The 55,390-nt window shown below is 57.4% G+C and carries 61 protein-coding genes, 4 tRNA genes and 1 rRNA gene (1 of these 66 cut by a window edge); 57 read left to right on the forward strand and 9 right to left on the reverse strand.

Annotated elements, in window-relative coordinates; translation table 11 throughout:
- Nucleotides 1–203: 203 nt before the first annotated feature.
- The 50 genes from rrf (at nt 204) to bfr (ending at nt 35,873) form a co-directional block, all read left to right on the forward strand.
- Nucleotides 204–319 (forward strand): 5S ribosomal RNA (gene rrf / locus KGA98_RS00005).
- A gap of 137 nt (nt 320–456) precedes the next feature.
- Complete coding sequence (gene birA / locus KGA98_RS00010) at nt 457–1,416, forward strand: bifunctional biotin--[acetyl-CoA-carboxylase] ligase/biotin operon repressor BirA (RefSeq protein WP_223499866.1); 960 nt, start codon at nt 457–459, stop codon at nt 1,414–1,416.
- The gene (locus KGA98_RS00015) at nt 1,406–2,155 is read left to right on the forward strand and encodes a pantothenate kinase (protein WP_223499877.1); all 750 of its coding nucleotides are present in this window, start codon (nt 1,406–1,408) and stop codon (nt 2,153–2,155) included. Before birA ends, KGA98_RS00015 begins: the two co-directional genes overlap by 11 nt.
- Nucleotides 2,156–2,162: 7 nt before the next feature.
- Nucleotides 2,163–2,603, forward strand: a complete 441-nt coding sequence (locus tag KGA98_RS00020; RefSeq protein ID WP_223499879.1) for a hypothetical protein — start codon at nt 2,163–2,165, stop codon at nt 2,601–2,603.
- 143 nt (nt 2,604–2,746) lie between these two features.
- A tRNA-Tyr gene (locus KGA98_RS00025) sits at nt 2,747–2,831 on the forward strand.
- Between the two features lie 24 nt (nt 2,832–2,855).
- Nucleotides 2,856–2,929, forward strand: a tRNA-Gly gene (locus KGA98_RS00030).
- Nucleotides 2,930–2,955: 26 nt separating this feature from the next.
- Nucleotides 2,956–3,031, forward strand: a tRNA-Thr gene (locus KGA98_RS00035).
- A gap of 174 nt (nt 3,032–3,205) precedes the next feature.
- Nucleotides 3,206–3,281, forward strand: a tRNA-Trp gene (locus tag KGA98_RS00040).
- Nucleotides 3,282–3,326: 45 nt separating this feature from the next.
- Nucleotides 3,327–3,695, forward strand: a complete 369-nt coding sequence (gene secE, locus KGA98_RS00045; protein ID WP_007984402.1) for a preprotein translocase subunit SecE — start codon at nt 3,327–3,329, stop codon at nt 3,693–3,695.
- Between the two features lie 9 nt (nt 3,696–3,704).
- Nucleotides 3,705–4,238, forward strand: a complete 534-nt coding sequence (gene nusG, locus KGA98_RS00050) for a transcription termination/antitermination protein NusG (protein WP_007984405.1) — start codon at nt 3,705–3,707, stop codon at nt 4,236–4,238.
- A gap of 117 nt (nt 4,239–4,355) precedes the next feature.
- Nucleotides 4,356–4,787, forward strand: coding sequence for a 50S ribosomal protein L11 (gene rplK / locus KGA98_RS00055; RefSeq protein WP_007933726.1), 432 nt, complete (start codon nt 4,356–4,358; stop codon nt 4,785–4,787).
- The gene (gene rplA / locus KGA98_RS00060) at nt 4,787–5,482 is read left to right on the forward strand and encodes a 50S ribosomal protein L1 (RefSeq protein ID WP_003186095.1); all 696 of its coding nucleotides are present in this window, start codon (nt 4,787–4,789) and stop codon (nt 5,480–5,482) included. Before rplK ends, rplA begins: the two co-directional genes overlap by 1 nt.
- Before the next feature lie 198 nt (nt 5,483–5,680).
- Complete coding sequence (gene rplJ, locus KGA98_RS00065; RefSeq protein WP_007970413.1) at nt 5,681–6,181, forward strand: 50S ribosomal protein L10; 501 nt, start codon at nt 5,681–5,683, stop codon at nt 6,179–6,181.
- Nucleotides 6,182–6,256: 75 nt separating this feature from the next.
- A complete protein-coding gene (rplL, locus tag KGA98_RS00070; protein WP_007970414.1) occupies nt 6,257–6,622 on the forward strand; it encodes a 50S ribosomal protein L7/L12 in 366 nt (121 codons plus the stop codon).
- Between the two features lie 220 nt (nt 6,623–6,842).
- Nucleotides 6,843–10,916, forward strand: coding sequence for a DNA-directed RNA polymerase subunit beta (gene rpoB / locus KGA98_RS00075; protein WP_007984407.1), 4,074 nt, complete (start codon nt 6,843–6,845; stop codon nt 10,914–10,916).
- Nucleotides 10,917–10,980: 64 nt separating this feature from the next.
- Entirely contained in the window at nt 10,981–15,180 is a 4,200-nt protein-coding gene (rpoC, locus tag KGA98_RS00080; protein ID WP_008053876.1) for a DNA-directed RNA polymerase subunit beta', read from the forward strand.
- Nucleotides 15,181–15,396: 216 nt separating this feature from the next.
- Nucleotides 15,397–15,768: a 30S ribosomal protein S12 gene (gene rpsL, locus KGA98_RS00085; RefSeq protein WP_003186084.1), complete on the forward strand. Its 372-nt coding sequence runs from the start codon at nt 15,397–15,399 to the stop codon at nt 15,766–15,768.
- 108 nt (nt 15,769–15,876) lie between these two features.
- A complete protein-coding gene (gene rpsG / locus KGA98_RS00090; protein WP_007994653.1) occupies nt 15,877–16,350 on the forward strand; it encodes a 30S ribosomal protein S7 in 474 nt (157 codons plus the stop codon).
- A 30-nt stretch (nt 16,351–16,380) separates the two neighbouring features.
- Nucleotides 16,381–18,486 carry an elongation factor G gene (fusA, locus tag KGA98_RS00095; protein WP_057713099.1) on the forward strand — a complete coding sequence of 702 codons (2,106 nt, stop codon included), beginning with the start codon at nt 16,381–16,383 and terminating at the stop codon, nt 18,484–18,486.
- A gap of 30 nt (nt 18,487–18,516) precedes the next feature.
- Entirely contained in the window at nt 18,517–19,710 is a 1,194-nt protein-coding gene (gene tuf / locus KGA98_RS00100; RefSeq protein WP_008053875.1) for an elongation factor Tu, read from the forward strand.
- 157 nt (nt 19,711–19,867) lie between these two features.
- Nucleotides 19,868–20,179, forward strand: a complete 312-nt coding sequence (gene rpsJ, locus KGA98_RS00105) for a 30S ribosomal protein S10 (RefSeq protein ID WP_003186070.1) — start codon at nt 19,868–19,870, stop codon at nt 20,177–20,179.
- 80 nt (nt 20,180–20,259) lie between these two features.
- Nucleotides 20,260–20,895, forward strand: a complete 636-nt coding sequence (gene rplC / locus KGA98_RS00110; RefSeq protein WP_007955641.1) for a 50S ribosomal protein L3 — start codon at nt 20,260–20,262, stop codon at nt 20,893–20,895.
- Between the two features lie 12 nt (nt 20,896–20,907).
- A complete protein-coding gene (gene rplD / locus KGA98_RS00115; protein WP_003228735.1) occupies nt 20,908–21,510 on the forward strand; it encodes a 50S ribosomal protein L4 in 603 nt (200 codons plus the stop codon).
- Complete coding sequence (rplW, locus tag KGA98_RS00120) at nt 21,507–21,806, forward strand: 50S ribosomal protein L23 (RefSeq protein ID WP_002555488.1); 300 nt, start codon at nt 21,507–21,509, stop codon at nt 21,804–21,806. Before rplD ends, rplW begins: the two co-directional genes overlap by 4 nt.
- 14 nt (nt 21,807–21,820) lie before the next feature.
- Entirely contained in the window at nt 21,821–22,645 is an 825-nt protein-coding gene (rplB, locus tag KGA98_RS00125; RefSeq protein WP_008018194.1) for a 50S ribosomal protein L2, read from the forward strand.
- 16 nt (nt 22,646–22,661) lie between these two features.
- Nucleotides 22,662–22,937, forward strand: a complete 276-nt coding sequence (gene rpsS / locus KGA98_RS00130) for a 30S ribosomal protein S19 (RefSeq protein WP_002555486.1) — start codon at nt 22,662–22,664, stop codon at nt 22,935–22,937.
- An 11-nt stretch (nt 22,938–22,948) separates the two neighbouring features.
- The gene (gene rplV / locus KGA98_RS00135) at nt 22,949–23,281 is read left to right on the forward strand and encodes a 50S ribosomal protein L22 (protein ID WP_003103908.1); all 333 of its coding nucleotides are present in this window, start codon (nt 22,949–22,951) and stop codon (nt 23,279–23,281) included.
- A gap of 13 nt (nt 23,282–23,294) precedes the next feature.
- Nucleotides 23,295–23,981 carry a 30S ribosomal protein S3 gene (gene rpsC / locus KGA98_RS00140; protein ID WP_007970424.1) on the forward strand — a complete coding sequence of 229 codons (687 nt, stop codon included), beginning with the start codon at nt 23,295–23,297 and terminating at the stop codon, nt 23,979–23,981.
- Nucleotides 23,982–23,993: 12 nt separating this feature from the next.
- Nucleotides 23,994–24,407: a 50S ribosomal protein L16 gene (gene rplP, locus KGA98_RS00145; protein ID WP_003228729.1), complete on the forward strand. Its 414-nt coding sequence runs from the start codon at nt 23,994–23,996 to the stop codon at nt 24,405–24,407.
- On the forward strand, nt 24,407–24,598 hold the full coding sequence (gene rpmC / locus KGA98_RS00150) for a 50S ribosomal protein L29 (RefSeq protein WP_002555481.1): 192 nt from the start codon (nt 24,407–24,409) through the stop codon (nt 24,596–24,598). Before rplP ends, rpmC begins: the two co-directional genes overlap by 1 nt.
- A 2-nt stretch (nt 24,599–24,600) precedes the next feature.
- Nucleotides 24,601–24,867, forward strand: coding sequence for a 30S ribosomal protein S17 (gene rpsQ, locus KGA98_RS00155; protein WP_003176419.1), 267 nt, complete (start codon nt 24,601–24,603; stop codon nt 24,865–24,867).
- Between the two features lie 23 nt (nt 24,868–24,890).
- On the forward strand, nt 24,891–25,259 hold the full coding sequence (gene rplN / locus KGA98_RS00160) for a 50S ribosomal protein L14 (protein WP_002555479.1): 369 nt from the start codon (nt 24,891–24,893) through the stop codon (nt 25,257–25,259).
- Nucleotides 25,260–25,270: 11 nt separating this feature from the next.
- On the forward strand, nt 25,271–25,585 hold the full coding sequence (gene rplX, locus KGA98_RS00165) for a 50S ribosomal protein L24 (RefSeq protein ID WP_003176416.1): 315 nt from the start codon (nt 25,271–25,273) through the stop codon (nt 25,583–25,585).
- 22 nt (nt 25,586–25,607) lie between these two features.
- Nucleotides 25,608–26,147 (forward strand): 50S ribosomal protein L5, encoded by a 540-nt coding sequence (rplE, locus tag KGA98_RS00170; RefSeq protein ID WP_003210069.1) that lies wholly within the window; start codon nt 25,608–25,610, stop codon nt 26,145–26,147.
- A 13-nt stretch (nt 26,148–26,160) separates the two neighbouring features.
- On the forward strand, nt 26,161–26,466 hold the full coding sequence (gene rpsN, locus KGA98_RS00175) for a 30S ribosomal protein S14 (RefSeq protein ID WP_003176414.1): 306 nt from the start codon (nt 26,161–26,163) through the stop codon (nt 26,464–26,466).
- A gap of 209 nt (nt 26,467–26,675) precedes the next feature.
- The gene (gene rpsH / locus KGA98_RS00180; protein WP_003186040.1) at nt 26,676–27,068 is read left to right on the forward strand and encodes a 30S ribosomal protein S8; all 393 of its coding nucleotides are present in this window, start codon (nt 26,676–26,678) and stop codon (nt 27,066–27,068) included.
- Between the two features lie 12 nt (nt 27,069–27,080).
- Complete coding sequence (gene rplF / locus KGA98_RS00185; RefSeq protein ID WP_003176412.1) at nt 27,081–27,614, forward strand: 50S ribosomal protein L6; 534 nt, start codon at nt 27,081–27,083, stop codon at nt 27,612–27,614.
- A gap of 10 nt (nt 27,615–27,624) precedes the next feature.
- Nucleotides 27,625–27,975, forward strand: a complete 351-nt coding sequence (gene rplR / locus KGA98_RS00190; protein WP_003186037.1) for a 50S ribosomal protein L18 — start codon at nt 27,625–27,627, stop codon at nt 27,973–27,975.
- Between the two features lie 3 nt (nt 27,976–27,978).
- A complete protein-coding gene (gene rpsE / locus KGA98_RS00195; protein ID WP_003186035.1) occupies nt 27,979–28,479 on the forward strand; it encodes a 30S ribosomal protein S5 in 501 nt (166 codons plus the stop codon).
- Nucleotides 28,480–28,481: 2 nt separating this feature from the next.
- Nucleotides 28,482–28,658 (forward strand): 50S ribosomal protein L30, encoded by a 177-nt coding sequence (gene rpmD, locus KGA98_RS00200; RefSeq protein ID WP_003176408.1) that lies wholly within the window; start codon nt 28,482–28,484, stop codon nt 28,656–28,658.
- A gap of 3 nt (nt 28,659–28,661) precedes the next feature.
- Nucleotides 28,662–29,099: a 50S ribosomal protein L15 gene (gene rplO, locus KGA98_RS00205; RefSeq protein ID WP_003228720.1), complete on the forward strand. Its 438-nt coding sequence runs from the start codon at nt 28,662–28,664 to the stop codon at nt 29,097–29,099.
- Entirely contained in the window at nt 29,100–30,428 is a 1,329-nt protein-coding gene (secY, locus tag KGA98_RS00210) for a preprotein translocase subunit SecY (protein ID WP_003210064.1), read from the forward strand. It begins immediately after the preceding gene.
- 24 nt (nt 30,429–30,452) lie between these two features.
- Nucleotides 30,453–30,569: a 50S ribosomal protein L36 gene (rpmJ, locus tag KGA98_RS00215; RefSeq protein ID WP_002555468.1), complete on the forward strand. Its 117-nt coding sequence runs from the start codon at nt 30,453–30,455 to the stop codon at nt 30,567–30,569.
- 130 nt (nt 30,570–30,699) lie between these two features.
- On the forward strand, nt 30,700–31,056 hold the full coding sequence (gene rpsM, locus KGA98_RS00220; RefSeq protein ID WP_009045849.1) for a 30S ribosomal protein S13: 357 nt from the start codon (nt 30,700–30,702) through the stop codon (nt 31,054–31,056).
- Between the two features lie 30 nt (nt 31,057–31,086).
- Complete coding sequence (rpsK, locus tag KGA98_RS00225; protein ID WP_002555466.1) at nt 31,087–31,476, forward strand: 30S ribosomal protein S11; 390 nt, start codon at nt 31,087–31,089, stop codon at nt 31,474–31,476.
- A gap of 18 nt (nt 31,477–31,494) precedes the next feature.
- On the forward strand, nt 31,495–32,115 hold the full coding sequence (gene rpsD / locus KGA98_RS00230) for a 30S ribosomal protein S4 (RefSeq protein ID WP_003176404.1): 621 nt from the start codon (nt 31,495–31,497) through the stop codon (nt 32,113–32,115).
- A 22-nt stretch (nt 32,116–32,137) separates the two neighbouring features.
- Nucleotides 32,138–33,139, forward strand: a complete 1,002-nt coding sequence (locus KGA98_RS00235; protein ID WP_007970428.1) for a DNA-directed RNA polymerase subunit alpha — start codon at nt 32,138–32,140, stop codon at nt 33,137–33,139.
- 42 nt (nt 33,140–33,181) lie between these two features.
- The gene (gene rplQ, locus KGA98_RS00240) at nt 33,182–33,568 is read left to right on the forward strand and encodes a 50S ribosomal protein L17 (protein WP_007970429.1); all 387 of its coding nucleotides are present in this window, start codon (nt 33,182–33,184) and stop codon (nt 33,566–33,568) included.
- Between the two features lie 237 nt (nt 33,569–33,805).
- Nucleotides 33,806–35,260, forward strand: coding sequence for a catalase (locus tag KGA98_RS00245; RefSeq protein ID WP_150814487.1), 1,455 nt, complete (start codon nt 33,806–33,808; stop codon nt 35,258–35,260).
- A gap of 148 nt (nt 35,261–35,408) precedes the next feature.
- Nucleotides 35,409–35,873 carry a bacterioferritin gene (bfr, locus tag KGA98_RS00250; RefSeq protein WP_008053867.1) on the forward strand — a complete coding sequence of 155 codons (465 nt, stop codon included), beginning with the start codon at nt 35,409–35,411 and terminating at the stop codon, nt 35,871–35,873.
- Nucleotides 35,874–35,938: 65 nt separating this feature from the next.
- On the opposite strand, the gene uvrA is transcribed toward bfr, so the two are convergent.
- Entirely contained in the window at nt 35,939–38,773 is a 2,835-nt protein-coding gene (gene uvrA, locus KGA98_RS00255; RefSeq protein WP_223499887.1) for an excinuclease ABC subunit UvrA, read from the reverse strand.
- Between the two features lie 191 nt (nt 38,774–38,964).
- Here uvrA and KGA98_RS00260 point away from each other — a divergent pair, with 191 nt between their 5' ends.
- From KGA98_RS00260 to KGA98_RS00270, 3 genes are all read left to right on the forward strand, one after another.
- The gene (locus tag KGA98_RS00260; RefSeq protein WP_223499889.1) at nt 38,965–40,362 is read left to right on the forward strand and encodes an MFS transporter; all 1,398 of its coding nucleotides are present in this window, start codon (nt 38,965–38,967) and stop codon (nt 40,360–40,362) included.
- A gap of 9 nt (nt 40,363–40,371) precedes the next feature.
- Nucleotides 40,372–40,890, forward strand: a complete 519-nt coding sequence (locus KGA98_RS00265) for a single-stranded DNA-binding protein (protein ID WP_007984430.1) — start codon at nt 40,372–40,374, stop codon at nt 40,888–40,890.
- A 163-nt stretch (nt 40,891–41,053) separates the two neighbouring features.
- The gene (locus KGA98_RS00270; protein WP_102672154.1) at nt 41,054–41,926 is read left to right on the forward strand and encodes an AraC family transcriptional regulator; all 873 of its coding nucleotides are present in this window, start codon (nt 41,054–41,056) and stop codon (nt 41,924–41,926) included.
- Between the two features lie 30 nt (nt 41,927–41,956).
- Here the strand turns inward: KGA98_RS00270 and KGA98_RS00275 are convergent, their stop codons facing one another.
- Entirely contained in the window at nt 41,957–42,457 is a 501-nt protein-coding gene (locus tag KGA98_RS00275) for a YkgB family protein (RefSeq protein ID WP_223499897.1), read from the reverse strand.
- A gap of 221 nt (nt 42,458–42,678) precedes the next feature.
- The gene (locus KGA98_RS00280; RefSeq protein ID WP_223499899.1) at nt 42,679–43,239 is read right to left on the reverse strand and encodes a cysteine hydrolase family protein; all 561 of its coding nucleotides are present in this window, start codon (nt 43,237–43,239) and stop codon (nt 42,679–42,681) included.
- A 101-nt stretch (nt 43,240–43,340) separates the two neighbouring features.
- Here KGA98_RS00280 and KGA98_RS00285 point away from each other — a divergent pair, with 101 nt between their 5' ends.
- The 3 genes from KGA98_RS00285 to KGA98_RS00295 all read left to right on the forward strand — a co-directional run bounded on the left by KGA98_RS00285 (nt 43,341) and on the right by KGA98_RS00295 (nt 46,458).
- Complete coding sequence (locus KGA98_RS00285) at nt 43,341–44,333, forward strand: GlxA family transcriptional regulator (RefSeq protein WP_223499901.1); 993 nt, start codon at nt 43,341–43,343, stop codon at nt 44,331–44,333.
- A 267-nt stretch (nt 44,334–44,600) separates the two neighbouring features.
- The gene (locus tag KGA98_RS00290) at nt 44,601–45,710 is read left to right on the forward strand and encodes a DUF3182 family protein (RefSeq protein ID WP_223499909.1); all 1,110 of its coding nucleotides are present in this window, start codon (nt 44,601–44,603) and stop codon (nt 45,708–45,710) included.
- Nucleotides 45,700–46,458, forward strand: coding sequence for an alpha/beta hydrolase family protein (locus tag KGA98_RS00295; RefSeq protein WP_223499914.1), 759 nt, complete (start codon nt 45,700–45,702; stop codon nt 46,456–46,458). Before KGA98_RS00290 ends, KGA98_RS00295 begins: the two co-directional genes overlap by 11 nt.
- A 139-nt stretch (nt 46,459–46,597) precedes the next feature.
- On the opposite strand, the gene KGA98_RS00300 is transcribed toward KGA98_RS00295, so the two are convergent.
- From KGA98_RS00300 to KGA98_RS00320, 5 genes are all read right to left on the reverse strand, one after another.
- Nucleotides 46,598–47,584 (reverse strand): lysylphosphatidylglycerol synthase domain-containing protein, encoded by a 987-nt coding sequence (locus KGA98_RS00300; protein WP_218498439.1) that lies wholly within the window; start codon nt 47,582–47,584, stop codon nt 46,598–46,600.
- A complete protein-coding gene (clsB, locus tag KGA98_RS00305) occupies nt 47,571–48,863 on the reverse strand; it encodes a cardiolipin synthase ClsB (RefSeq protein WP_223499922.1) in 1,293 nt (430 codons plus the stop codon). The genes KGA98_RS00300 and clsB overlap by 14 nt, the downstream gene beginning before the upstream one ends.
- Nucleotides 48,860–49,657, reverse strand: coding sequence for an endonuclease/exonuclease/phosphatase family protein (locus tag KGA98_RS00310; protein WP_223499930.1), 798 nt, complete (start codon nt 49,655–49,657; stop codon nt 48,860–48,862). The genes clsB and KGA98_RS00310 overlap by 4 nt, the downstream gene beginning before the upstream one ends.
- Nucleotides 49,654–50,256 carry a DUF72 domain-containing protein gene (locus KGA98_RS00315; RefSeq protein ID WP_223499938.1) on the reverse strand — a complete coding sequence of 201 codons (603 nt, stop codon included), beginning with the start codon at nt 50,254–50,256 and terminating at the stop codon, nt 49,654–49,656. The genes KGA98_RS00310 and KGA98_RS00315 overlap by 4 nt, the downstream gene beginning before the upstream one ends.
- Before the next feature lie 203 nt (nt 50,257–50,459).
- The gene (locus KGA98_RS00320) at nt 50,460–51,671 is read right to left on the reverse strand and encodes an MFS transporter (protein WP_154862088.1); all 1,212 of its coding nucleotides are present in this window, start codon (nt 51,669–51,671) and stop codon (nt 50,460–50,462) included.
- Between the two features lie 354 nt (nt 51,672–52,025).
- Between KGA98_RS00320 and KGA98_RS00325 the strand changes: the two genes are divergently transcribed.
- A complete protein-coding gene (locus tag KGA98_RS00325) occupies nt 52,026–54,155 on the forward strand; it encodes a mechanosensitive ion channel family protein (RefSeq protein WP_223499950.1) in 2,130 nt (709 codons plus the stop codon).
- A gap of 136 nt (nt 54,156–54,291) precedes the next feature.
- Here KGA98_RS00325 and KGA98_RS00330 read toward each other — a convergent pair whose 3' ends face one another.
- Nucleotides 54,292–55,390: the 3' portion of a DEAD/DEAH box helicase gene (locus KGA98_RS00330; protein WP_223499962.1), read on the reverse strand. The gene runs 3,218 nt beyond the window's last position; only the last 1,099 of its 4,317 coding nucleotides appear in the window; its start codon lies off the right edge, out of view; the stop codon is at nt 54,292–54,294.

Consider the following 55,390-nt stretch of genomic DNA (forward strand, 5'->3'; position numbering starts at 1 on the left):
TGAGGCGTTGAGCTAACCAATACTAATTGCCCGTGAGGCTTGACCATATAACACCCAAGCAATTTGACTACTCGAAAGAGCATCAGATTGCGGTGTGTGAAGACGAAAGAACCGAAAGTTCGACGCTCACAAAACACCGATTTTTATCACATACCCAATTTGCTGAAGCGAGGCCAGCCGGCCGCGACTCAGTACCCGAATTTCTTGACGACCATAGAGCGTTGGAACCACCTGATCCCATCCCGAACTCAGCAGTGAAACGATGCATCGCCGATGGTAGTGTGGGGTTTCCCCATGTGAGAGTAGGTCATCGTCAAGATTAAATTCCGAAACCCCTATCTGCGTATGCAGGTAGGGGTTTTGTTTTTGTCCGCGGGAAAGTCACGGCTACTGGATTTCTATGCAATCGCTCGGTGCGTGGCTATCATGCGGGCCTCATTGTGAGGCGAGACCTGCATGCTGACGTTGTTAAAGCTTCTTAAAGATGGCCGATTCCATTCGGGTCAAGCATTGGGTGCTGCCCTGGGCGTCAGCCGTAGTGCTGTGTGGAAGCAGCTTCAGCATTTGGAAGCTGAGCTGGGTTTGTCTATTCATAAGGTTCGTGGACGCGGCTATCAATTGTCCGCGCCATTGGCGCTGCTCGATCCTGCCGAGATAAGCGCTCAGGCGCTTTCTTGCAACTGGCCCGTCCGGGTTTACGATTCAATCGACTCCACTAATGCCGAGGCGCTGCGCGCTATTGAGCGTGGGCAAGCGGCGCCGTTTGTGGTGGTTTCGGAGCGGCAGACAGCCGGGCGTGGGCGACGTGGTCGCAAGTGGGTTAGTCCATTCGCAGAAAACGTCTATTACAGCCTGGTGCTACGCATTGATGGTGGGATGCGTCAGTTGGAGGGCTTGAGTCTCGTCGTTGGGCTCGCTGTCTTGCAGACGTTGCGTGAACTCGGTATTGCAGCCGCTGGATTGAAATGGCCTAACGATGTCCTTGTAGGTCAGAAAAAAATCGCGGGGATACTGCTCGAGTTGGTTGGTGATCCTGCAGATGTGTGTCACGTGGTCCTGGGAGTGGGAATCAATGTGAACATGCAGTCCGCTGACGAAGTGGACCAGCAATGGACATCCCTGCGGCTCGAGTCAGGCAAATTGTTTGATCGCAACCAATTGGTCGCGGTGTTGGGGGAGATGCTGCAGCGATACCTGGCTCGTCACCAGGCGGGTGGTTTTTTGGCCATCCAGTCGGAGTGGGAGCAAAATCATCTGTGGCAGGGGCGAAGCGTGTCGTTGATTGCCGGCGTCAATCAAATTGATGGTGAGGTACTTGGTATCGATGGCCAAGGCGCCTTGCGCCTGAAGGTGGATGGTGTGGAGAAAGTCTTCAGTGGTGGTGAGTTGAGCCTGAGGTTGCGTGATGATTCTTGAGCTCGATTGTGGGAATAGTTTCATCAAGTGGCGTGTGCTTGCCGTTGATGCCGGGCAGGTGCTTGGTGAGGGAGTCGTCGATTCCAATCTCGCATTGCTGGAGGGGTTGGGTGGGCTCAAAGGGCTTACCCTCACGTTTTGCCGGCTGGTGAGCGTCAGGACCGCGGAGGAAACCGCTGCGCTTACGTCTTTGCTCAGGGATACCTTTGATGTGCCGGTTGTGTGCGCAACGTCAGCGCGCGAAATGTCAGGTGTGCGCAATGGGTATGAGGAGTTTGAGCGGCTGGGTCTGGACCGGTGGCTTGCAATGCTCGGAGGCTTTCATCTGGCTTCGGGTGCGTGCCTGGTGCTCGACTTCGGTACGGCGGTGACTGCTGACTTTATCGCGGCGGATGGAGAGCACCTGGGTGGTTTCATCTGTCCGGGGATGCCGTTGATGCGAAACCAATTGCGCACCCACACTCGCAAAATTCGTTATGGGGATCTGGCGGCCGAGCAGGCTCTGGAAAGTCTTGTCCCGGGGCGCGCGACTGTCGAGGCTGTAGAGCGTGGCTGTCTGTTGATGTTGCGCGGCTTCGTAATGACTCAGCTCGAGTTGGCGCGCAGCTATTGGGGTGAGGACTTTGTCGTATTCCTCACCGGGGGTGATGCGAGCCTGGTTACTGAGGCCGTGCCTCAGGCCAGGGTTGTTCCGGACTTGGTGTTTGTCGGATTGGCCATGGCCTGTCCCTTGTCCTGAGGTTTTTATGCGTTGGTTGTTTCTGCTGCTGCTTGTCCTCAATGGCTTCTACTACATCTGGCATCAACAAGAGGCTCCTCTGCGCGCGAAGGATGTCACGCCTTTGAGTCTGTATCGCGGGTCTCAACAAGATATCCGCTTGTTGAGCGAAGCAGGTGACGTCTCCAAGGATAAGGGTAAAGCTGTCTCGACAGACAATGGCTGCCTTTATCTGGGCGGCTATACGCGCCAGGAGGCCGCGCAGGCGGTTGAGCGTCGTTTGGGCGGGATGGAGGTCAAGTATCAGTCCCTGCCGAAAGCTGCGACCGAAGGGGCAGGGTATTGGGTGCGTATCGCGCCGGAAAGCCGGCGTTGGCTGGACGATTTGCAGCTGATAAACCTTTCTAAAGAATTCAATGAGTTAAAACATAAAATAATGCCGTGCGAGGGGGTTGCACCCATCGAATAGTTTGCATAGAATGGCGCCCGCTCCACAGCGAACACCGGAAACGGTTAACGGTGTGAAGCGAGGTCAACGCAGCTAAGCTCAGGTTTTTAATGAGAAAAATGCTTGACAGAAGGCTGGCATGATGTAGAATGCCGGCTCGCTTAGGAGGGGTTCCCGAGCGGCCAAAGGGATCAGACTGTAAATCTGACGTCTACGACTTCGAAGGTTCGAATCCTTCCCCCTCCACCATTTTTAGCGAGAGCTGTAAGCCTCGCGGGTATAGTTTAGTGGTAGAACCTCAGCCTTCCAAGCTGATGATGCGGGTTCGATTCCCGCTACCCGCTCCAAGTTTACAGGTTTTGCACAGTTTTACGCTCTTGTAGCTCAGTTGGTAGAGCACACCCTTGGTAAGGGTGAGGTCAGCGGTTCAAATCCGCTCAAGAGCTCCATATAACAAGGCAGATATGAAAATATCTGCCTTTGTTTTAGGTGGTAGTGGTTGCGCCTGATTGTGTTTCTGAAGGTTGCCGGTGTCGAGAATGCCGGTGTTGCAACCAGGATTACCTGGTAAGTGTTGTAAAGTCTTTTTCGGGTCGGCATAATGGTCGGCCTGATTTTGTTTTAGGTCAGTAGCTCAATTGGCAGAGCGACGGTCTCCAAAACCGTAGGTTGGGGGTTCGATTCCCTCCTGACCTGCCAGATTCACTCGGTGTGTCTGGCTTTCTTTTCACAGGATCTTCATAGATGACTCCTAAAGCTGAAGCTCAAGGCTCTCGTTTCGACCTCCTCAAGTGGCTTGTAGTAGTCGCTCTGGTGGTTGTTGGCGTTGTTGGCAATCAGTACTTTTCTGCTTCGCCGATCCTGTACCGCGTACTCGCATTGCTTGCTATTGCTGCTGTAGCTGCCTTTGTAGGCCTGCAGACGGTCAAGGGCAAGTCTTTCTTTGTACTGGTTAAGGAAGCGCGCACCGAAATTCGTAAAGTCGTTTGGCCAACTCGCCAAGAAACCACGCAGACCACGTTGATCGTTGTGGCTGTTGTCCTGGTTATGGCGTTGCTGTTGTGGGGGCTTGATTCCCTGCTCGGCTGGCTTGTTTCCTTGATCGTCGGCTAAGGGTGTCCCGTGGCTAAGCGTTGGTATGTTGTGCATGCTTACTCCGGTTACGAGAAGCATGTAATGCGCTCGCTGATCGAGCGCGTAAAGCTGGCTGGTATGGAAGATGGCTTCGGCGAGATTCTGGTTCCCACTGAAGAAGTGGTTGAAATGCGCAATGGCCAGAAGCGCAAAAGCGAACGCAAATTCTTCCCTGGCTATGTGCTGGTGCAGATGGATATGAACGAGGGTACTTGGCACTTGGTCAAGGATACTCCTCGGGTGATGGGTTTCATCGGCGGTACTGCTGATAAGCCTGCGCCAATCACCGATAAAGAAGCAGAAGCCATTCTGCGTCGCGTTGCCGATGGTAGCGACAAGCCGAAGCCGAAGACGTTGTTCGAGCCGGGTGAGTCGGTGCGCGTCAACGACGGTCCGTTTGCGGACTTTACCGGTGTTGTTGAAGAAGTTAACTACGAAAAGAGCCGGATTCAGGTCGCAGTGCTCATTTTCGGTCGCTCTACTCCGGTGGAGCTCGAGTTCAGCCAGGTCGAAAAGGTCTAGTTGAACAAAAATCCCAACCCCGCAGCCGTAGGCTGTGGGGTTTTGTCGTCACTGGGATAAACGCGCAAGTAACCGGGGAGCCTCTCGAGGCGTTCGAACCCGTAATTGGAGTGCCTCATGGCCAAGAAGATTACCGCTTACATCAAGCTGCAAGTGAAGGCCGCTCAGGCTAACCCAAGCCCACCTGTTGGTCCTGCTCTGGGTCAGCACGGCGTGAACATCATGGAATTCTGCAAGGCTTTCAACGCCCGTACTCAGGGTCTTGAGCCAGGTCTGCCGACTCCAGTGATCATCACTGTCTACAGCGACCGTAGCTTCACTTTCGAAACCAAATCCACCCCTGCTTCGGTTCTGCTGAAGAAGGCGGCCGGTCTGACCAGCGGTTCCGCTCGTCCGAACACCGTTAAGGTTGGCACCGTGACCCGTGCTCAGCTGGAAGAAATCGCGAAAACCAAAAACGCGGATCTGACTGCAGCTGATATGGAAGCAGCCGTGCGTACCATCGCCGGTTCTGCTCGTAGCATGGGCCTTAACGTGGAGGGTGTGTAATGGCTAAGCTGACCAAGCGTCAAAAGGCTATCGCCGGCAAAATCGAAGCAGGCAAGGCCTACAACTTTGTAGACGCTGCTGCCCTGCTGGCCGAGCTGTCGACTGTCAAGTTCAGCGAGTCGTTCGACGTAGCTGTAAACCTGGGTGTTGACCCGCGTAAATCCGACCAGGTCGTTCGTAGCGCTACTGTGCTGCCACACGGCACTGGCAAGACCGTTCGCGTTGCTGTGTTCACCCAGGGTCCAGCTGCTGAAGCCGCTCTGGCTGCCGGCGCTGACCGCGTAGGCATGGACGACCTGGCTGCCGAAATGAAAGGCGGCGACCTGAACTATGACGTAGTGATCGCATCCCCGGATGCAATGCGCGTTGTAGGTCAGTTGGGTCAGATCCTCGGTCCACGTGGCCTGATGCCTAACCCTAAAGTCGGCACCGTAACTCCAGACGTAGCTACCGCGGTTAAAAACGCCAAGGCTGGTCAGGTTCGTTATCGCACCGACAAAAACGGCATCATCCACACTTCCGTTGGCAAGATCGGCTTCGACGCCGTCAAGCTGAAGGAAAACGTTGAAGCCCTGATCGCTGATCTGAAGCGTATCAAGCCAGCTTCCTCGAAAGGCATTTACGTCAAGCGCGTTACCCTGAGCACCACTATGGGCCCAGGTCTGGTCATCGACCAAAGCTCGCTCGACGCGTAAGACGCAGATTGGTGCAAGCGATTGCGCCAATTGAAAAATTGGGGTCCCTGCCTGGCGGGGGCTATCCAAGACCGTAGGCGACGCAAGTCTTAAACCACAAGCCTACGCAGATGGTGCTCCCGGTTCCTTACCGAATCAGACACCAAAACGACATCCGGTTTCGACCAGATGAAACGGTAACAAGCAGGAGTTAAACCCGTGGCAATTAAACTCGAAGACAAGAAGGCCATCGTCGCTGAAGTCAACGAGGCTGCCAAAGTCGCTCTGTCCGCTGTCGTGGCTGATGCCCGTGGCGTAACAGTAGGCGCGATGACCGGACTCCGTAAAGAGGCTCGTGAAGCTGGCGTTTACGTACGTGTTGTACGTAACACCCTGCTCAAGCGCGCTGTTGCTGACACTGAATTCAGTGTCCTCAACGACGTGTTCACTGGCCCTACCCTGATTGCGTTCTCCAAAGAACATCCAGGCGCTGCTGCCCGGATCTTCAAGGAATTCGCAAAGGGTCAGGACAAGTTCGAGATCAAGGCAGCTGCGTTCGAGGGCAAGTTCCTCGCAGCTAACCAAATCGACGTACTGGCAACTCTGCCGACCCGTGACGAAGCAATTTCTCAGCTGATGAGCGTGATTCAAGGCGCTACCAGCAAGTTGGCTCGTACTCTGGCGGCAATTCGCGACCAGAAAGAAGCTGCTGCAGCCTAAGGCTCGTCAACTTCTCGCGTTTTTTGTTTTTTTCGATGGTCGCGTAGGCCGTCCCCAATATCAGGAATTAGATTCATGTCTATCTCTCAGAACGATATCCTTGAAGCAGTTGGCAACATGTCCGTAATGGAAGTTGTTGAGCTGATCAAAGCTTTCGAAGAAAAATTCGGCGTTACCGCTGCTGCTGCATCGGCTGGTCCAGCTGTTGCTGCTGCCGTTGCTGAAGAGCAAACCGAATTCAACGTCATGCTGACCGAAGCTGGCGAGAAGAAAGTTAACGTGATCAAGGCTGTACGTGAACTGACCGGTCTGGGCTTGAAAGAAGCCAAGGCTGTAGTTGACGGCGCACCTGCCATGGTTCTGGAAGCTGTTGCCAAAGACGCAGCTGACAAAGCCAAAGCAGCTCTGGAAGAAGCAGGCGCTAAAGTCGAGCTGAAGTAAGCATCGACTTTGCTCCTCCAGCCCGAGCGTTAAGCGACAGGCTGATGGCTGGTGGCTCTTGCCACCGGCCTTTTTCCGTTATTGGCAGCCGACTGGGTCGGTGCTGATAACGTGCTGTAACCACCCGATGCGGTGGCGCAAACCATGGGGTTTGCACGATTTTCTGGCTGCTCCCGTCGGGAGGGGCCAAACAAGCAGGTGACCAAGCTGGGGAACGCTGATGGCTTACTCATATACTGAGAAAAAACGTATCCGCAAGGACTTTAGCAAGTTGCCGGACGTCATGGATGTGCCGTACCTCCTGGCCATCCAGCTGGATTCGTATCGTGAATTCTTGCAAGCGGGAGCGACTAAAGATCAGTTCCGCGACGTGGGCCTGCATGCGGCCTTCAAATCCGTTTTCCCGATCATCAGCTACTCCGGCAATGCTGCGCTGGAGTACGTCGGTTATCGCCTGGGCGAACCGGCATTTGATGTCAAAGAATGCGTATTGCGCGGTGTAACTTACGCCGTACCTTTGCGGGTAAAAGTGCGCCTGATCATTTTCGACAAAGAGTCGTCGAACAAAGCGATCAAGGACATCAAAGAGCAAGAAGTCTACATGGGTGAAATCCCCCTGATGACTGAGAACGGTACCTTCGTAATCAACGGTACCGAGCGTGTAATCGTTTCCCAGCTGCACCGTTCGCCAGGCGTGTTCTTCGACCACGACCGTGGCAAGACGCACAGCTCCGGTAAGCTGCTGTACTCCGCGCGCATCATCCCTTACCGCGGTTCGTGGCTGGACTTCGAGTTCGACCCGAAAGACTGCGTATTCGTGCGTATCGACCGTCGTCGCAAGCTGCCTGCCTCGGTACTGCTGCGCGCGCTGGGCTATACCACTGAAGAAGTGCTGGACGCGTTCTATACCACCAACGTATTCCACGTGAAGGGCGAGACCCTGAGCCTGGAGCTGGTGCCTCAGCGCCTGCGCGGTGAAATCGCTGTCCTCGATATTCAGGATGACAAAGGCAAGGTTATTGTCGAGCAGGGTCGTCGTATCACCGCTCGCCACATCAACCAGCTGGAAAAAGCCGGGATCAAAGAGCTGGATGTGCCTCTGGACTACGTCCTGGGTCGTACAACCGCCAAGGTCATCGTGCACCCGGCAACCGGCGAAATCCTGGCAGAGTGCAACACCGAGCTGAACACCGAGATCCTGGCCAAAATCGCCAAGGCTCAGGTTGTTCGCATCGAAACTCTGTACACCAACGATATCGACTGCGGTCCGTTCGTCTCCGACACCCTGAAGATCGACTCCACCAGCAACCAACTGGAAGCGCTGGTCGAGATCTATCGCATGATGCGTCCTGGCGAGCCGCCAACCAAGGACGCTGCCGAGACCCTGTTCAACAACCTGTTCTTCAGCCCTGAGCGCTATGACCTGTCTGCGGTCGGCCGGATGAAGTTCAACCGTCGTATCGGTCGTACCGAGATCGAAGGTTCGGGCGTGCTGTGCAAGGAAGACATCGTCGCGGTACTGAAGACCCTGGTCGACATCCGTAACGGTAAAGGCATCGTCGATGACATCGACCACCTGGGTAACCGTCGTGTTCGCTGCGTAGGCGAAATGGCCGAGAACCAGTTCCGCGTTGGCCTGGTACGTGTTGAGCGTGCGGTCAAAGAGCGTCTGTCGATGGCTGAAAGCGAAGGCCTGATGCCACAAGACCTGATCAACGCCAAGCCAGTGGCTGCGGCGGTTAAGGAGTTCTTCGGTTCCAGCCAGCTGTCCCAGTTCATGGACCAGAACAACCCGCTGTCCGAGATCACCCACAAGCGTCGTGTTTCTGCACTCGGCCCTGGCGGTCTGACTCGTGAGCGTGCCGGCTTTGAAGTGCGTGACGTACACCCGACTCACTACGGTCGTGTATGCCCGATTGAAACGCCGGAAGGTCCGAACATCGGTCTGATCAACTCCCTGGCCGCTTATGCGCGCACCAACCAGTACGGCTTCCTCGAGAGCCCGTACCGTGTGGTGAAAGACGCCCTGGTCACCGACGAGATCGTGTTCCTGTCCGCCATCGAAGAAGCCGATCACGTGATCGCTCAGGCCTCGGCCACGATGAACGACAAGAAAGTCCTGATCGACGAGCTGGTAGCTGTTCGTCACTTGAACGAATTCACCGTCAAGGCGCCGGAAGACGTCACCTTGATGGACGTATCGCCGAAGCAGGTAGTTTCGGTTGCTGCGTCGCTGATTCCGTTCCTCGAGCACGACGACGCCAACCGTGCGTTGATGGGTTCGAACATGCAGCGTCAAGCTGTACCCACCCTGCGCGCTGACAAGCCGCTGGTAGGTACCGGCATGGAGCGTAACGTAGCCCGTGACTCCGGCGTTTGCGTCGTGGCTCGTCGTGGCGGCGTGATCGACTCCGTCGACGCCAGCCGTATCGTGGTTCGTGTTGCCGATGACGAAGTTGAAACCGGTGAAGCCGGTGTCGACATCTACAACCTGACCAAATACACCCGCTCCAACCAGAACACCTGCATCAACCAGCGTCCGCTGGTGCGTAAGGGTGATCGGGTTCAGCGTAGCGACATCATGGCCGACGGTCCGTCCACCGACATGGGTGAACTGGCACTGGGTCAGAACATGCGCATCGCGTTCATGGCATGGAACGGCTTCAACTTCGAAGACTCCATCTGCCTGTCCGAGCGTGTTGTTCAGGAAGACCGTTTCACCACGATCCACATCCAGGAACTGACCTGTGTGGCCCGTGACACCAAGCTTGGCCCAGAGGAAATCACTGCCGACATCCCGAACGTGGGTGAAGCGGCTCTGAACAAGCTGGACGAAGCCGGTATCGTTTACGTAGGTGCTGAAGTTGGCGCAGGCGACATCCTGGTCGGTAAGGTCACTCCGAAAGGCGAGACCCAGCTGACTCCGGAAGAAAAACTGCTGCGTGCGATCTTCGGTGAAAAAGCCAGCGACGTTAAAGACACTTCCCTGCGTGTACCTACCGGTACCAAAGGTACTGTCATCGACGTACAGGTCTTCACCCGCGACGGCGTTGAGCGTGATGCTCGTGCCCTGTCGATCGAGAAGTCCCAGCTGGACGAGATCCGCAAGGACCTGAACGAAGAGTTCCGCATCGTTGAAGGTGCTACTTTCGAACGTCTGCGTTCCGCTCTGGTCGGCCACAAAGCCGAAGGCGGCGCCGGTCTGAAGAAAGGCCAGGACATCACCGACGAAGTTCTCGACGGTCTTGAGCACGGCCAGTGGTTCAAACTGCGCATGGCTGAAGATGCTCTGAACGAGCAGCTCGAGAAGGCTCAGGCCTACATCGTTGATCGTCGCCGTCTGCTGGACGACAAGTTCGAAGACAAGAAGCGCAAACTGCAGCAGGGCGATGACCTGGCTCCAGGCGTGCTGAAAATCGTCAAGGTTTACCTGGCAATCCGTCGTCGCATCCAGCCGGGCGACAAGATGGCCGGTCGTCACGGTAACAAAGGTGTGGTCTCCGTGATCATGCCGGTTGAAGACATGCCGCACGATGCCAACGGCACCCCGGTCGACGTCGTCCTCAACCCGTTGGGCGTACCTTCGCGTATGAACGTTGGTCAGATCCTTGAAACCCACCTGGGCCTCGCGGCCAAAGGTCTGGGCGAGAAGATCAACCGCATGGTTGAAGAGCAGCGCAAGGTCGCCGAGCTTCGCAAGTTCCTGCACGAGATCTATAACGAGATCGGCGGTCGTCAGGAAAGCCTCGATGACTTCTCGGACCAGGAAATCCTGGATCTGGCTCAAAACCTGCGTGGCGGCGTTCCAATGGCCACTCCAGTGTTCGACGGTGCCAAGGAAAGCGAAATCAAGGCCATGCTGAAACTGGCGGACCTGCCAGAAAGCGGCCAGATGCAGCTGACCGACGGCCGTACCGGCAACAAGTTCGAGCGCCCGGTTACCGTTGGCTACATGTACATGCTGAAGCTGAACCACTTGGTAGACGACAAGATGCACGCTCGTTCTACCGGTTCGTACAGCCTGGTTACCCAGCAGCCGCTGGGTGGTAAGGCGCAGTTCGGTGGTCAGCGTTTCGGGGAGATGGAGGTCTGGGCACTGGAAGCATACGGTGCCGCTTACACTCTGCAAGAAATGCTCACAGTGAAGTCGGACGATGTGAACGGCCGTACCAAGATGTACAAAAACATCGTGGATGGCGATCACCGTATGGAGCCGGGCATGCCCGAGTCCTTCAACGTGTTGATCAAGGAAATTCGTTCCCTCGGCATCGATATCGATCTGGAAACCGAATAACACGTGACGCGAATCGAGAGCGGGGCAGGATTGCCCGCTCTCTGCTCCGCCAGGAGGAAAGGCCTTGAAAGACCTACTGAATTTGCTGAAAAACCAGGGTCAAGTCGAAGAGTTCGACGCCATCCGTATCGGATTGGCATCGCCTGAGATGATCCGTTCGTGGTCGTTCGGTGAAGTTAAAAAGCCGGAAACCATCAACTACCGTACGTTCAAACCTGAGCGTGACGGCCTGTTCTGCGCCAAGATCTTTGGCCCGGTAAAGGATTACGAGTGCCTGTGCGGTAAGTACAAGCGCTTGAAGCACCGTGGTGTGATCTGCGAGAAGTGCGGCGTTGAAGTCGCGCTGGCAAAAGTTCGTCGTGAGCGCATGGCGCACATCGAACTGGCCTCGCCAGTAGCCCACATCTGGTTCCTGAAATCGCTGCCGTCCCGTATCGGCTTGCTGATGGACATGACCCTGCGTGATATCGAACGCGTTCTCTACTTCGAGAGCTATGTCGTTATCGATCCAGGCATGACCACCCTTGAAAAAGGTCAGCTGCTCAACGACGAGCAGTACTTCGAAGCGCTGGAAGAGTTCGGCGACGATTTCGATGCCCGCATGGGTGCCGAAGCTGTCCGCGAACTGCTGCACGCTATCGACCTGGAGCACGAGATTGGCCGTCTGCGTGAAGAGATTCCGCAAACCAATTCCGAAACCAAGATCAAGAAGCTGTCCAAGCGTCTGAAGTTGATGGAAGCCTTCCAGGGTTCCGGCAACCTGCCAGAGTGGATGGTGCTGACCGTTCTGCCGGTTCTGCCGCCAGATCTGCGTCCACTGGTCCCGCTGGATGGCGGTCGCTTCGCGACTTCCGACCTCAACGATCTGTATCGTCGAGTGATCAACCGTAACAACCGCTTGAAGCGCCTGCTGGATCTGTCCGCTCCGGACATCATCGTGCGCAACGAAAAGCGTATGTTGCAGGAAGCTGTCGACGCACTGCTCGACAACGGTCGTCGTGGCCGCGCTATCACCGGTTCCAACAAGCGTCCTCTGAAATCCCTGGCTGACATGATCAAGGGTAAGCAGGGTCGTTTCCGTCAGAACTTGCTCGGTAAGCGTGTTGACTACTCCGGCCGTTCGGTAATTACCGTAGGTCCGACCCTGCGTCTGCACCAGTGCGGTCTGCCGAAGAAAATGGCTCTCGAGCTGTTCAAGCCGTTCATTTTCGGCAAGCTTGAAATGCGTGGTCTCGCTACCACCATCAAGGCTGCCAAGAAGATGGTCGAGCGCGAACTGCCAGAGGTTTGGGACGTTCTCGCTGAAGTGATTCGCGAACACCCGGTTCTTCTCAACCGTGCACCGACTCTTCACCGTCTGGGTATCCAGGCGTTTGAACCGGTACTGATCGAAGGTAAGGCTATCCAGCTGCACCCTCTGGTCTGCGCCGCGTACAACGCCGACTTCGACGGCGACCAAATGGCCGTGCACGTACCGCTGACGCTGGAAGCCCAGCTTGAAGCGCGTGCGTTGATGATGTCGACCAACAACATTCTGTCGCCAGCCAACGGTGAGCCAATCATCGTTCCGTCGCAGGACGTTGTATTGGGTCTGTACTACATGACTCGTGAAGCGATCAACGCCAAGGGCGAAGGTCGTGTGTTCGCGGATCTGCAGGAAGTTGACCGTGTGTTCCGTGCCGGCGAAGCCGCACTGCACGCCAAGGTCAAGGTGCGGATCAACGAAACCGTCAACGACCGTGATGGCGGCAGCGTGACCAACACCCGTATCGTCGACACCACTGTCGGCCGTGCGCTGTTGTTCCAGGTTGTGCCAAAAGGTCTGTCGTACGACGTCGTCAACCTGCCGATGAAGAAAAAGGCGATCTCCAAGCTGATCAACCAGTGCTACCGCGTGGTTGGTCTGAAAGAGACCGTGATCTTCGCTGACCAGTTGATGTACACCGGTTTTGCCTATTCGACCATTTCCGGCGTTTCCATCGGTGTTAACGACTTCGTTATCCCGGATGAAAAAGCCCGCATCATCGGTGCAGCCACCGACGAAGTGAAAGAGATCGAAAGTCAGTATGCCTCCGGCCTGGTAACCCAGGGCGAGAAGTACAACAAAGTGATCGACCTTTGGTCCAAGGCGAACGACGAAGTTTCCAAGGCGATGATGGCCAACCTCTCGAAAGAGAAAGTCATCGACCGTCATGGCGTCGAAGTCGACCAAGAGTCTTTCAACTCGATGTACATGATGGCCGACTCGGGTGCGCGGGGTTCCGCAGCACAGATTCGTCAGCTGGCCGGTATGCGTGGTCTGATGGCCAAGCCGGACGGTTCCATCATTGAAACGCCGATTACCGCGAACTTCCGTGAAGGTTTGAGCGTACTCCAGTACTTCATCTCCACTCACGGTGCTCGTAAAGGTCTGGCGGATACCGCGTTGAAAACGGCGAACTCGGGTTATCTGACTCGTCGTCTGGTAGACGTGGCGCAGGATCTGGTTGTAACCGAGATCGATTGCGGCACCGAACACGGTCTGCTGATGACTCCGCACATTGAAGGCGGTGACGTTGTAGAGCCGCTGGGTGAGCGCGTATTGGGTCGAGTTATCGCCCGTGACGTATTCAAGCCAGGTACCGAGGACGTCATCGTTCCTGCCGGCACCCTGGTAGACGAGAAGTGGGTCGAGTTCATCGAGCTCAACAGCATCGATGAAGTGATCGTGCGTTCGCCGATCAGCTGCGAAACCCGTTTCGGTATTTGCGCCAAGTGCTACGGTCGCGATCTGGCTCGTGGTCACCAGGTGAACATCGGTGAAGCGGTCGGCGTTATCGCTGCCCAGTCCATCGGTGAGCCGGGTACCCAGCTGACGATGCGTACGTTCCACATCGGTGGTGCGGCAAGCCGGACCTCTGCAGCCGACAGCGTTCAGGTGAAGAATGGCGGTACCGTCCGTCTGCACAACCTGAAGCATGTTGAGCGAGTGGATGGTCACCTGGTTGCCGTGTCCCGTTCCGGTGAGCTGGCCATCGCTGATGACTTCGGTCGTGAGCGTGAGCGTTACAAGCTGCCGTACGGTGCCGTGATTTCGGTTAAAGAAGGTGACAAGGTCGAAGCTGGCGCCATCGTGGCCAAGTGGGATCCGCACACTCACCCGATCGTTACCGAAATGAAAGGTACCGTGACCTACGTGGGCATGGAAGAAGGCATCACGATCAAGCGTCAGACCGACGAATTGACCGGTATGACCAACATTGAAGTACTCGACGCCAAAGATCGCCCAGCTGCCGGTAAAGACATCCGTCCTGCCGTGAAGATGGTCGACGACAACGGCAAGGATCTGTTGCTGCCAGGCACTGACGTTATCGCTCAGTACTTCCTGCCAGCCAACGCCCTGGTCGGTGTAGCGGATGGTGCGAAGATCGCGATCGGTGATGTTATCGCTCGTATCCCGCAAGAGACTTCGAAAACTCGAGACATCACCGGTGGTCTGCCGCGTGTTGCCGACTTGTTCGAAGCCCGTCGTCCGAAAGAAGCGTCGATTCTGGCTGAAGTCAGCGGCACCATCGCGTTCGGTAAAGAGACCAAGGGCAAGCGCCGTCTGGTTATCACCCCGAACGACGGTAGCGATCCGTACGAAGAGCTGATTCCGAAGTGGCGTCACCTGAACGTGTTCGAAGGCGAACAGGTAAACCGCGGCGAAGTTATCTCCGACGGTCCGAGCGATCCACACGACATCCTGCGTCTGCTGGGTGTGAGTGCGCTGGCCAAGTACATCGTCAACGAGATCCAGGACGTTTACCGTCTGCAAGGCGTGAAGATCAACGACAAGCACATCGAGACCATCTTGCGTCAGATGCTGCGTAAAGTTGAGATCGCTGAATCCGGCGATTCCAGTTTCATCAAGGGCGACCAGATGGAATTGACTCACGTACTGGTAGAGAACGAGCGTCTGAGCGGCGAAGACAAGTTTGTCTCCAAGTTCACTCGTGTTCTGCTGGGTATCACCAAGGCGTCGTTGTCCACCGAATCGTTCATCTCGGCGGCTTCCTTCCAGGAAACCACTCGCGTACTGACCGAAGCGGCGGTAACCGGCAAGCGCGATTACCTGCGCGGCCTGAAAGAAAACGTGGTCGTGGGTCGTCTGATCCCGGCCGGTACCGGCCTGGCTTATCACAGCGAGCGTAAGCGCCGCCGTGATGCAGACAAGCCGTTGCGCGTAAGCGCCAGTGAAGTGGAAGCTGCACTGACCGAAGCGCTGAACTCGAGCGGTAACTGAGTTCTGCGGTAAATGAGTGTGAGGCCCTGGTCACTCCGTTCATCGAATCGAGACAAATTGTCGAGATTGGATGAGCGGGGAGGGCGGGGCCTTGCCTTGACTGGGGACAAGATCCTCTTTAGACTCTTGTACCCCTAAATTTGGCGGGAACTCGTTCCTGCCATTTTGCTTTTCTTGCAAGACAATAGCGTCGCAAGACAACAGTGGAGCTAGTAGATGGCAACTATCAACCAGCTGGTACGTCAGCCGCGTAAGCGTATCGTCGAGAAATCCGACGTGCCTGCGCTGCAGAACTGCCCGCAACGCCGTGGCGTGTGCACCCGTGTGTACACCACCACGCCGAAAAAACCTAACTCGGCACTGCGTAAAGTATGCCGTGTGCGCCTGACCAACGGTTTCGAGGTTTCCTCGTACATCGGCGGTGAAGGCCACAACCTGCAAGAGCACAGCGTGGTACTGATCCGCGGCGGTCGTGTAAAAGACTTGCCAGGTGTTCGTTACCACACCGTTCGCGGTTCGTTGGATACTTCCGGTGTTAAAGGTCGTAACCAGGGTCGTTCGAAGTACGGTACCAAGCGTCCGAAGTAATCGGCCGTTTTGCAGTTTTTCATTTTATTGAGTCGATAAGAGTAAGGTCGGGCACGCATCCATAGGAGCTGTCCCGGGCTAACCTGAAGACCGTTTGAGGGCTTATCAATGCCAAGACGTCGCGTAGCAGCCAAGCGTGAGATTCTGGACGATCCGAAATACGGAAGCCAAATCCTCGCCAAATTCATGAACCACGTAATGGAAAGCGGCAAGAAAGCCGTTGCCGAGCGTATCGTTTATGGTGCCCTGGATACCGTGAAGGCTCGTAAGGCCGGCACCGATCCCCTGGAACTCTTCGAAAAAGCACTCGACGCCATCGCTCCGCTGGTCGAAGTGAAGTCGCGCCGCGTTGGTGGTGCTACTTACCAGGTTCCGGTCGAGGTTCGTCCTTCCCGTCGTAACGCTCTGGCAATGCGCTGGTTGGTAGACTACGCCCGCAAGCGCGGCGAGAAGTCTATGGCTCTGCGTTTGGCTGGCGAACTGTTGGACGCTGCCGAAGGTAAAGGTGCTGCAGTTAAGAAGCGTGAAGACGTTCACCGTATGGCTGAAGCCAACAAGGCTTTCTCGCACTACCGCTTCTAATTTTAGCGTCACTAATTTTGCGAGGGCTTTATGGCTCGTACAACACCGATTAATCGCTACCGTAACATTGGTATCGTCGCACACGTGGATGCTGGTAAAACCACCACCACTGAGCGCGTCCTTTTTTACACTGGCAAAAGTCACAAAATGGGCGAGGTGCATGACGGCGCCGCGACCACAGACTGGATGGTGCAGGAGCAGGAGCGTGGTATTACCATTACTTCTGCTGCCATTACCGCCTTCTGGCAGGGTTCCGCCAAGCAGCACAAAGACCAGTACCGTTTCAACGTCATCGATACCCCGGGCCACGTAGACTTCACTATTGAAGTTGAACGTTCCCTGCGTGTACTCGACGGCGCGGTCGTTGTGTTCTGCGGTACTTCCGGCGTTGAGCCACAGTCCGAAACCGTATGGCGTCAAGCCAACAAGTACGGTGTTCCACGTATCGTTTACGTGAACAAGATGGACCGTGCCGGTGCGAACTTCCTGCGCGTGATCGCTCAGATCAAGCAGCGTCTGGGTCACACTCCGGTGCCTATCCAGCTGGCTATCGGTTCCGAAGACAACTTCCAGGGTCAGATCGATCTGATGACCATGGAAGCCGTTTACTGGAACGATGCCGACAAGGGTATGACTCCTCGTCGTGAAGCCATCCCTGCTGAACTGCAGGAACTGGCTGAAGAGTGGCGCAACAACATGGTTGAGGCTGCGGCCGAAGCCAGCGAAGAGCTGATGAACAAGTACCTTGAAGGTGAAGAGCTCACCGTCGAGGAAATCAAGGGTGCTCTGCGTCAGCGTACTATCGCTGGTGAGATCGTTCTGGCTGTTTGCGGTTCTTCCTTCAAGAACAAGGGTGTTCCCCTGGTTCTCGACGCCGTTATCGACTACCTGCCGGCTCCAACCGACATTCCTGCCATCAAGGGTACTGACCCGGATGACGAGGAAAAGCAGATGGAGCGTCATGCAGACGACAACGAGCCGTTCTCGGCTCTGGCGTTCAAGATCGCTACCGACCCATTCGTGGGTACCTTGACTTTCGTCCGTGTTTACTCGGGCGTGTTGGCCTCCGGCGACGGCGTGATCAACTCGGTCAAAGGCAAGAAAGAGCGCGTGGGTCGTATGGTGCAAATGCACGCAAACGCCCGTGAAGAGATCAAGGAAGTACGCGCTGGTGACATCGCGGCCCTGATCGGCATGAAGGACGTCACCACTGGTGAAACCTTGTGCAACGCTGACAAGCCAATCATCCTGGTTCGCATGGACTTCCCGGAGCCGGTTATTTCGGTTGCCGTAGAGCCTAAGACCAAGGATGACCAGGAAAAAATGGGTATCGCTCTGGGCAAGCTTGCTCAGGAAGACCCGTCTTTCCGCGTCAAGACTGATGAAGAGACTGGTCAAACGATCATCTCTGGCATGGGCGAGTTGCACCTGGACATCCTGGTTGACCGGATGCGCCGTGAGTTCAACGTCGAAGCCAACATCGGTAAGCCTCAGGTTTCGTATCGTGAGCGCATCACGAAGAATTGCGAAATCGAAGGCAAGTTCGTTCGTCAGTCCGGCGGTCGTGGCCAGTTCGGCCATTGCTGGATCCGTTTTGCTCCTGCTGACGAAGGTCAGGAAGGTCTGCAATTCGTGAACGAAGTAGTGGGTGGTGTGGTTCCTAAGGAATACATCCCGGCTATCCAGAAGGGTATCGAAGAGCAGATGAAGAACGGCGTAGTTGCCGGCTATCCGCTGATCGGCCTGAAGGCTACCGTGTTTGATGGTTCTTACCACGACGTCGACTCGAACGAGATGGCGTTTAAGGTGGCTGCTTCCATGGCGACCAAGCAACTGGCCCAGAAGGGCGGTGGTGAGTTGCTCGAGCCGATCATGGCGGTAGAGGTTGTTACGCCTGAAGACTATATGGGTGACGTGATGGGCGACCTTAACCGTCGTCGCGGCATGATTCTGGGTATGGAAGACACGGTCTCCGGTAAGGTGATCCGTGCTGAAGTTCCGTTGGGCGAGATGTTCGGTTATGCGACCGACGTTCGTTCGATGTCCCAGGGTCGCGCAAGCTACTCTATGGAATTCAAAAAATACAATACAGCTCCGTCGCACATCGTCGAAACTGTAACCAAAAAACAAGGCTGATTCAGTCCTTTAGGCAAGGAGTTAATTGTCGTGGCTAAAGAAAAATTTGATCGTTCCCTACCGCACGTCAACGTTGGCACCATCGGTCACGTTGACCACGGTAAAACCACTCTGACCGCAGCTCTGACTCGCGTTTGCTCCGAAGTTTTCGGTTCCGCAATCGTTGATTTCGATAAAATCGACAGCGCGCCAGAAGAAAAAGCTCGTGGTATCACCATCAACACCGCGCACGTCGAGTACAACTCGAAGATCCGTCACTACGCTCACGTTGACTGCCCAGGTCACGCTGACTATGTGAAGAACATGATCACCGGTGCTGCCCAGATGGACGGCGCGATCCTGGTTTGCTCGGCCGCTGATGGTCCGATGCCACAAACCCGTGAGCACATCCTGCTGTCCCGTCAGGTAGGCGTTCCGTACATCGTGGTTTTCCTGAACAAGGCTGACCTGGTAGACGACGCTGAGCTGCTGGAACTGGTCGAGATGGAAGTTCGCGACCTGCTGTCCACCTACGACTTCCCGGGCGATGACACTCCAATCATCATCGGTTCGGCTCGTATGGCGCTGGAAGGCAAAGACGACAACGAAATGGGCACCACTGCCGTTCGTAAGCTGGTTGAAACCCTGGACAGCTACATCCCAGAACCAGAGCGTGCTATCGACAAGCCATTCCTGATGCCAATCGAAGACGTATTCTCGATCTCGGGTCGTGGTACTGTTGTGACTGGTCGTATCGAGCGCGGTATCGTTCGCGTTCAAGATGCACTGGAAATCGTTGGTCTGCGTGACACCACCACCACCACCTGCACCGGTGTTGAAATGTTCCGCAAGCTGCTCGACGAAGGTCGTGCTGGCGAGAACTGCGGCGTTCTGCTGCGTGGTACCAAGCGTGACGACGTTGAGCGTGGCCAGGTTCTGGTTAAGCCAGGTTCGGTTAAGCCGCACACCAAGTTCACCGCAGAAGTTTACGTTCTGAGCAAGGAAGAAGGCGGTCGTCACACTCCGTTCTTCAAAGGCTACCGTCCACAGTTCTACTTCCGTACTACTGACGTGACTGGTAACTGCCAGCTGCCAGAAGGCGTTGAAATGGTAATGCCAGGTGACAACATCCAGATGGAAGTTACCCTGATCAAGACCATCGCAATGGAAGACGGCCTGCGTTTCGCTATCCGTGAAGGCGGTCGTACCGTCGGCGCTGGCGTCGTAGCCAAAATCATCGAGTAAGCATCTCTTTTGAGATAGCTTCGATGCTTTGAAAGGCCCCCGCTCAGCGGGGGCTTTTTTATTGGGTTGACACCCATCTGGGGCGTCTATAGAATTGCGCCTCCTTTTAACGGGCGTATTGCGCCCGGTGGGAATAGCAGCCGGAGTCTGAAATCCAATGCAAAATCAGCAAATCCGAATCAGGTTGAAGGCTTTCGACCATCGCCTGATCGACCAATCAACCCAGGAAATCGTGGAAACCGCGAAACGTACTGGTGCTCAAGTGCGTGGTCCAATTCCACTGCCTACCCGTAAAGAACGGTTCACCGTTCTGGTCTCCCCGCACGTCAACAAAGACGCGCGTGACCAGTACGAGATCCGTACTCATAAGCGTGTTCTGGACATCGTCCAGCCAACGGATAAAACCGTTGATGCTCTTATGAAGCTTGATCTTGCGGCCGGTGTGGAAGTGCAGATCAGCCTCGGCTAAGACTCGGTCTTAGTCGTGTAACGCTCTGAAATGGGCGGCCATAGCGGGTGAAAGCCCCGTACACTCATGAGGTTTACAACATGACTATTGGTGTAGTCGGTCGTAAAGCGGGTATGACCCGTATTTTCACCGAAGAAGGTGTCTCCATTCCGGTCACGGTCATTGAGATCGAACCGAATCGCGTCACCCAGTTCAAAACTGAAGAGACCGATGGCTATCGTGCAGTGCAAGTCACTGTCGGCGAGCGTCGTGCTTCGCGTGTAACAGCAGCTCAGGCTGGCCACTTCGCTAAAGCGAACGTTGCCGCTGGTCGTACCGTAATGGAATTCCGCCTTGAAGAAGGCGAGTACCAGGCCGGCGATCTGATCAACGCTGAAATCTTCGCCGCTGGTCAACTGGTTGATGTAACCGGTCAGTCCAAGGGTAAAGGCTTCCAGGGTACGATCAAGCGTTGGAATTTCCGCGGGCAAGATAACACCCACGGTAACTCCGTATCCCACCGCGTTCCAGGCTCTATCGGCCAGTGCCAGACTCCTGGTCGTGTATTCAAGGGCAAAAAAATGTCCGGTCATATGGGCGCTGAGCGCGTGACCGTGCAGTCCCTCGAAGTAGTGCGCGTGGACGCTGAACGCAATCTGTTGTTGGTCAAGGGCGCTGTTCCTGGCGCTACTGGCGGCAACTTGGTTGTACGTCCAGCAGCCAAGGCTCGCGGTTAAGGGGAAGCTGACATGCAATTAAATGTAAATGACGCTCAAGCGATCGAAGTTTCCGAACTGACATTTGGCGGCGAATTCAACGAGACGCTGGTTCACCAAGCAGTCGTAGCCTACATGGCTGGCGGTCGTCAGGGTTCCAAGCAGCAAAAGACCCGTTCCGACGTTCGTGGTGGCGGTAAGCGCCCATGGCGTCAGAAAGGTACTGGCCGTGCTCGTGCCGGTACTATCCGTAGCCCAATCTGGCGTGGCGGCGGTACCACTTTCGCAGCTCGTCCTCAGGATCACTCCCAGAAGCTGAACAAGAAGATGTATCGCGCAGCAATGCGTTCCATCCTTGCTGAGCTGGTGCGTACTGATCGTCTGGTCGTGGTTCAGGATTTCGCCGTTGAAACGCCGAAAACCAAAGACCTGCTGGGCAAACTGAACAACATGAGCCTGACCGACGTTCTGATCGTGTCCGACGCTGTTGATCAGAACCTGTACCTGGCTGCTCGTAACCTGCCACACGTAGATGTACGTGACGTGCAAGGTTCCGATCCAGTTAGTCTGATCGCATACGACAAGGTGTTGATCACCGTGTCGGCCGTGAAGAAATTCGAGGAGCTGCTGGGATGAACCAGGAACGCGTATTTAAAGTTCTGCTTGGCCCACACGTTTCCGAGAAGGCTACGGTTCTGGCAGACAAGAAAGGCCAGTTCGTTTTCAAGGTTGCTACTGATGCAACCAAGCTGGAAATCAAGAAGGCCGTCGAAAGCCTGTTCAGCGTGAAAGTAGAGCGTGTTACTACCCTGAACGTTCTGGGTAAGAGCAAGCGCACTGCTCGCGGTCTGGGCAAGCGTAATGACTGGAAGAAGGCAGTTATCTCCCTTCAGCCAGGCCAAGATCTCGATTTCAGCAGCAGTGCTGAGTAAGGAAGGGGTGCATCATGGCAATCGTTAAATGCAAACCGACTTCCCCTGGCCGCCGTTTTGTGGTCAAGGTGGTCAACCAGGAGCTGCATAAAGGCGCTCCTCACGCACCGCTGCTCGAGAAGAAATCGAAGACTGGTGGTCGTAACAACAATGGTCGTATTACCACTCGTCACATCGGTGGTGGCCATAAGCAGCATTACCGTATGGTCGATTTCCGTCGCAATGACAAAGATGGCATCGTCGCCACTGTCGAGCGTATCGAATACGATCCAAACCGTACTGCTCACATCGCACTGCTCTGCTACGCAGACGGCGAGCGCCGCTACATCATCGCCCCTAAAGGCGTGAGTGCTGGCGACACGCTGATCGCAGGCGCTCTGGCTCCAATCAAGCCAGGTAACGCTCTGCAACTGCGCAACATTCCAGTCGGTTCTACCGTACACGGCATCGAACTGAAGCCAGGTAAAGGCGCACAGATCGCTCGTTCCGCTGGTGCTTCGGCTCAGCTGATCGCTCGTGAAGGCGTGTACGTTACCCTGCGTCTGCGTTCCGGTGAAATGCGTAAAGTCCTGGCTGAATGCCGTGCGACCCTGGGCGAAGTCTCGAACTCCGAGCACAGCCTGCGTTCGCTGGGTAAAGCTGGTGCCAAACGCTGGCGTGGCGTTCGCCCAACCGTTCGTGGTGTTGCCATGAACCCGGTTGACCACCCACATGGTGGTGGTGAAGGTCGTACCTCTGGTGGTCGTCATCCGGTATCGCCATGGGGCTTCCCGACTAAGGGCGCGAAGACTCGTGGTAATAAGCGTACCGACAAAATGATCGTCCGTCGTCGCAAGTAAATAGAGGGATACGACAGTGCCACGTTCTCTGAAAAAAGGTCCTTTTATCGATCTTCACCTACTGAAGAAGATCGAAGTGGCGGCGGAAAAGAACGATCGCAAACCGGTGAAAACCTGGTCGCGTCGTTCGATGATCCTGCCACAAATGGTCGGTCTGACCATCGCAGTACACAACGGTCGTCAGCACGTCCCAGTTCTCGTGAACGAAGACATGGTCGGCCACAAACTGGGCGAGTTCGCCGGTACCCGCACTTATCGCGGGCACGTGGCTGACAAGAAAGCCAAGCGTTAAGGGGTTAGGAAATGGAAGTAGCCGCTAAGTTGTCGGGCGCTCGAATCTCCGCCCAGAAAGCCCGCTTGGTCGCCGACCAGATCCGCGGGAAGAAGGTGGGCGAAGCGCTCAACCTGTTGGCTTTCAGCAGTAAGAAAGCCGCCGAGATCATGAAGAAAGTGCTGGAGTCGGCCGTAGCCAACGCCGAGCATAACGAAGGCGCAGACGTTGATGACCTGAAGGTCAGCACTGTTTTCGTCAACGAAGGGCGTTCGCTGAAGCGCATCATGCCACGTGCCAAAGGCCGTGCTGATCGCATCGTCAAGCGGTCTTGCCATATCACTGTCAAGGTTGCTGACAAGTAACGGAGTCGAAGAGATGGGTCAGAAAGTACATCCCATTGGCATTCGCCTGGGAATCGTCAAGGAGCACACCTCCGTCTGGTACGCAGACGGTCGGACTTATGCGGACTATTTGCTCGCAGATCTGAATGTGCGTGAGTACCTCCAAGACAAACTAAAAAGCGCGTCCGTAAGCCGTATCGATATCCATCGTCCGGCCCAAACTGCACGCATCACCATCCACACCGCTCGTCCAGGTATCGTTATCGGGAAGAAAGGTGAAGATGTTGAGAAACTGCGTCAGGACCTGACCAAGCAAATGGGTGTGCCTGTGCACATCAATATCGAAGAGATCCGCAAGCCGGAGCTCGACGGTATGCTGGTTGCGCAGAGCGTAGCTCAGCAGCTGGAGCGTCGCGTAATGTTCCGTCGCGCTATGAAGCGCGCAGTACAGAACGCCATGCGCATTGGTGCCAAAGGCATCAAAATCCAAGTGAGCGGTCGTCTCGGCGGTGCTGAAATCGCACGTACTGAATGGTATCGCGAAGGTCGTGTGCCATTGCACACCCTGCGTGCCGACATCGACTATGCCAACTACGAAGCTCACACCACTTACGGTGTGATCGGTGTAAAGGTTTGGATCTTCAAAGGCGAAGTAATTGGTGGTCGCCAAGAAGAACTGAAACCACAAGCACCAGCGCCTCGTAAAAAAGCTGCTAAGTAAGGGGTACGCCAAATGTTGCAACCAAAGCGTACGAAGTTCCGCAAGCAGATGACTGGTCACAACCGTGGCCTGGCATTGCGCGGTAGCAAAGTCAGCTTCGGCGAGTTCGCGCTGAAGTCTGTTGCTCGTGGTCGTCTCACCGCTCGTCAGATCGAGTCAGCGCGTCGTGCTCTGACCCGTCACGTAAAACGTGGCGGCAAGATCTGGATCCGTGTATTCCCGGACAAGCCGATCTCCAAAAAACCTCTCGAGGTTCGGATGGGTAAAGGTAAGGGTAACGTGGAATACTGGGTTGCCCAGATTCAGCCAGGCAAAGTCCTGTATGAAATCGAGGGTGTTTCTGAAGAGCTGGCGCGTGAGGCTTTCGCCCTGGCTGCTGCAAAGCTGCCGCTCGCCACCTCCTTTGTTAAACGGACGGTGATGTGATGAAAGCGAATGAACTTCGTGAAAAATCCGCACAGCAGCTGAACGAGCAACTGCTCGGCCTGCTGCGCGACCAGTTCAATCTGCGTATGCAGAAAGCAACTGGCCAGTTGGGGCAGTCTCATCTGCTCTCGCAAGTTAAGCGTGACATCGCTCGCGTGAAGACTGTGCTCAACCAGCAGGCAGGTAAGTAATCATGGCTGAAGCCGAAAAAACTGTCCGTACGCTGACTGGCCGTGTTGTCAGCGACAAGATGGACAAAACCATCACCGTTCTGATCGAGCGTCGCGTTAAGCACCCGATCTACGGTAAATACGTTAAGCGTTCGACTAAGCTGCACGCGCACGACGAAACCAATCAGTGCCACATCGGCGACAAAGTCACTATTCGTGAAACTCGTCCTTTGGCCAAGACCAAGTCTTGGGCGCTGGTTGATGTTCTCGAACGCGCTGTGGAAGTCTAAGGACTAGGGGTCGGAGAAATTATATGATTCAGACTCAATCCATGCTCGATGTGGCCGATAACAGCGGCGCTCGCCGCGTTATGTGCATCAAGGTGCTGGGTGGCTCCCATCGTCGTTACGCTGGTATCGGTGACATCATCAAAGTTACCGTCAAGGAAGCAATTCCTCGCGGTAAAGTGAAAAAAGGCCAAGTGATGACTGCTGTTGTAGTCCGCACTCGTCACGGCGTACGTCGTGCTGATGGCTCCATTATCCGCTTTGATGGCAACGCTGCTGTTCTTCTGAACAACAAGCAAGAGCCGATCGGCACCCGTATCTTTGGGCCAGTGACCCGTGAACTTCGTACTGAGAAGTTCATGAAGATCGTCTCGCTCGCCCCAGAAGTGCTGTAAGGAGATCCGACATGCAAAAGATTCGTCGTGACGACGAGATCATCGTGATCGCCGGCAAAGACAAAGGTAAGCGCGGTAAGGTGCTTAAGGTTCTCGCTAACAACCGTCTGGTTATTGGTGGTCTGAACCTGGTCAAGCGTCATACCAAGCCTAACCCTATGTCGGGCGTGCAGGGCGGTATCGTCGAAAAAGAAGCTCCACTGGATGCTTCTAACGTCGCCATTTTCAACGGCGAAACCAACAAGGCTGACCGCGTTGGTTTCAAAGTAGAAGACGGCAAGAAAATTCGTGTCTTCAAGTCGACCCAAAAAGCGGTTGATGCTTGAACACTGCTAGGTAGATGAGACCATGGCACGACTAAAAGAGATTTACCGGAAGGAAATTGCTCCGAAACTTAAGGAAGAACTTAAGCTTTCGAACGTGATGGAAGTTCCGCGCGTTACCAAAATCACCCTGAACATGGGTCTGGGCGAAGCGATCGGCGACAAAAAAGTCATCGAGCACGCTGTTGCTGACCTGGAAAAGATCACCGGCCAGAAAGTCGTTGTGACCTACGCTCGCAAATCCATCGCTGGCTTTAAAGTCCGTGAAGGTTGGCCGATCGGCGTCAAAGTGACCCTGCGCCGTGAGCGTATGTACGAGTTCCTGGATCGTCTGCTGTCGATCTCCCTGCCTCGGGTTCGCGACTTCCGCGGCCTGAATGCCAAGTCCTTCGATGGTCGTGGCAACTACAGCATGGGCGTGAAAGAGCAGATCATCTTCCCGGAAATCGACTACGACAAGATCGATGCTCTCCGCGGTCTGGACATCACCCTGACCACCACTGCCAAGAACGATGATGAAGGCCGCGCTCTGCTGCGTGCGTTCAAATTCCCGTTCCGCAACTGATTGGAGTAGGACCATGGCCAAGATGAGCATGAAAAACCGCGAGCTGAAGCGTCAGCTCACGGTTGCCAAGTACGCCAAGAAGCGTGCAGCACTGAAAGCTATCATCGTTGATCTGAACGCAAGTCCAGAAGCGCGTTGGGAAGCTACAGTAGCCCTGCAGAAGCAGCCACGTGACGCAAGCGCTTCGCGCATGCGTAACCGCTGCCGCCTGACCGGTCGTCCACACGGCGTTTACCGCAAGTTCGGCCTCGGCCGTAACAAGCTGCGTGAAGCTGCCATGCGTGGTGACGTACCGGGTCTGGTTAAAGCCAGCTGGTAAGTACTGTCAAAGTCTCGGTGTCCAGGATCGCAAGATCCTGACCACCGGTGGCCTTGAATCTGGATCAAGCCCCTTTTGGGGCTTGATTCATTTCCGGGGTGTGTCTAGAATACCCGGCTCGCCTGAGCCCGTGTTTTTCATGCTCGGAGATTCTCGGCGACACGTAATAGCCGCAAGGCTAATTTTTTTGTATTAGGAGCGTCTAGCCCATGAGTATGCAGGACCCGTTAGCGGACATGCTAACTCGTATCCGTAATGCCCAGATGGCTGAAAAGTCCGTCGTAAGCATGCCATCTTCCACGTTGAAGGTAGCTGTTGCCAAAGTCCTGAAGGACGAAGGTTACATTGCGGGTTATCAGATCAGCAGCGAAATCAAACCACTGCTGTCCATCGAGCTGAAGTACTTCGAAGGCCGTCCGGTTATCGAAGAAGTGAAGCGCGTTAGCCGTCCAGGCCTGCGTCAGTACAAGTCCGTCGATGATCTGCCAAAAGTTCGTGGCGGTCTCGGTGTGTCTATCGTCTCCACCAACAAGGGTGTGATGACTGATCGTGCTGCGCGCGCTGCCGGTGTCGGCGGCGAAGTTCTTTGCACTGTGTTCTAAGGGGGGATAAGCATGTCTCGCGTCGCTAAGAACCCCGTTAAGCTGCCAGCCGGTGTCGAAGTAAAATTCGCAGGCCAACAGCTTTCGGTGAAGGGTGCCAAGGGCACTCTCGAACTGAACATCCACTCGTCCGTTGAGATCGTTGAAGAAGCTGGTGAGCTGCGTTTCGCTGCTCGCAATGGCGATCAACAGACTCGCGCGATGGCTGGTACCACTCGTGCGTTGGTAAACAACATGGTCCAGGGCGTAAGCCAAGGGTTCGAGCGCAAGCTCCAGCTGGTCGGTGTTGGTTACAAAGCGCAAGCAAAAGGCACAGTGCTGAACCTGGCTCTTGGCTTCTCGCACCCAGTGGATTACGAACTGCCGGAAGGCATCACCGCTGAGACTCCTAGCCAGACCGATATCCTGATCAAGGGCATCGACAAGCAGCTGGTAGGTCAAGTGGCCGCCGAGATCCGCGACTTCCGTCCACCAGAGCCGTACAAAGGCAAAGGTGTGCGCTACGCGGACGAAGTCGTCCGTCGTAAAGAAGCCAAGAAGAAGTAGGGCATAGCAAATGACCGACAAAAAAGTTACTCGACTGCGTCGCGCTCGCAAAGCACGCCTGAAAATGCACGAACTCGAAGTCGTGCGTCTCTGCGTGTTCCGCTCTTCGCAGCACATCTACGCCCAGGTCATTTCGGCCGACGGCAACAAAGTCCTGGCAAGCGCCTCGACTTTGGATAAAGAACTGCGTGATGGTGCCACCGGCAACATCGACGCGGCCACTAAGGTTGGCCAGCTGGTCGCTACGCGTGCTAAGGCCGCTGGCGTCTCGCAAGTGGCTTTCGACCGCTCTGGCTTCAAGTACCACGGCCGCGTTAAAGCGCTGGCTGATGCTGCTCGTGAAGCTGGGCTGGAGTTCTAAGTTATGTCAAATAACGACCAAAAGCGCGACGAAGGCTACATCGAGAAGCTGGTTCAAGTTAACCGCGTAGCCAAAACCGTTAAAGGCGGCCGTATCTTCACCTTCACCGCGTTGACCGTGGTTGGTGATGGTAAGGGCCGTGTTGGCTTCGGCCGTGGCAAGTCGCGTGAAGTGCCTGCTGCGATCCAGAAGGCAATGGAAGCTGCTCGCCGCAACATGATCCAGGTTGATCTGAACGGCACCACCCTGCAGTACGCAATGAAGTCCGCTCACGGCGCTTCGAAGGTGTACATGCAGCCTGCTTCTGAAGGTACCGGTATCATCGCTGGCGGCGCTATGCGTGCTGTCCTCGAAGTTGCTGGCGTTCAGAACGTTCTGGCCAAGTGCTACGGCTCGACTAACCCTGTAAACGTGGTTCACGCCACTTTCAAGGGTTTGAAAGCAATGCAGTCTCCTGAATCCATTGCCGCCAAGCGTGGCAAAAGCGTCAAGGAGATCTTCTGATCATGGCTACCGTAAAAGTAACGCTGATCAAAAGCATGACCGGCCGCATCCCTAACCACAAACTGTGCGTTAAGGGTCTGGGTCTGCGTCGCATCGGTCACACTGTAGAAGTCCAGGATACTCCCGAGAATCGCGGGATGATCAACAAGGCTTACTACATGCTGCGTGTCGAGGGTTAATCGATGAAACTCAATGATCTGAGTCCAGCGCCGGGTTCCCGTCGCGAAAAGCATCGTCCGGGCCGTGGTATCGGTAGCGGTTTGGGTAAGACTGGTGGCCGTGGTCACAAAGGTCAGACCTCCCGCTCCGGTGGCACCATTGCTCCAGGCTTTGAAGGCGGTCAACAGCCGCTGCATCGTCGCCTGCCGAAGTTCGGTTTCGTTTCCCTGAAAGCCATGGATCGCGCAGAAGTGCGTTTGTCCGAGCTGGCTAAAGTGGAAGGCGACATCGTCACCGTGCAGTCCCTGAAAGATGCCAACGTGATCAATGTCAACGTACAGCGTGTGAAAATCATGCTGTCCGGTGAAGTGACTCGCGCTGTCACTATCGGCAAGGGAATCGGCGCCACCAAGGGTGCGCGTGCGGCTATCGAAGCAGCTGGCGGCAAGTTCGAGGAATAAATGGCTAAGCAAGGTGCTCTCTCTGCGCTCGGCAAAGGCGGTATGTCTGAACTCTGGGCTCGTCTGCGTTTTCTGTTCCTGGCGATTATCGTCTACCGAATAGGCGCACACATCCCGGTTCCAGGTATCAACCCGGACCGACTCGCGGACCTGTTTCGACAGAATGAGGGGACCATTCTTAGCTTGTTCAACATGTTTTCCGGCGGCGCGCTGGAGCGGATGAGCATCTTTGCACTGGGGATCATGCCGTACATCTCGGCATCGATCATCATGCAACTGATGACCGCCGTCAGCCCGCAGCTGGAGCAGTTGAAGAAGGAAGGTGAAGCTGGCCGTCGCAAGATCAGCCAGTACACCCGCTACGGCACTGTCATCCTCGCCCTGGTTCAGGCTATCGGCATGTCCGTTGGCCTGGCGGGGCAGGGTGTTGCGTTCACTGGTGACTTTGGCTTCCATTTCGTCGCGGTATCCACGTTTGTGGCTGGTGCGATGTTCATGATGTGGCTGGGTGAGCAGATTACTGAGCGTGGTGTTGGCAACGGTATCTCGATGTTGATTTTCGCAGGTATCGTCGCCGGTCTTCCGAGAGCGATCGGGCAGTCTTTCGAGTCTGCACGTCAGGGTGATATCAACATCTTCGCCCTGGTTGCCATCGGTTTGCTGGCAGTAGCGATTATCGGTTTCGTGGTGTTCATTGAGCGTGGTCAGCGTCGTATTGCTGTTCACTACGCCAAGCGTCAGCAGGGCCGCAAGGTCTTCGCTGCGCAGACCAGCCACTTGCCGCTGAAGGTGAACATGGCCGGTGTTATTCCGGCTATTTTCGCGAGCAGCATTTTGCTGTTCCCGGCTTCGTTGGGTGCCTGGTTCGGTCAGTCTGAAGGTATGGGCTGGTTGCAGGACATCTCGCAGTCGATCGCTCCTGGTCAGCCGTTGAATATTCTGCTGTTTAGTGCAGGGATTATTTTCTTCTGCTTCTTCTATACGGCGTTGATGTTCAATCCGAAAGACGTAGCGGAAAACCTGAAGAAGTCCGGTGCCTTTATTCCGGGCATCCGTCCAGGTGAGCAGTCTGCGCGCTACATTGATGGCGTTCTGACTCGCTTGACCATGTTCGGTGCTCTTTACATGACGGCCGTCTGCCTGTTGCCCCAGTTCCTGGTGGTTGCAGCCAACGTACCGTTCTACCTTGGCGGGACCTCGTTGCTGATCGTCGTCGTGGTTGTGATGGACTTCATGTCCCAAGTACAATCGCACCTCGTTTCGCACCAGTACGAATCCCTGATGAAGAAAGCCAACCTGAAGGGTTACGGCAGCGGCATGCTGCGCTGACCCATAAGGTTCGAGGAGTTGGTGATGAAAGTTCGTGCATCGGTGAAAAAGCTGTGCCGTAACTGCAAGATTATTCGCCGCGAAGGTGTTGTTCGAGTAATTTGCAGCGCGGAACCGCGTCACAAACAGCGCCAAGGCTGAGTGTGATTGTGCTTCAAGCCCGGCAGCTAGTGCGCTGCCGGGTTGATTATTTGTTATTACAGCGATATTATCTCGCGCCCTATTTCTTGGCTTCCGGGGCGTAGGTAGCTGTCAATTGGAGTCCCACTGAATGGCCCGTATTGCAGGCGTTAACATTCCAGATAACAAGCATACTGTTATCTCGCTGACCTACATCTATGGTGTTGGTCGCACTACTGCACAGAAAATTTGTGCAGAGACTGGGGTAAACCCAGCAGCAAAGATCAAAGATCTGAGCGACGAGCAAATTGAACAGCTGCGTGGCGAAGTGGCGAAGTTCACCACTGAAGGTGACCTGCGTCGCGAAATCAACATGAAAATCAAGCGCTTGATGGACCTCGGTTGCTATCGCGGTCTGCGTCATCGTCGCGGTCTTCCAGTGCGCGGTCAGCGTACCAAGACCAACGCGCGTACCCGTAAAGGTCCGCGTAAGCCGATCCGCAAGTAATCGCCCCAGCGAATCGACAGGAATTTAATCATGGCAAAACCTGCTGCTCGTCCTCGTAAAAAAGTTAAAAAGACAGTGGTTGATGGCATCGCCCACATCCATGCATCTTTTAACAACACCATCGTGACCATCACCGACCGTCAAGGTAACGCTCTTTCCTGGGCTACCTCCGGTGGTTCGGGTTTCCGCGGTTCCCGCAAGTCCACCCCGTTTGCTGCTCAAGTAGCTGCTGAACGTGCTGGTCAAGCTGCGCTGGAATACGGCCTGAAAAACCTCGACGTCAACGTCAAAGGTCCAGGTCCAGGTCGTGAATCCGCAGTCCGCGCTTTGAACGGCTGTGGCTACAAGATCGCCAGCATCACCGACGTGACGCCAATCCCGCACAACGGGTGCCGTCCGCCGAAGAAGCGCCGCGTGTAATCCAGGAGATTGTAAAGAATGGCTCGTTACATTGGTCCAAAATGCAAACTCGCTCGTCGCGAAGGCACCGATCTCTTCCTGAAGAGCGGCGTGCGCGCGATCGAATCGAAGTGCAACATTGAAGCAGCACCTGGTATCCACGGCCAACGCCGCGGTCGCCAGTCCGACTACGGCACCCAACTGCGTGAAAAGCAGAAGGTCCGTCGTATCTACGGCGTTCTCGAGCGTCAATTCAGCGGCTACTACAAAGAAGCTGCTGGCAAGAAAGGTGCAACCGGTGAAAACCTGCTGCAACTGCTCGAATGCCGTCTGGACAACGTTGTATACCGTATGGGCTTTGGTTCGACTCGTGCCGAATCCCGTCAGCTGGTATCGCACAAGTCGATCAGCGTAAACGGTCAGACCGTTAACGTTCCGTCCTACCAGGTTCGTGCTGGTGACGTGGTCGCTGTTCGCGAGAAAGCAAAAAATCAACTTCGCATTGTCCAAGCTCTCGATCTGTGTGCCCAACGTGGCCGCGTAGAATGGGTAGAAGTAGACACTGAGAAGAAGTCGGGCGTTTTCAAGAACGTTCCAGCTCGCAGTGATCTGTCCGCCGACATCAACGAAAGCCTGATTGTCGAGCTCTACTCCAAGTAAGGGCTAGAAAATAGGTGCATCCATGCAGATTTCGGTAAATGAGTTCCTGACACCCCGCCACATTGATGTGCAGGTTGTCAGTCCAACCCGCGCCAAGATCACTCTCGAGCCTCTCGAGCGTGGCTTTGGCCATACCCTGGGCAACGCGCTGCGCCGCATCCTGTTGTCCTCAATGCCCGGCTGTGCAGTAGTCGAGGCCGAGATTGACGGTGTGCTCCACGAGTACAGCGCCATCGAAGGTGTACAGGAAGACGTAATTGAAATCCTGTTGAACCTTAAAGGTCTGGCTATCAAGCTGCACGGTCGTGACGAAGTTACGCTGACCTTGTCGAAGAAGGGTTCGGGGGTGGTTACCGCTGCCGATATTCAGCTGGATCATGATGTCGAGATCGTTAATCCCGATCACGTAATCGCTAACCTGGCGTCTAACGGCGCCCTGAACATGAAGCTCGTAGTAGCTCGTGGTCGTGGTTATGAACCGGCAGACTCGCGTCAGAGCGATGAAGACGAAAGCCGCAGCATCGGTCGCTTGCAGCTTGACTCTTCGTTCAGCCCGGTTCGCCGTATCGCATACGTGGTGGAAAACGCCCGTGTCGAGCAGCGTACTAACCTGGACAAGCTGGTTATTGATCTGGAAACCAACGGTACTCTGGATCCTGAAGAGGCAATTCGCCGCGCTGCAACCATCCTGCAACAGCAGTTGGCTGCGTTCGTCGACCTCAAGGGTGACAGTGAGCCAGTGGTTGTCGAGCAGGAAGACGAGATCGATCCGATCCTGCTTCGCCCGGTTGACGATCTGGAACTGACTGTACGTTCGGCTAACTGCCTTAAGGCGGAAAACATCTACTACATCGGTGACCTGATTCAGCGTACCGAAGTAGAGCTGTTGAAGACTCCGAACCTGGGCAAGAAATCCTTGACTGAAATCAAGGACGTTCTGGCCTCCCGCGGTCTGTCCCTCGGCATGCGCCTCGACAACTGGCCGCCTGCAAGTCTTAAGAAGGACGACAAGGCGACTGCCTGATCGTCGTAATCACCGAACGTAGTGTTTGGTAAGGAATGAACCATGCGTCATCGTAAAAGTGGTCGTCACCTGAGCCGCACCAGCTCGCACCGCAAGGCCATGTTCCAAAACATGGCGGTGTCGCTGTTCGAGCACGAGCTGATCAAAACTACTCTGCCAAAAGCTAAAGAACTGCGCCGCGTTGCCGAGCCGCTGATCACTTTGGCCAAGACAGATAGCGTTGCTAACCGCCGTCTGGCTTTCGACCGTACTCGTTCGAAAGCTATCGTTGGTAAGCTCTTCAACGACCTGGGCAAGCGTTACGCTACCCGTGAGGGTGGCTACCTGCGCATCCTCAAGTGCGGTTTCCGCGCTGGCGACAACGCGCCTATGGCGTACGTCGAGTTGGTTGATCGTGCTACTGCTGGCGAAGCTGTATCTGCCGAGTAAGACGTCAGTCTGAAACAAAGAACCGGGCCTTGTGCCCGGTTTTTTGTGCCTGTAAGAAACGCGCCCTCTGTACAAGCGTCTCCCGCGTCCACGTCGTCATTATGTGATGGGGATGATCATTAGTTTTTCTCTATCGATGTCTACAAGTTAATGAATTTGTAGCTGTCATATTGATGATCAATACTCCCTCTCAGCCGATAGCCGGCAGTTCAAGACCGACAGAGGAAGGAAGATCGCATGAGCCAAAACAAAACGCTTACCACCGCCAGTGGCGCTCCTGTTGCCGATAACCAGAATTCCCGTTCCGCCGGCCCTCGTGGCCCGCTGCTGCTCGACGACTTTCACCTGATCGAGAAGCTTGCCCACTTCAACCGTGAAAACATCCCTGAGCGCCGTGTACACGCCAAAGGCTCGGGTGCCTACGGTACGTTCACCGTGACGCGCGATATCACTCAATACACCAGCGCGAAGCTGTTTGAGACAGTCGGCAAGCAAACCCCGACTTTCCTGCGGTTTTCCACCGTGGGCGGTGAGCGGGGTTCGGCTGATACCGAGCGTGATCCGCGTGGGTTCGCCTTGAAGTTTTATACCGAGGAAGGCAACTGGGACATCGTCGGCAACAACACCCCCGTGTTCTTCATTCGCGATCCACTGAAGTTCCCGGACTTTATCCACACCCAGAAGCGTTTGCCGCAAAGCAACCTGAAGAGTGCCCAGGCGATGTGGGACTTCTGGTCGCATTCGCCCGAGGCGCTGCATCAGGTCACCATCCTGTTCTCCGACCGGGGTATCCCTGATGGATACCGTCACATGCATGGCTTCGGCAGCCACACTTACAGCCTCATCAACGCTCAAGGTGAGCGTCACTGGGTGAAGTGGCACTACAAGACCAGGCAGGGGATCAAGAACCTTGCTCCAGCGGAGGCAGCGCGCCTGGCGGGCACTGATCCGGATTACGCCCAGCGCGACCTGTTCAATGCCATCGAGCAGGGTGATTTCCCGAAATGGCGCGTATGCATCCAGATCATGAGCGAAGCTCAGGCAGCGGCGCACTACGAGAACCCCTTTGATGTCACCAAGACCTGGTCGCAGAAAGAGTTTCCACTGATTGAGGTCGGAGAGCTGGAGCTCAATCGCAATCCGCTGAACTACTTTGCTGAAGTCGAGCAAGCGGCATTCGGTCCCAGCAACATGGTCCCAGGTGTTGGCTTATCGCCTGACCGCATGCTGCAAGGTCGAGTATTCGCTTACGCGGATGCTCACCGCTACCGTGTTGGCACCAATCACCAGCAATTGCCGGTTAATGCGCCTCGCAGTCCGGTGAACAGCTACCAGCGTGATGGTTCGATGGCGTTTGGCAGTAACGGCGGTGCGGCACCAAACTACGAGCCGAACAGCTACGTTGAGTCGCCGAAGCAAGCGCCTCGCTATGCAGAGCCGCCATTGGCACTGAGCGGTGCGGCTGATCGTTACGATCACCGCGAGGATACCGACTACTACAGCCACGCCGGCGCGTTGTTCCGCTTGATGACTGGGGAGCAGCAATCATTGCTGGTTAGCAACATCGCCGGTGCGATGGCGGGTGTATCGAGTGATGTGGTTGATCGCCAGTTGCAGCATTTCTACAAGGCTGACCCGGCGTATGGAGAAGCAATCGCAAAGCTGCTCAACGTACAGCTTAACGAAGTCTAAATGAGAAGCAGAACCGCCCTTGTTTGGGCGGTTTTTGCGTTATTTCAGCCGGTTTTCTCAGAATATCTTCGCTTTTATTGCGTCTTGCGAGTGACGATAAGGGCATGTTGGTTCAAACTACAACTTTAAAGCAGGGAGATGTAGGGCGATGCAAGGCCACCCAGATGTGATCGATTACCTCAACACGTTGCTGACCGGCGAACTGGCCGCGCGCGATCAATATTTCGTCCACTCGCGGATGTATGAGGACTGGGGTTTCACCAAGCTCTACGAACGAATCAACCACGAGATGGAAGAGGAAGCAGGGCACGCTGACGCCCTGATGCGCCGGATTCTGATGCTCGAGGGCACGCCGCGCATGCGTCCGGACGATCTCGACGTCGGCACCACGGTGACAGAGATGCTCGAAGCGGATTTGCGCCTGGAATACAAAGTACGGGCTGCGTTGTGCAAGGGCATCAAGCTCTGCGAACAACACAAGGACTACGTCAGCCGCGAAATGCTGCGGGTTCAATTGCATGACACCGAAGAAGATCACACCTACTGGCTCGAGAAGCAGTTGGGTCTGATCAAGTTGATCGGGCTAGAGAACTACCTGCAATCCCACACCTGATTGCTGCGAATACAAAAAAGCCCCTGTCACTGATGAAGTGACAGGGGCTTTTTCATGGGGGGCGGTCAAGCCCGATCGCGCTCCAGCAGCGGCTTGAGGTAATAACCGGTATGGGATTGCTTCATCTCTGACACTTCTTCCGGGGTGCCGACGGCAATGATCTGCCCGCCCTTGGAACCACCCTCCGGCCCCAGGTCCACCAGCCAGTCAGCGGTCTTGATCACGTCCAGGTTGTGTTCGATCACCACCACGGTGTTGCCGTGGTCGCGCAGGCGATGCAACACGTCCAGCAGTTGCTGGATATCCGCGAAGTGCAGACCGGTGGTGGGTTCGTCGAGGATGTACAGGGTCTTGCCGGTATCGCGCTTGGACAGCTCGCGGGACAGTTTCACCCGCTGGGCTTCACCGCCGGACAGCGTGGTCGCCGATTGCCCCAGCTTGATGTACGACAGGCCGACGTCCATCAATGTTTGCAGCTTGCGCGCCAGGGCCGGTACGGCATCGAAGAACACCCGTGCTTCCTCGATCGTCATCTCGAGGGTTTCGTGGATGCTCTTGCCCTTGTACTTGATCTCAAGGGTCTCGCGGTTGTATCGCTTGCTCTTGCACACGTCGCAGGGCACGTAGATGTCCGGCAGGAAGTGCATCTCGACCTTGATCAGGCCGTCGCCCTGACAAGCCTCGCAGCGGCCACCCTTGACGTTGAAGGAGAAGCGCCCCGGACCATAGCCCCGGGAGCGGGACTCCGGTACGCCGGCGAACAACTCGCGGATCGGCGTGAACAAACCGGTGTAGGTCGCCGGGTTGGAGCGCGGTGTACGGCCGATCGGGCTCTGGTCGATGTCGACGACCTTGTCCAGGTGCTCCAGGCCCTTGATGCTGTCGTGGGCGGACGCTTCGAGGGTAGTGGCGCCATTCAGCGCCGTGGCGCTCAAAGGGAACAGGGTGTTGTTGATCAGCGTCGACTTGCCGGAGCCGGACACGCCGGTCACACAGGTCAGCAGGCCGATCGGAATCTCCAGGTCGACATTGCGCAGGTTGTTGCCGCGCGCGCCCTTGAGCGACAGCGTCAGCTTCTTGTTGCGCGGTGTACGTTTGGCCGGGACTTCGATCTTCACCCGGCCCGACAGGTATTTACCCGTCAGCGAGTCCGGGTGAGCCATGACCTCGGCCGGTGTGCCTTCGGCGACGATATGCCCGCCGTGCACGCCAGCGCCCGGGCCGATGTCCACCACGTAGTCGGCCAGGCGGATCGCGTCTTCATCGTGCTCGACCACGATCACCGTATTACCGATATCGCGCAGGTGCTTGAGGGTGCCCAGCAACCGGTCGTTATCGCGCTGATGCAGGCCGATGGAGGGTTCGTCGAGGATGTACAGGACGCCTACCAGGCCGGCGCCAATCTGGCTGGCCAGACGAATACGCTGGGCCTCGCCACCGGACAAGGTGTCCGCGCTGCGATCCAGCGACAGGTAGTCGAGGCCGACGTTGACCAGGAACTGCAGGCGCTCGCGGATTTCCTTGAGGATCTTGTCGGCAATTTCGCCACGTCGTCCGGTGAGCTTGAGCCCGCCAAAATAATCGGACGCATCGCCGATCGGCAGGTTGGTCACTGCCGGCAGGGTTTTCTCGCCGACCCACACATGCCGCGCTTCACGCCGCAGGCGGGTGCCACGGCAATCCGGGCACGACTGGGTGCTGAGGAACTTGGCCAGTTCTTCGCGCACCGATGCCGATTCGGTTTCGCGGTAACGGCGTTCCAGGTTCGGCACGATGCCTTCGAACGGGTGCGAGCGTTTGACGATATCGCCACGGTCGTTCAGGTATTTGAAGTCGACGTTTTGCGAACCGCTGCCGTGCAGGATGAATTTCTGCTGATCGGCCGGCAATTCGCTGAACGGAACTTCCAGACTGAACTTGTAGTGCGAGGCCAGCGAGCCGAGCATCTGGAAGTAATAGACGTTACGCCTGTCCCAGCCACGAATCGCCCCTTCGGCCAGGGTCAGTTCGCCATTGACCAGGCGCTTGATGTCGAAGAACTGCTTCACCCCCAGACCATCGCAGGTCGGGCAAGCGCCGGCCGGGTTGTTGAAGGAGAACAGCTTGGGTTCCAGTTCGCTGATCGCGTGGCCGCAGATCGGGCAGGCGAAGCGTGCGGAGAAGATCATCTCTTCACCCGGCTCGTCGTCCATCGGCGCCACCAGGGCGATGCCGTCCGCCAGTTTCAGCGCGGTCTCGAAGGATTCGGCCAGGCGTTGTTGCAGGTCGGCGCGAACCTTGAAGCGGTCGACCACGACATCGATGGTATGTTTTTTCTGCTTGTCGAGCTTGGGAGCTTCGTCCAGCTCATAGAGCTTTCCATTGATTCGGGCGCGGACAAAACCCTGCGCGCGCAGCTCTTCGAAAACCGACAGGTGCTCGCCTTTGCGCTCGCGGATGACCGGCGCCAACAGCATCAGCTTGCTGCCCTCCGGTTCGGCGAGGACCAGGTCGACCATCTGGCTGACGGTCTGCGCTTCCAGCGGGATGTCGTGATCCGGGCAACGGGGAATACCCACGCGTGCATAAAGCAGGCGCAGGTAGTCGTAGATTTCGGTGATAGTGCCGACCGTCGAGCGCGGGTTGTGCGAGGTCGACTTCTGTTCGATGGAGATCGCCGGCGACAGGCCTTCGATAGTGTCGACGTCGGGCTTTTCCATCATCGACAGGAACTGCCGGGCGTAGGCCGATAGCGATTCGACGTAGCGGCGCTGACCTTCGGCGTACAGGGTATCGAAAGCCAGGGACGACTTGCCGGAGCCGGACAGGCCGGTGATGACGATCAGCTTGTCCCGTGGCAGGGTCAGGTCGATGTTCTTCAGGTTGTGGGTTCGAGCCCCACGAATCAGGATCTTGTCCAAGGTGGCCTCGCTCGGCGGGCGTCGAAAACGTAGGAGTATACGGCCAAATACTGGATGGATGCACACTATCGAATGCTGCTATTGCTGCCTTGCATGAAAGCTCTGTCATCTACACGCGGCAAAGCGTCGCGATATACCCTGCCAATCGATGGGACTGGTAGAATCGCCGCCGGTTCACATGAGGTTTTTCCATGCACGATCCCCACAGCGAGCGCATGAGCGGCAGCGAGACCCGCGCGGCAAGCGGTCTGGCCCTGGTGTTCGCCTTCCGTATGCTTGGCATGTTCATGGTGTTGCCGGTTTTGGCGACCTATGGGATGGACCTGGCAGGAGCGACCCCGGCCCTTATCGGGCTGGCGATTGGCGCTTACGGCCTGACCCAGGCGATTTTCCAGATTCCATTCGGTTTCATTTCCGATCGCATCGGCCGCCGCCCGGTGATTTACATCGGGTTGATTATCTTCGCACTCGGCAGTGTGCTGGCGGCCAATGCCGATTCGATCTGGGGCGTGATCGCCGGGCGAATCCTGCAAGGTGCCGGGGCGATTTCAGCCGCGGTCATGGCCTTGTTGTCAGACCTGACGCGGGAGCAGCATCGGACCAAAGCCATGGCCATGATCGGCATGACCATCGGTCTGTCGTTCGCCGTCGCCATGGTGGTCGGCCCGTTGCTGACCCGCGCTTTTGGTCTGTCCGGGTTGTTCCTCGCCACGGGCGGCATGGCGCTGCTCGGCATTGTGATCGTCATGTTTATGGTGCCGCGCTCTACCGGGACATTGCAGCATCGCGAGTCCGGTGTTGCGCGCCAGGCATTGATGCCGACGCTCAAGCACCCGGACCTGCTACGGCTGGACCTGGGTATTTTTGTGTTGCACGCGATGTTGATGTCCAGCTTCGTCGCCTTGCCGCTGGCGCTGGTCGAGAAAGCCGGGCTGCCCAAAGAGCAGCACTGGTGGGTGTACCTGACCGCGTTGCTGATTTCTTTCTTCGCCATGATCCCGTTCATTATCTACGGCGAGAAGAAACGCAAAATGAAACGAGTTTTACTCGGTGCCGTCGTGACGCTGATGTTCACTGAGCTATTCTTCTGGCAGTTCGGCGACAGCTTGCGGGCTCTGGTGATCGGTACGGTGGTGTTCTTCACCGCGTTCAATCTGCTGGAAGCTTCGTTGCCATCGCTGATCAGCAAGGTTTCACCGGCCGGCGGCAAGGGCACGGCGATGGGGGTTTATTCCACCAGCCAGTTCCTCGGGTCGGCATTGGGCGGCATTCTTGGCGGTTGGCTGTTCCAGCATGGCGGTCTGTCGGTTGTGTTCCTCGGATGCGCCGGTCTGGCTGCCCTCTGGCTGGCCTTTGCTGTTACCATGCGCGAACCTCCCTACGTCACGAGCCTGCGCTTGCCGTTGTCGCCCGAGGCGATCCGCGAAGCGGGTCTGGTCGAGCGCCTGAAGGCGGTCGTAGGGGTAACAGATGCAGTCATCGTCGCAGAAGAGGCGGCGATTTACATCAAACTGGACACCGAACTATTGGATCGCACCACCCTTGAGCGCCTGGTGAACAACCCGGCCGGGGCAGCGTGCGTAGCCTAGGAGAACGTTATGGCCCGTGGGGTTAACAAAGTCATATTGGTCGGCACTTGCGGCCAGGATCCCGAAGTTCGCTACTTGCCTAACGGTAACGCCGTGACCAACCTGAGTCTGGCGACCAGCGAACAGTGGACCGACAAGCAAACCGGTCAGAAAGTTGAAAAGACCGAATGGCACCGTGTGTCGATGTTCGGCAAGGTTGCAGAAATCGCTGGCGAATACCTGCGTAAAGGTTCTCAGGTCTACATCGAAGGCAAGCTGCAGACCCGCGAGTGGGAAAAAGACGGTATCAAGCGTTACACCACCGAAATCGTGGTCGACATGCAAGGCACCATGCAACTGCTGGGCGGCCGTCCACAGGGCGACCAGCAGGGCCAGGGCGGTGGTAACAACTACCAGCAGTCCGCGCCACGCCAGCAGGCTCCACGTCCACAGCAGTCGGCGCCGCAACAGTCGCGCCCGGCTCCACAGCAGGCCGCTCCTCAGCCGGCTCCGGATTTCGACAGCTTTGATGACGATATCCCGTTCTGATTCTTTCACCAAAGAATAGAACCTGAAAAAGCCCGGCCTCCCTATGGATGCCGGGCTTTTTTGCATTTTTACCAGGGCATTCCTCGCCGGGATCGAGGATCGTCCAGCGGTCAGCGCGCAGTGATACTCTGCTATGGGTCCAGACCCTGTGCAGAGTTGCCCTATGGATCGCCTGTCTACGTTGTTGTCACAGTTCGGCGTGCGCGCGAACCTGTTCTACAGCGGCATGCTTTGCGGCGTGGCGTCCTACGATGGCGCCGACCAGCGCGGTCATATTCACCTGCTGCAGGCCGGCTCTGTCACTTTGAAAGGCCCAGGGAGGAGTGAGTTGTTGATCACTCGCCCCAGCCTGATTTTCCTGCCACGCCCCAGTCGACATCAGCTCATCGCCAGTGAGACTGAAGGTGCTCAGCTGTTGTGTGCGTCGATGCTGTTCGATGGCGGCGCCAGCAATCCGATATCTGCTTCGCTCCCCGATCTTCTGGTGTTGCCCCTGGATGAGCTGCCGTTGCTGGCCGACACCCTGAGATGGCTGTTCGGTGAAGCTGGCGCCGGGCATTGCGGCAGGGAGGCCGTGCTTGATCGTTTGTTCGAACTGTTGATCATCCTGCTGTTCCGGCATTTGCTCGACCACCATCAGTTGAGCACCGGGATGATGGCCGGGTTGGCCGATGTGCGGCTGTCGCGCTCGCTGATACAGATGCACAACCAACCTCAGCGGGCCTGGTCAGTGGCCGAGTTGGCAAATGAATCGAACATGTCCCGCGCCGCTTATGCCGTGCATTTCCGCGCGGTCCTGGGGCAAACACCGTTGGATTATCTTCTGAGCTGGCGGATCAGTCTGGCGCAGAAGCGCCTGCGGGAGGGGCGGCCGATTACGCTGATCGCCGATGAGGTGGGCTATGAAAGTCCGTCGGCCCTTGCCCGTGCGTTTCGCCGCAAGACCGGCTGCAGTCCACGGGACTGGATGAAATCCCTGGCCCTTGAGGGCCGCGTACTGGCGGGTGATGGCGATGACCTGAATGCATCGAGCTGATTCAGGCCATCGGCGGGTGAAGTTGTCAGCTCAAGGGGTTTCCAGTCGGGTCAGCGAATGGCCCGCCACGAACAGGGAGGCGGCAAGCAAGCCGATGTCCTTGAGCAGGAACTGGCCTGGCGCGACCGAAATGGCCGGGAAACCAAGGCCGGGCTCAATCACGCCGGGGGTCGAGAACATAAAGCTCAAGGTGGTGAAAAACAGCCCGGCCGACAAGGCGCCCCCGATCAAGGAAAGCTTTGGCGACAGCAGGCGACCCGCAATCAGTACACCGATGGAGATCTCCAGAACGCCAAGCAAACTGGAAAACAGATCGACACTGAAAATGTTATAGACCCATCCTAGGAACGGGCTGTTGCTTACCAGTGGCACCAGTCCCTCTGCTTCATAGTGGGTGAATTTCATTCCCCCGAACCAGAAGTAGATAATGGCGAGGGCGAAGTAAATGCCGTAGGTCCCTAGCGCCATGGTGGTGAGTCCGAGGGATGTTTTTTTCGACAGGCTGTCAGTGCTGATATTCATGCTGTTCATTGTTCAGGCTTCCAGTGAGTTATCCAGAAAGTGGCATGGGTGAAAGCAACATCCCCCGCGTATGCGTTGGGAGTGGAGTGATTGTTGGCTTTGGCATGACTTTTCAGGATTCTGGCGGTATTGCGTTTGATGCAGATCGTCCAGACTCACTGGCAATAAAAAGCCCATGGCAGGTGAGGCCATGGGCTTTTTCATTTTCGCTGTCTTGTCCTGAATAAGGTTTACACCTTCCGGCTTCTTGTCAGGTACTCGTTGGTCGAGACCACGCTGGCATAGGCAAACGCCAGGGCCGCCATGAACGCCGCATGAACTTGCGCCGCCGGAACCGTCACGCCATTGAACTCCAGGTCACGGGTGGCGCAGGCGTCGTGGATCACAGTGACCGTATAGCCAAAATCCGCCGCCGCCCGAGTGATGCCGTCGACGCACATGTGGCTCATGCTGCCCACGACCACCAGTTCCTTGATGCCTTGTTCGTCGAGGATCGATTTCAGTTCGGTTTCGCGGAACGAGTTGACGAAGTGTTTGAGCACCACCGGTTCGTCGGCACGGTTGAGCACTTTCGGGTGCAACTTCGCGCCCTCGGAGTTCGGGGTGAAAAACGGCGCATCTTCAGAGGTGAATTCGTGGCGAATGTGCACCACTGAATCCCCTGCGTCGCGGAAGGCCTTGATCAGGCGTACGGCGTTGTCGGCGGCGGCGTCGGCACCGACCAGCGGCCACTTGCCTTGGGGGAAGTAGTCGTTCTGGATATCGACTACGATGAGCGCTTGCTTGACCATGACTGTTTCCTCGAAGTGTGTGTTGGTGTGGAATGAAGTATTGGCTCTGGCAGGCGATCCGAGGATTGGCCGCACCGACAATAGAAGGGGGAAAACTGACAATGGACGCAGAAAGGGCAATCGCCGAACTCGGTGTGCTGATCTATCCCGGCGCGCAGATGGCGGCGGTGCATGGTTTGACGGATTTGTTCGGGGTGGCCAACCGGATCGCCGCCGAACATCAGTCTGCGCAGTTGCCGCTGTTGCGGGTCAGCCATTGGCAGGTCGAGGGTGATCAGCCGCCGGTTCGGGTCTTCGACAGCCATCCTGGCCCGGAGCGCGCCCTGGTGGCCGTGTTGATTCCGCCATCGATCGGCGGTTTTTCCGAGGGCCAGGCGCCAAAGGGATTGATTCGCTGGTTGCGTGAGCAACATGCCAGCGGCGCGACACTGGGCGGGGTTTGCGTGGGCTCTATCCTGTTGGCCGAAAGCGGTCTGCTCGACGGTCGCAGCGCCACCACTCACTGGACCTCGGCCAAAGCTTTCGCCGAACGTTATCCGGCGATCCGGCTCAAGGCCGATACGCCGATTGTCGATGACGGCGACCTGATTACCACCGCCGGGCTGATGGCCTGGTCGGAACTGGGTCTGCGCCTGGTCAACCGGTTGCTGGGGCCGAGCATCGCCACCAACACCGCGCGTTTTCTGGTGGTGGAACACAGCGATAGCGCCAGTGAGTGCGGCAGCAACTTTGCGCCGATCCTCAGTCATGGCGATGCGACGATCCTCAAGGTGCAACACTGGCTGCAAAGCACCGGAGCGACCGATGTGTCGCTGGCGGCGATGGCCGAAAAGGCAGGGCTGGAAGAACGCACCTTCCTGCGACGCTTTCGCGCGGCCACCGGGCTCAAACCCACCGAATACTGCCAGCACCTGCGAGTCGGCAAGGCCCGGGAAATGCTTGAGTTCACCAACGGCACCATCGACCACATCGCCTGGACCGTGGGTTATCAGGACCCCGGGGCGTTTCGCGCAACGTTCAGGAAGATCACCGGGTTGGCGCCGAGTGATTATCGGACACGGTTTGGGGTGAACTCTGGATCGGTCGCACGGTAGTCGCATCACCTCGATTCCCTGTGGGAGCGAGCTTGCTCGCGATAGCTGTGCGTCTGCAACATAGAATCTCCCACAGGGTCGGGCGTGTGGGCTGGAATCGTGCAAAATGCCGGAGTATCAAAGGGCGTCGTGCAGAATAAAACAGGCCACATGCCATCACTTCCTGCACAACGGGCTGATTTAAAACCCCTTTTCCCTCAACGGGCCTTGGCCTGATCTCTGCACCCCTTCAGCTACATTCATCAAACGTCGATTGAAGGGGGATGCATGACCCCGGCAAACCGCAGGAAACTGGTGGTCGCCCATTCGGTGTTCGCCGACGCGCCAGTGCATGAAGTTGAAACCAACCGCGCACTGGCCCGCTGGCTGGCGCAGATACTGGGGCTCAACTACGGCGGCAGCTACGACCCGCAACTGCATGCAGGGCGAGACCTCTACCTGTTGCCGACCCAGACCCTTGTGGGCGCTGCGGCTGCCCGGCAACTGGGGGTCAAGGGCCCGGAGGATTTGTGGGGCGGTTATGTCGACCACGACTTCATCTGCACCAAAGCCATCAGTCACGGATTGCTCAACCACCATGCCCATGCGCCGCGAGGCTGGGCTCCGTTGTTTTCCGAGCGGGTGCGCAGCGTGGTGCTCGACGGTCTCAGCGTGTTCTCCCTGAAGGATGCGCGCCCGGCGGCGGAGCATTTGCTGTACACCGGGCCGATCCGCCTGAAACCGATTCATGCCTGTGCCGGACGTGGTCAGGAAGTGATCAAAAGCCTCGACGAGTTCGATGAGCTGCTTGCCCAGCCCGAGGCCGAGGCGATGTTCACCGAAGGCGTGGTGCTCGAACAGGACCTGGACCAGGTGATCACCCACAGCGTCGGCCAGAGTTTTATCGGCGCAAAGGTACTCAGTTACTGCGGTGATCAATACTTGACCGAGGACGCTCAGGGTGAACAGGTTTATGGCGGGTCCAACCTGCTGGTGGTGCCAGGCGGCTATGACGAATTGTTGAAGCTGGATCTGCCGGAAGACGTGCAACTGGCGATCCGCCAGGCACAGGTGTTCGACAGCGCGGCGGATGAAGCCTACCCAGGTTTCTATGCCTCGCGGCGCAACTACGACATCGCCCAGGGCATCGGCAGCGATGGCCGACCACGCAGCGGTGTGCTCGAACAATCCTGGCGCATGGGCGGCGCCAGCAGCGCCGAGGTCGCGGCCTTGCAGAGTTTCGTCAACGATCCGGGGATGTGCGCGATTCGTGTGTCTTCGGTGGAAACCTACATCGACCAGCCGCTGCCGGCGGACGCCATCGAGGTGTACCGCGGGCCGGCGCAGGCCAGTGACTTTCTCCTCAAGTACGTGACGGTTAAACCCTATGACGGCTAGAAGCGAATCCATTCAGATCGACATCGACGACGAACAGATGAGCGGGACCTTCCTGAGTCCCAAATCGAAAGTCCCCGGCGTGCTCTTTGTGCACGGTTGGGGCGGCAGCCAGGAGCGGGATCTGGAACGCGCCAAAGGTATCGCCGGGTTGGGGTGCGTGTGCCTGACCTTTGACCTGCGCGGGCACACCGGTGGCACCGGCATTCCATTGTCCCGGGTGACCCGGGAAGACAATTTGCGCGACCTGCTGGCGGCCTATGACCGCTTGCTCGCGCACCCGGCCCTCGATACCTCGGCGATTGCCGTGGTCGGCACCAGTTACGGGGGGTATCTGGCCTCGATTCTGACCTCGCTGAGGCCCGTGCGCTGGCTGGCGCTGCGGGTGCCGGCGCTGTATCGAGACGAGCAATGGCACGCGCCGAAACGCGACCTGGACAAGCTGGATCTGCGTGATTACCGAAGCACCCTGGTGCGTGCCGACAGCAATCGTGCCTTGCACGCCTGCTCGCAATTCACCGGGGATGTCCTGTTGGTGCAGTCCGAGACCGACGACTACGTGCCCCATTCGACGATCATGAGTTACCGCGCGGCGTGCCAGCAGACTCACTCGCTGACCCATCGCATTATCGATGGCGCCGACCATGCGCTGAGCGACCCGGTTTCGCAGCAGGCCTATACCTCGATCCTTGTCGGCTGGGTTACCGAGATGGTGGTGGGGGAGCGTTTGAGCATTATTCAATCATCCTGATATTGGGGTGTTCTTGCGGGCCCCTTCGCGGGCAAGCCCGCTCCCACAAGGAGCGAGGGTGTACATGGAATCTGCATCCACCAACAGACACTGTGGGAGCGGGCTTGCCCGCGAAGGCGTCCTCACAACCGGCACAAAATCACTTGGGTTTCTTCGCAATCCGCAATGACTTGGCCTTGGCTTCCACCAGCAGGTACATCACCAGGGCAATCAACAACGGCAGGATGAAATAAATCGCCCGATAGGCCAGCAGTCCCGCCACCAGGCTGCCCCGCGAAGCCTCGTGTTGCAGCAGCGCCACAAACACGGCTTCCAGCACGCCGAGCCCGGCCGGGATGTGAGTGATGACCCCGGCGATGGCGCTGATCAACAGCACGCCCAGCACCAGTGGATAGTCCAGTTTGTTCGGTAGCAAGGTGAAGATCACCGCTGCCATCAGCGACCAGTTCAGGGCACCGAGGGCCAGTTGCAGCACGGCCATGCGCGGCGACGGCAGGTCAATCTCCACACCACGAATCACCCACTCCCGACGTTTGGCAAACCGGCACGCCACCAGGTATCCGGCGCTCAGCAGCAATAACAAAACCCCCACGCCTTGCAGCGCGCTACTGCTGAGCTTCCAGCCCGGCGGCATGCGTACCAGCCCGCTGCTGAACATGGCGCCGGCAATGACCATGTAACCGAACCAGTTGGTCGCCAGGCTCAGACCGAGGATTTTCGCGATGTTGCTCTTGCTGACCCCGAGCCGCGAATACAACCGGTATCGCATGGCGATGCCACCGACCCAGGCGCTCAGGTTCAGGTTGAAGGCGTAGCTGATGATCCCCACGGGCAGAATCTGCTTCCAGGTCAGGTTCTGGCGGATGTAGGTGCGGCCGATCAGGTCGAAGCAGGCGTACACCAGAAAACTCACCAGGGTCAGCCCCGAGGCAATGATCAGTGTGCGCACCTTGAAATCGGCCAGGGTATCGAACACTTCGTTCCATTCGATGCGCTGGGCGAGCATCGTGAACAGCACGATCAGCATCAGGAAAAACAGCATCGTCAGCGGTCGTTTCCAGCGGTTCCAGTGCGTCTTCCCAGGGCTTTTGGCGTGAGTTGCCGTGTGGGGCTCAGTGCGGTTCATGGTCAGCGGCCCCGGTCGGAGGAGGAATGTGTTTCAGGCGAGGTTTATGCGCCGGCAACCAACCGGCCCACGCCGGGAAATGCCGCAGGCAGTGAAACACCAGAAAACCGACGGTCATGTGCCAGACACGCCCGCGTGGCGCGATGTCGTGAGACATGACCTTGCAATGGTTGTCGCTGAGGTCTTCCAGGCGATCGAACAGAACTCGATTGAAGCCACGGTCGCGGATCAGCACGTTGGCTTCCAGGTTCATCGACAGGCTCAACGGGTCGAGGTTACTGGAGCCTACGGTGCTCCAGTCTTCATCCACCAGTGCGACCTTGCCGTGCAGCGGACGGTCGCAATATTCGTAGATCTTCACACCGGATTTGAGCAGGTAATCGTAGGTCATGCGCGCCGCAAGCCTGGCCACCCGCATGTCTGGCTGGCCCTGCAGGATCAGCCGCACATCCACCCCTCGGCGGGCCGCGTTGCGGATCTCGCGCAACAAGCGGAACCCTGGAAAGAAGTAGGCGTTGGCGATCACCACCCGGCGCTGCGCCTGGCGCAATACCTGGCGGTAAACCTCCTCGATGTCGGTCTGGTGTTCCCCGTTGTCGCGGTACACCAGCCGCACCTGGCCATCGTGATCGCTGAAGGCCAGTTCCGAACGCCGCTGCCGACGGCGGTGCCACCAGTATTTGGCGCGCGCTGGGCGACCGCATTGCAGCAGGGCAAAGTGATGGATGTCGGCAACCGCCGGACCCTGAACTTCCACGGAGTAATCCTGTTTGGCCTCGGGGCCGAAATCGGCCAGATGATCGGCGGAAAAGTTGATCCCGCCGACGAACGCGACGGTGCCATCGACCACCACGATCTTGCGGTGCAGGCGCCGGAACCAGTTGGTGCGGATGCCCAGGCGTTTCGGTGCCGGATCGAACATTTGCAGGTGCACGCCGGCCGCGGTCAGGGCGTTCAGGAACCCGGTACTCAGTTCGCCGCAGCCGAAGCCGTCGAGGCTCACGGTGGTGCGCACGCCACGCTGGGCGGCTTCGATCAGAATCTGTTGCAGCTCATTGCCGACCTTGTCCTCGAACAGAATGAAGGTCTCCAACAGGATTTCATTTTGCGCCCGGCGCAGGGCTTCAAACACCCGGGGAAAATACGCCTCGCCATTTTCCAGCAACTCGACCCGATTGCTGCCTTGCCAGCCGTATTCGACATCGACCGCTGTCGGCTCGCGGGTGGGCGGAGCGGGGATGTGTTCCAGCGTGTTTTTTTCCATCGACTGGCTGCTCATAGCTCGATCTCCACCGACAGCGGGGCGTGGTCGGAAAGGTGCGACCAGGGCCGGGAGGTCAGCACTTGCGGATGGCTGGCCTTGAGGTTGCGTACGTAGATGCGGTCCAGGCGCAATGCCGGCAAGCGCGCGGGGAAACTGCGCGCCGGTTTGCCATGGTGCTCGGCGAAGACTTCGCGCAAACCGCTGGGCGTGAGCAATGCATCGGCGCGCTGGCGCCAATCGTTGAAGTCCCCGGCGACAATCACCGGGGCGTCGCCGGGCAGGGCGTCCAGGCACTGGGCGAGCAGCTTCAGTTGCGCGGTGCGATGGGTTTCGCGCAGCCCCAGATGCACGCAAATCGCATGTACCTCCTGGCCGTCACCGGGCAAGCGCAATACGCAATGCAAAAGCCCGCGGTTCTCGTGGCCGCTGATGGACACGTCGAGGTTGTCGTGGCGGATGATCTGGAACTTCGACAGCAGCGCATTGCCGTGATCGCCCGCCGGATACACCGCATTGCGGCCATAGGCGAACTGCGGCCACAGGCTGTCGGCAAGGAATTCGTATTGCGGCATCGCCGGCCAGTTGGTGTAGCGCCTGGGGTGCTGTTCGTGGGTGCCGTGGACTTCCTGCAAAAACACCACATCGGCAGACACGCTGCGCACCGCTTCTCGCAGTTCCGGCAGGATGAAACGCCGGTTGAGGGCGGTGAAACCTTTATGGGTGTTGACCGTCAGCACGGTGAAGCGCTGCACTGTCGTGTTGATGGGGGTCTGCTCGTCCGTGACGCCGACCGGCTCTGGAATGCTCATGGCAACACGCCCTCGGCCGCAGGCTCACCGGGGACGGTGGCGAGGTTTTTTTCGAGGTGCAGGCGTTGCAGCAAGTGGCGTGCATCAAAGGGGGCGCGGACTTTGACGTCGTTATCGAAATAGCAGAACACCTCCCGGGATTTGCACGCCTTTGGCTTCTGCCGGGGCGCGATCAATTGTGGATTATCCGGTTGCTGGCCGTGATGCCAGACTTCGATTCGTTCGCCCCAGCGTTTTAGTGCCTGCGGGGTGTAACCGCTGGCATAGAGTGCTTCGGCGCCATGCAGACGCAGGTAGACGAAATCGCTGGTGATGTCTTCGCGATACGGCCATTTATCTGCGGTGTCGGCGATGACCAGGGCCGTGTTGTAGCGCTTGAGCAAGCGGACGAACAGCGGATCGACAAAGCTGTCATGGCGGATTTCCACGGCATAGCGTTCGGGGCGCTGCAGTGCGTAGAACGATCCATTGATTTCGATGCTGTTGACCGCCCGCAAGGCGAATTGCAGTTCGCGCTTGTGGGTCAGGCCAATGGGGTAGAAGTCTCCCCGCCAGGGCGTGTAGCGCCAGCCTGAAATACCGATATGAATTGCCGCCATGTCGCCTCCGGTCTGACTGCCCCTGTCTTGAGATGACTACGAGGCCGCGGCGAAAGTTTCGATGGGGCTACGGATGGTCAATTTTCCACAGAACAACACCGAACAAGTGTGGGAGCGAGCTTGCTCGCGATGGCGGTTTATCAGTCACATCCATGTTGAATGGACCGCCGTCATCGCGAGCAAGCTCGCTCCCACAGTGGGTATCAGTGACCCGTAATAACGCGGGCAGAGCCCTCAGCCGGTTCGGCATACACCGGGCCGAGGCGATCAAGACGTCCACTCCACGCGGTCAATGCCAGTGCCACCAACACCACCAGGCCACCGATCCATGCGGTGTGAATCAACCCCATGTGGGCGACGATCAGGCCACCGCCCCACGCGCCACCGGCAATGCCGAGGTTGAACGCCGCGATGTTCAGGCCGGACGCCACGTCCACCGCCTGCGGGGTGTGATGCTCAGCCTGACGCACCACATATACCTGCAACCCCGGCACGTTGCCGAATGCCACGGCGCCCCAGACCAGCACGGTGGCCAGCGCGAGCCAAGGATTACCGGCGGTGAAAGTCAGCACGAACAACACGGCGGCGAGCAGGGCAAAGATGATTTTCAGGGCGCTGATCGGGCCGCGCTTGTCCGCCAGTTTGCCGCCCCAGATGTTGCCGACGGCTACGGAGATGCCGTAGACCAGCAACACCAGGCTGACGGTGCTGGCGCTGAAGCCGGAGAGGTCCTGAAGAATCGGCGCGAGGAAGGTAAAGGCAATGAACGAGCCGCCGTAGCCGACGGCCGTCATCGCATACACCAGCAGCAGGCGTGGTTGCTTGAGCACCTGCAATTGCTGCAACAGCGATGCGGGTTTGCTGTGGGCGATGTTTTTCGGCACGTAGATCAAGCTGCCGATGAAGGCGATCACGCCCAGGGCCGAAACGGCGAGGAAGGTTTCACGCCAGCCGAAATGCTGGCCGATGAATGTCCCCAGCGGCACGCCGGTGACCAGCGCCACGGTCAGGCCGGTGAACATGATGGCAATCGCGCTGGCGGCTTTTTCCTTCGGCACTAGACTGGTGGCGATGGTCGAGCCGATCGAGAAAAACACCCCGTGGGCCAGGCCGGTGACGATCCGTGCGAGGATCAACGACTCGTAACTCGGTGCTTGCCACGCCAGCAGGTTACCGAGGGTGAACAGCACCATCAGCGACAACAGCAGCAATTTGCGCGGAACCTTGCCGGTGAGGGCGGTCAGCACCGGGGCGCCGACGGCAACGCCAAGGGCATACAGGCTGACCAGCAGGCCGGCGGATGGCAGACTGACGCCGAGGTCGGCGCCGATGGTGGGTAACAGGCCAACGATGACGAACTCGGTCGTCCCGATGGCAAAGGCGCTGAGGGTCAGCGCGAGCAAGGCAATGGGCATGGCTACAACTCCGGTGCAATGATGTGATGGAGCGCAGTGTCGGGATTTGGCTCGGTCAGAAAAATACAGGGATGGACATTTGATATTTGCGTGCAGATCAAATATCGCGAGGACGGATGCATACTTGTGGCGAGGGGGCTTGCCCCCGTTCGGCTGCGAAGCAGTCGTAAACCCATTGAATGCGGCGCATCAGATGAATTCGAACGGTAGGTTTTGGGGGCGCTTCGCCCCCCAACGGGGGCAAGCCCCCTCGCCACAGGAGATATCACTGTCCTGCTATCTGCGGGCAATATCCGAACTTGCCCGACATTTCTCGATCAGTTCCTTACCGACACAGCCAAAGGAGCGGGTGTTTTGATCAGGCTCAAGACCGCGATACTGCTGGGAGCGTTGCTGTTTGTGGGTAGCGAGCAACTGGAAGCCGCCGCGATACCGGGGCTGCCGACCACCGCGACCGCCGCGACTCCGCCGGCCCATCCCGAACCGCTGGTGCAAGGCGGATTACTGGGGGCCATCAGTTCAAGCATCGACGAGGTCCAGACCAAACTCGATCTCAACGAAAACTTCCTCGACGTCTGGCGCCTGCGTGCCGACCTCGCGGCCGATGAAGTGGATCAGTTGGTCAATAAGCCATCGGCCCGTTCGCCCTGGCGCGTCGCCGGCGATTTCCTGCTGCTGACCTGCGTGTGGGCGGCCGTGTTTGCCTGTCTTTGGCTGCTTGGGCGGATGGCCGCCAGGCGCCTGTGCGAGCACCGTCTGCTGCTCAGTCGCGAACGGGGCCAGGCGTTGCTCGGTTACGTGTTGCCCTACACCCTTCCGGCGGTGATCAGTCTGCCGTTGACGATTTATGCCAGCCAGCTTTTGCCGATATCGGCGGGACGGGCGCTGGCGTTGTGTTTTGCCTATGCCACCAGTGCCGGGATCTTTGCCGCGTCATTGGTGCTGTCGCTGGTGGTGATGTTCAATGCCGGACACAAGCGGCGGGCGGTGCAGGTTATTCGACAACACAGCCCGCGACCGCTGTTCGGCATCGGTTTTCTGGTGGCCCTGAGCGATGCCCTGACCAGCCCGCAGATCGCCCATCAACTGGGCAGTAATCTCACCAGCAGCATCGCCGTGTTCACTGGATTGGCAGCGTCGATTTCCTTCGGCTTGCTGGTGATCCGCATGCGTCGCCCGGTCGCCCATGTGATCCGTATCCTGCCGCTGGCCCAGCGCCTCAGCCAGCCGGCGTTGCGTGAAACCCTGCGGATATTTTCCGGGCTCTGGTATTGGCCGATTCTGTTGATGGTCCTGGTTTCGATCATCAACCTGATCGGCGCCGGGGTGGACAACCAGAGAGTGCTGCGCAGCGCCTTGTTCACCACGGTGCTGCTGATCGCCACGGTGTTTCTCAGCACCACGCTGCATCATCTGTTCAAGACGCGCAGCGAAGCGGACCTGCGCCGCGGCAGCGCCTACAAGGAGCGCTTTCTCAATTTGTCACATGCCTTGTTGCGCATCGCCATGGCCATCGTGTTCATCGATATCCTCGGGCGGATCTGGGGCGTGTCGCTGTTCGAATTCGCGGTGACCAATGCCGTGGGCCGGGCGATCAGTGATTCCCTGGGCCACATCGGTCTGATCCTGCTGGTGACCTGGATGTTCTGGGTGGTGCTCGACACGGCGATTCAGGAAGCCCTGAAACCGCCAACCAACAAGCGCTCGGCGCGCCAGCCGAGTACGCGAGTGAAAACCATCCTGCCGCTGCTGCGCAACGCGATCAAAATCATCCTGGTGGTGATTTGCGCGATCACCACCATGGCCAACCTGGGGATCAACGTCGCACCGTTCCTGGCAGGTGCCGGGGTCATCGGCCTGGCGATCGGTTTCGGCTCTCAGCAACTGGTGCAGGACGTGATCACCGGGCTGTTCATCATCATCGAAGACACCCTGTCCATCGGTGACTGGGTGGTGCTCGATTCCGGGCATGCCGGCACCGTCGAAGGCCTGACCATCCGTACCTTGCGCCTGCGCGATGGCAAGGGCTTCGTGCACTCGGTGCCGTTCGGGCAGATCAAGGCCGTGACCAACCAATCGCGGCAATTCGCCTATGCGTTTTTCTCGGTGCAGTTCACCTACGACACCGATGTCGACAAGGCCATCGAGCTGATCCGCGAGGCCGGGCACTCCATCAGCAACGACCCGTTCCTGCGCTACAACCTGCAAGGCCCGCTGGATGTGTTTGGCGTCGACAAGATGGACCTCAACGGTGTGGTGCTGACCGCGCAATTCCGTACGGTATCCGGTGGTCAATACGCGGTGAGCCGGGCTTTCAACCAGCGTTTGAAAAAGCTTGTGGATAACTGCCCGTGGGTGCATTTCGCGCAGACTTATCCACAGCAGGCGCTGGTGCCGAGGCATCCGCTCGAGCCACCACTCGAGGCAGGGCATGAGCCGGATCATTCGGCGGTGCTGATGCCGGATCGGCCGCGGTCGCAATAGTTTTTTGTCGACAATACTGGCCTCTTCGCGGGCAAGCCCGCTCCCACAGGGTTTTATGTTGGAACACCAATCTGCGTCCGGACATAGATCCAATGTGGGAGCGGGCTTGCTCGCGAAGGCGCCAGACCAGACAACCTCAGTGCCGGATCAGTTTGTTGCGCACCTCGACACTGAGTTGCTGATCCAGCTCAACCCAAAAATGCTGCTTGCCGGCAATCTCGGCAGCAACCGCCAACCCGTCGCGATACACCAGCCGATTGCTCGCCAGTGCCGGGACTTTCGCGCCGGGCAATAGCGTACCGGCGAGGTTCAGCGGATCGACCCCGCACACCGCGACCAGGCTGCCGTCATGGGGCCGACGCCGCACCTCCCGCAACAAGGGGATCGCCTCGGGCAGGGCGAATTGCTCGCCCGCCAGGCCACTGACAAAACGCCCGCCACGAATCTCGCCGCGAGCCTCCAGGCGATGGAAAGTACGCAGCAGTTCGCGCCAGCTCGGCAGCCAGTCCGCTTCACGCTCCAGCAAACGCCAGAACACCACGCCGTAACGGCGCAGCAAGGTCATGGCGATGTGCTCAAGGGTATCGGCAGGTGTCGGCGCGGGGCGCTGGTTTTGCACCACCGGCGCGACAGGCGTGCGTCGCAACAAGGCCCAGCGCCCGGCGTCGTCCATGCCACCAATAAATGCCCCGCGCCCGCGTCGACTGTTGCGAGGCTGGCGCTTGCTGGCCGGGGTGATCAATGCGCGCAATCCGGCAAAGCTGTCGGCATTCACCAGCCCTGCGCCCACCAGTTCCTGCAGGGCGATTTCCAGCTCCGAACGCAGCAGATGGGCCTCATGGATCAGCTCATCGAAAAACAGCGCGCCATGCTGGCTGAGGGCGGCGTGGACCTTTTGTGTTTTCGGCGACAGTTCGCTGACCGGCGTCTGTTCGGTCAAGCCGCTCCAGAGGCCGACCCGGTTGCGCGGCAGCAACACAATCGGCGTGCTGCGCAGCGCGGTGCTGACGCTTTTGTTGTGCGCAGTCAGGCGCGTCCACACCAGTCTGCCGCTGCGGCACAGCTCATCGAGCCAGGTCGCCGAGTAGTCCTTGATCCGCGCCGGCAGGATGTCGCTGTCCCAGGCTGAAGCGGCAGCAGGGTAGCCTTCCAATTGCGCGACGACGGCTGGCAGTACCGCGGCGCCCTGACCCTGGCTTGCGCTCGACACATGCTGCCAGTCGAACAGGAAGCGC

The organism is Pseudomonas sp. BF-R-24 (assembly GCF_019947335.1).
Classification (GTDB): Bacteria; Pseudomonadota; Gammaproteobacteria; order Pseudomonadales; family Pseudomonadaceae; genus Aquipseudomonas; species Aquipseudomonas jessenii.

Coding starts and splice junctions, on each gene's coding strand:
- rpsG (WP_007994653.1), top strand. CDS start 15,877: ATGCCAAGACGTCGCGTAGCAGCCAAGCGTGAGATTCTGGACGATCCG.
- bfr (WP_008053867.1), top strand. CDS start 35,409: ATGCAAGGCCACCCAGATGTGATCGATTACCTCAACACGTTGCTGACC.
- KGA98_RS00310 (WP_223499930.1), bottom strand. CDS start 49,657: ATGAGCATTCCAGAGCCGGTCGGCGTCACGGACGAGCAGACCCCCATC.
- rplD (WP_003228735.1), top strand. CDS start 20,908: ATGCAATTAAATGTAAATGACGCTCAAGCGATCGAAGTTTCCGAACTG.
- rpmJ (WP_002555468.1), top strand. CDS start 30,453: ATGAAAGTTCGTGCATCGGTGAAAAAGCTGTGCCGTAACTGCAAGATT.
- secY (WP_003210064.1), top strand. CDS start 29,100: ATGGCTAAGCAAGGTGCTCTCTCTGCGCTCGGCAAAGGCGGTATGTCT.
- clsB (WP_223499922.1), bottom strand. CDS start 48,863: ATGAGCAGCCAGTCGATGGAAAAAAACACGCTGGAACACATCCCCGCT.
- rpsC (WP_007970424.1), top strand. CDS start 23,295: ATGGGTCAGAAAGTACATCCCATTGGCATTCGCCTGGGAATCGTCAAG.
- rpsN (WP_003176414.1), top strand. CDS start 26,161: ATGGCCAAGATGAGCATGAAAAACCGCGAGCTGAAGCGTCAGCTCACG.
- rpmC (WP_002555481.1), top strand. CDS start 24,407: ATGAAAGCGAATGAACTTCGTGAAAAATCCGCACAGCAGCTGAACGAG.
- KGA98_RS00280 (WP_223499899.1), bottom strand. CDS start 43,239: ATGGTCAAGCAAGCGCTCATCGTAGTCGATATCCAGAACGACTACTTC.
- KGA98_RS00260 (WP_223499889.1), top strand. CDS start 38,965: ATGCACGATCCCCACAGCGAGCGCATGAGCGGCAGCGAGACCCGCGCG.
- KGA98_RS00235 (WP_007970428.1), top strand. CDS start 32,138: ATGCAGATTTCGGTAAATGAGTTCCTGACACCCCGCCACATTGATGTG.
- KGA98_RS00270 (WP_102672154.1), top strand. CDS start 41,054: ATGGATCGCCTGTCTACGTTGTTGTCACAGTTCGGCGTGCGCGCGAAC.
- rpsE (WP_003186035.1), top strand. CDS start 27,979: ATGTCAAATAACGACCAAAAGCGCGACGAAGGCTACATCGAGAAGCTG.
- rplN (WP_002555479.1), top strand. CDS start 24,891: ATGATTCAGACTCAATCCATGCTCGATGTGGCCGATAACAGCGGCGCT.
- secE (WP_007984402.1), top strand. CDS start 3,327: ATGACTCCTAAAGCTGAAGCTCAAGGCTCTCGTTTCGACCTCCTCAAG.
- rpoB (WP_007984407.1), top strand. CDS start 6,843: ATGGCTTACTCATATACTGAGAAAAAACGTATCCGCAAGGACTTTAGC.
- rpsH (WP_003186040.1), top strand. CDS start 26,676: ATGAGTATGCAGGACCCGTTAGCGGACATGCTAACTCGTATCCGTAAT.
- rplB (WP_008018194.1), top strand. CDS start 21,821: ATGGCAATCGTTAAATGCAAACCGACTTCCCCTGGCCGCCGTTTTGTG.
- KGA98_RS00300 (WP_218498439.1), bottom strand. CDS start 47,584: ATGAACCGCACTGAGCCCCACACGGCAACTCACGCCAAAAGCCCTGGG.
- rpsQ (WP_003176419.1), top strand. CDS start 24,601: ATGGCTGAAGCCGAAAAAACTGTCCGTACGCTGACTGGCCGTGTTGTC.
- rplO (WP_003228720.1), top strand. CDS start 28,662: ATGAAACTCAATGATCTGAGTCCAGCGCCGGGTTCCCGTCGCGAAAAG.
- KGA98_RS00245 (WP_150814487.1), top strand. CDS start 33,806: ATGAGCCAAAACAAAACGCTTACCACCGCCAGTGGCGCTCCTGTTGCC.
- KGA98_RS00285 (WP_223499901.1), top strand. CDS start 43,341: ATGGACGCAGAAAGGGCAATCGCCGAACTCGGTGTGCTGATCTATCCC.
- KGA98_RS00315 (WP_223499938.1), bottom strand. CDS start 50,256: ATGGCGGCAATTCATATCGGTATTTCAGGCTGGCGCTACACGCCCTGG.
- rpmD (WP_003176408.1), top strand. CDS start 28,482: ATGGCTACCGTAAAAGTAACGCTGATCAAAAGCATGACCGGCCGCATC.
- rpsL (WP_003186084.1), top strand. CDS start 15,397: ATGGCAACTATCAACCAGCTGGTACGTCAGCCGCGTAAGCGTATCGTC.
- rplL (WP_007970414.1), top strand. CDS start 6,257: ATGTCTATCTCTCAGAACGATATCCTTGAAGCAGTTGGCAACATGTCC.
- rplK (WP_007933726.1), top strand. CDS start 4,356: ATGGCCAAGAAGATTACCGCTTACATCAAGCTGCAAGTGAAGGCCGCT.
- rplA (WP_003186095.1), top strand. CDS start 4,787: ATGGCTAAGCTGACCAAGCGTCAAAAGGCTATCGCCGGCAAAATCGAA.
- birA (WP_223499866.1), top strand. CDS start 457: ATGCTGACGTTGTTAAAGCTTCTTAAAGATGGCCGATTCCATTCGGGT.
- rpsK (WP_002555466.1), top strand. CDS start 31,087: ATGGCAAAACCTGCTGCTCGTCCTCGTAAAAAAGTTAAAAAGACAGTG.
- KGA98_RS00320 (WP_154862088.1), bottom strand. CDS start 51,671: ATGCCCATTGCCTTGCTCGCGCTGACCCTCAGCGCCTTTGCCATCGGG.
- rplX (WP_003176416.1), top strand. CDS start 25,271: ATGCAAAAGATTCGTCGTGACGACGAGATCATCGTGATCGCCGGCAAA.
- KGA98_RS00295 (WP_223499914.1), top strand. CDS start 45,700: ATGACGGCTAGAAGCGAATCCATTCAGATCGACATCGACGACGAACAG.
- KGA98_RS00275 (WP_223499897.1), bottom strand. CDS start 42,457: ATGAACAGCATGAATATCAGCACTGACAGCCTGTCGAAAAAAACATCC.
- rpsJ (WP_003186070.1), top strand. CDS start 19,868: ATGCAAAATCAGCAAATCCGAATCAGGTTGAAGGCTTTCGACCATCGC.
- rplQ (WP_007970429.1), top strand. CDS start 33,182: ATGCGTCATCGTAAAAGTGGTCGTCACCTGAGCCGCACCAGCTCGCAC.
- rplV (WP_003103908.1), top strand. CDS start 22,949: ATGGAAGTAGCCGCTAAGTTGTCGGGCGCTCGAATCTCCGCCCAGAAA.
- rpsD (WP_003176404.1), top strand. CDS start 31,495: ATGGCTCGTTACATTGGTCCAAAATGCAAACTCGCTCGTCGCGAAGGC.
- rplF (WP_003176412.1), top strand. CDS start 27,081: ATGTCTCGCGTCGCTAAGAACCCCGTTAAGCTGCCAGCCGGTGTCGAA.
- rplC (WP_007955641.1), top strand. CDS start 20,260: ATGACTATTGGTGTAGTCGGTCGTAAAGCGGGTATGACCCGTATTTTC.
- rplR (WP_003186037.1), top strand. CDS start 27,625: ATGACCGACAAAAAAGTTACTCGACTGCGTCGCGCTCGCAAAGCACGC.
- KGA98_RS00290 (WP_223499909.1), top strand. CDS start 44,601: ATGACCCCGGCAAACCGCAGGAAACTGGTGGTCGCCCATTCGGTGTTC.
- rplP (WP_003228729.1), top strand. CDS start 23,994: ATGTTGCAACCAAAGCGTACGAAGTTCCGCAAGCAGATGACTGGTCAC.
- KGA98_RS00265 (WP_007984430.1), top strand. CDS start 40,372: ATGGCCCGTGGGGTTAACAAAGTCATATTGGTCGGCACTTGCGGCCAG.
- fusA (WP_057713099.1), top strand. CDS start 16,381: ATGGCTCGTACAACACCGATTAATCGCTACCGTAACATTGGTATCGTC.
- rplW (WP_002555488.1), top strand. CDS start 21,507: ATGAACCAGGAACGCGTATTTAAAGTTCTGCTTGGCCCACACGTTTCC.
- KGA98_RS00015 (WP_223499877.1), top strand. CDS start 1,406: ATGATTCTTGAGCTCGATTGTGGGAATAGTTTCATCAAGTGGCGTGTG.
- KGA98_RS00020 (WP_223499879.1), top strand. CDS start 2,163: ATGCGTTGGTTGTTTCTGCTGCTGCTTGTCCTCAATGGCTTCTACTAC.
- rpsM (WP_009045849.1), top strand. CDS start 30,700: ATGGCCCGTATTGCAGGCGTTAACATTCCAGATAACAAGCATACTGTT.
- rplE (WP_003210069.1), top strand. CDS start 25,608: ATGGCACGACTAAAAGAGATTTACCGGAAGGAAATTGCTCCGAAACTT.